Raw genomic sequence first — 53,254 nt, forward strand, 5'->3', positions numbered from 1 at the left:
TCATCGAGGAATAGGGCAGGCAGGGATAGCGGTGCGCGGGCGGGGCGGATACAGGGTCGAGCGGCTGACCCGGGCCAGGCGTGCCCTCGCGGCCGGCCAAGAGGTGGCGCGCAAGAGGCATCTCATGTACGGGCTCGTCGAGGCTGATCTGACCGTGCCGCGCTCAGCCCTGCGCGAGAACTATGAGCGCACGGGCGAGCGGCTCTCGTTCACCGCGTACGTGGTCACGTGCGTGGCCCGCGCCCTCGCCGAGTTCCCGCGCTTCAACGCCCTGCGGCACGGGCGCACCGTCGTGTTCCTGGACGAGGTCATCGTGGAGGTGCTCGTGGAGCGCAGCGTGGGCGGCCAGTCCGCCGTGAGCTACCTGCCGATCAGGGCCGCGGACACCAAGTCCTTGCGCGAGATCCATGAGGAGATCCGCGCCGCGCAGCAGGGGCCTCCCGACGTGATCCCGGGCCAGCGGTGGCTCGACGCGGTCCCGCTGTTCGCCGTGCCGCGGCTCATGCGGTGGATGGGCCAGAGCGTCCCGTGGGCGCTTCGCCTCGGGGTCGCAGGCGTGAACAACGTGGGCATGGGCACCGGCGCCGCCGGCTGGGCGCTGAGCCCGGGCGCCGGGACCCTCGCGGTGACGATCGGCGGCATCAGCACCGAGCCGAGGCTCGAGGACGGGTTGGTGGTGGAGCGGGAGATCTGCCGGCTGACTCTCACCGTTGACCACGACGTGATCGACGGCGCTCCCGCGGCCCGCTTCACCGCTCGCCTGCTCGAGCTGCTCGCCTCCGGCGAGTCGGTCCGCGCGGCCGTCACGCAGTGAGCCCACCGGTTACGCGGTGAGCCCACCGGTCACGCGGTGAGCCCTGCGAGGCTGCGGTCCCTGGCGGCGCGGAGCCCGAGGTCGCGCGGGTCGTCCTTGGACTCGCCCGTCGCCGCGAGACAGTGCCCAAGGGCACCGCCTGCGCCTACCGGCGCGGCAGCTCAGCCTCGGCCGGGGCCACGATCCCGTCTGCGACGACCCTGAGCATCGAGGCGAGGTCCTCCTCTGAGAGCTCGCTCGCATCCGCGACCGAGGCCACGGCGCCGACCAGCCGCGAGACCTCCATCGCGCTCACGCCAGGCCGCAGCGCGGGGCCAAGCTCGTCGATGACGCGCTGGTTGGCATCGAGATAGCGGGTGCATTTGGCCGCGAACGGCGAACCCGGGTCGCCGAGCGCGAGGGTAATCCGGGCGGCGGCGCCCTTGTGCCCGTTGAGGAGTTCCACGTAGTCGGTGAACCAGCTCATGAGCCGGTCCCGGGCGGGGGCGTCGAGTCCGAGTGCGCGGTCCACGGCGGCCCTGACCTTCTCCGTCCAGGCCTCGAGGACGGCGTCGTAGAGCGCCTCCTTGGTCGGGAAGTGCCTGTAGAGCGTGCCGGCGCCGACCCCGGCGGCCTTGGCCACCTCGTCCATCGAGACGTCGTTGAAACCCTTGGCCTTGAAGAGGGCGCGGGCCGTCTCCACGATCCGATCTCGGTTGCGGCGGGCATCAGCACGCACGGTCAACACACCTTCCGAAAAGAGCGCACAAAAAAGAGTTGCAAACCGGAGAGTGTCTCCGTATAGTTCTAAGCGGAGCCTCTCTCCTCTTAGTGTACGTCAGCCCACCGGCCAGAACAGGACACTTCCCCATGTCTCTTTCAACGGCACCCCGCGTGTCTTCGATACCGAACACCACAGCCGGCAACACCGGACTGTGGCTCGTGATGCTCGCCCAGCTCATGCTCGTCCTCGACGGAACCGTGGTGAACGTGGCGCTCCCCCACATCGCCGCCGATCTCGGCTTCGCGCCCGCGGACCTCAGCTGGGTCCTCAACGGCTACGCGCTCGCCTTCGGCGGCGTGCTGCTCCTCGGCGGACGGGTCGGGGACGTCCTCGGCCGCCGCCGCACGTTCCTCGTGGGCGTCGCGGCCTTCACCGTGTTCTCGCTCCTCGGCGGGATCGCGTCCTCGCCGCTCCTGCTCGTCATCGCGCGGGCCCTCCAGGGCCTCGGGGCAGCCTTCGGCGCACCGAACGTCCTCGCGCTCATCACTACGAATGCTAAGGACGACGGCGCCCGGAACCGCGCGCTCGCCCTCTTCTCCGCGATCGCCTCCATGGGAGGCGCACTCGGGCTCATCCTCGGCGGCGTCCTCACCGACGCGGCGAACTGGCGCTGGACGCTGTTCATCAACGTGCCGATCGGCGTCGCGATCCTCATCGCAGTCCCCCGGTTCGTCCAGGAGACCCCTCGGCGGTCCGGCCGGTTCGACGTGCTCGGCGCGGTGACGGCCACGGGCGGCGCCGTCGCCATCGTGTGGGCCCTCCTGCAGGCGGCCGACTACGGCTGGGCCGACGTCCGCACGATCGGCGGCCTCACCCTCGGCGCCGTACTCCTGGTGGTCCTCGGATTCACCGAGGTCCGCGTGGCCCACCCGCTCCTGCGCCCGCACCTGCTGCGCAGCCCGAGCCGGCTCAGCGCCCTCGCCGCGATGGCCGCGACCTACGGCGGGATGCTCGCGATGTTCTTCCTCATGGTCCAGTACCTCGAGGACGTCCTGCACCTCTCCCCGCTCGTGACCGGCCTCGTCTTCCTCCCGATGCCGCTGAGCATCTTCGTGATGTCGCGGGTCATCCCGCGGCTCGTGGAGCGCCTCGGCGCCGCGCGGCTCGTGATCGGGGGCGCCGTTCTCCGGGTCGTCGGGTTCCTCCCGCTCACCCAGCTGGAGGCATCGACGCCCTTCGGGATCGTGGTGGGCGCCCTCCTGCTCACGGGCATCTCGGCCGGCCTGACGTTCATGCCGCTCACCTCGCTGGCCCTGCGGGACGTCGAGCCCGAGCACGCCGGTTCCGCCTCCGGGCTGTTCCAGACCATGCAGCAGCTCGGCGGTGCAGTGGGCCTTGCGATCGTCGCCTCGACCTACGCGGCCTTCGCGGTCCCCGGGGACTTCCTGGTGGGCGGGCGCGCAGGGTTCGTCTCCGCCGCAGTCCTCTCGGCGCTCGCGCTCGCGGCTGCCGTGGGGCTCGCCGTCAGGCCACGGAGGGTGTCTGCGTAGCCTCGCAAGAGGGCGGCACCCGACGCGCGTCCCCGCCCCCCGTGGGCGGGGGCGCCGGGTGCCGCGCATTGCCGAGCAGAGCGAGCAGCACGCTGCACTCGACCCGCGCGGTCAGCAGCACCGCCCGCTCATCGATCTCAAACCGCGGATGATGGTGCGGGGCGCTCGCTCCGGTACCGCACCCCACGCCGAGGAAGACGCTCGGCACGCGGATGGAGAACTCGGCGAAGTCGTCACTCGCCGCCAGTGGCGGGGCATGCACGACGGCGGCGAGGCCGGCCGCGGCGATCGCACCTTCCGCGATGGCCGCCAGAGCGGGATCGTTCGCCAAGACGGGGGCATGACCGGTCCACTCGAGCCTCGCTGAGCAGCCCAAAGCCCCGGCGACCCCGGCTGCCACCTCGACCACGCGGCGTCGTGCGTACTCCCCAACCGCCGAGGCGAACCAGCGGATGTTCCCGAGCAGGATCACGTCCTCGGGAGCGGCGTTCGCCGCCGTCCCTGCATGCACAGACCCGATGCCCACCACGAGGTCCTCGCCGATCGGCGTCTCGCGCGCGGCAAGCGGCTGGAGCGCCGTCATGACGTGTGCCGCGGCAAGGATCGCGTCCGCGAACTGCCCAGGGGTGCCCGCGTGCCCGGCCCCGCCGCTCACCACGAGCCGAAAGAAGTCGGCTCCGGCGAGTACCGTACCGGGATTCGTGGATACGGTCCCGTAGGGAACGCCCGAGAGGACATGCGCGCCGAGGGCCATGTCGACGCGGTCGAGCACCCCGGCCTCGACCATGGGCGCCGCGCCCGCGAGGAGCTCCTCAGCGGGCTGGAGGCAGAAACGCACCGAGCCCCGCAGCGCCTCGCGCCGCGCGGCCAGAACGGCCGCGACGCCGGCGAGCGCTGCGAGGTGCGCGTCATGGCCGCACAGGTGCCCGAGCGGTCCGTCGGCCGCGAAGCTCAGGCCCGTGGCTTCGCGCACCGGGAGAGCGTCGAGCTCGGCCCGGACGAGGACGCGCGGGCCCGGGAGCGCGCCGTCCAGATCCACGACCACCCCCGTGCCCGCGATCCCCGTGTGCACCGCGAGCCCGAGTCCGCCGAACCCCGTGACCATGAGTGCTGCGGTCGCGTGCTCCTCGAAGCCCGGTTCGGGATGAGCATGGACCTCGCGGCGCCACCGGATGAGCTCAGGCTCGAGCGTGACGAGCGCCCGGTCGGCTTCCGCCGCGAGAAGGGCTGCGCCTCCGCCGCGCACCGCGCCCGCGCTCATGGCGCGGCCGCCTCCGGGGCCGGGATGAACCCGAGCTGCACGAGCATCGCGAGCTGGTCGACCACGTGCCAGTGCTCGGCGAGCCGGCCGTCCTCGACCCGGTAGATGTCGATCCCCGCGATCTCGAACGGCTTGCCCGTGGCCGGCAGCCCGAGGAACGGTTCGACCTGGGTTCCCCGATGGCGCCAGCGCACCGCGACACGGTCGCCCTCAGCGATGACGTCCTCGACCGTGAAGCGTGGGTCCAGCGCGGTGACGAGCATGGACACGCGGTTGCGCAGGCCGTCTCGGCCTTCGCCTTGGCCCGGCAGCGGATCGTGCTCCGTGTACTCCTCGGCCGCGATCTCGTCGATCACGTCCAGCCGGCGCCCGTTGAGGACCTCGTCGTAGAACTGGCCCACGAGCCCGCGAGAAGTTTCAGCAGACATGGCGTCCTCCCTTTCCTTGTGGTGTGCCTCCAGTGTTCGCCCGGGCACTGGCGCAGAACACGTCGACAACCCACCGGCTGGCCCACCGACTCGGGATGGCGGACCGCGGGCCTACCCTTGAGGAAAGGGAAGGCGGCGCCATGGCGGACACCGGCCTCGGGCCCGAACTCCGGCGCCTGCGCGCGGCGGCAGGCTTCACCCAGGAGGTGCTGGCCGAGCGCGCAAGCGTGAGCATCCGTGCGGTGAGCGACGCCGAGCGCGGCCTCCGGACCCGCCTCTACCCGGACACGACGGCGCGGCTCGCCGATGCCCTCGGCCTCGCCGGGGCGGACCGGGAGCGGTTCGCGGCAGTGGCCCGCGGGCGAGCCCCAGCCGGGCTGGGGCCACTGCCGGCGCCCCGCACGGCGCTCGTAGGACGCACCGACGAGCTGCGCGCACTCGCTGCGCTGCTGACCGAGCCCGGACTCGTGACCGTCACCGGCACCGGCGGAGTGGGGAAGACGCGCCTCGCCCTGGCCGCGGCCGGTGAGGCCGCGGCGTCGTTCGCGGACGGCGTCGCGTTCGTCCAGCTCGCGAGCTGCCACGACGCTGACTCGGCCGGCCTGGCTATTGCCACGGCGCTCGGGGCCAACGCCGCCCACGGCTCGGTCACCGAGGTGGTGTGCGCGGCGATCGGCTCGCGCCGTCTGCTCCTCGTCTGCGACACCTTCGAGGTCGTGCCCCACGCCGCGCCACTCATTGCTGCTGCGCTCGCGCGCTGCGCCAACCTCACGGTCCTCGCGGCCAGCAGGTCACCTCTCCGGCTCGGCGCCGAACAGCTCTTTCCCCTCGACCCCTTGGACGAGGTCTCGGCCGCGCGGCTCTTCGCCGAGAGGGCCGCGTCCGCGCGACGCGGGGCTGACCTCACCGGCTCGGGCGCGCTCATTGCGGACATCTGCGAGCGCGTCCAGCGGGTCCCGCTCGCGCTCGAGCTCGCGGCGGCCCGCGTGGCCCATCTCGGCCTCGCCGATCTCCGCGACCGGCTCAGCAGCCAGCTCGCGGTGCTCACCGGCGGTTCCGTAGACGACGATGCCAGGCACCGCACCCTCGAATCCACGATCGCATGGAGCCATGGGCTCCTCGACGGCCCCTCCCGGTCGGCTCTGGCCCGTCTGGCGGTGTTCGACGGGTGGACGCTCGCCGCCGCGCGGGCGCTCACGGGCCGGGACCCGCTGCCCGAGGTCAGCACCCTCGTCGACCAGAGCCTCGTCGCCGCCCCCGGGCCGGCCGACCCGCACGGCCGGTACACGATGCTCGACTCGGTGCGGGAGTTCGGGCTTGCGCGGCTCGTCGACGAGGGCGCCGAGCGCGCGGTCCGGGACCTCCACGCGGCCTGGTTCCTCGCCGCCGCAGAATCATCGGCGGGGGCCATGCGCAGGTCCGGGCAGCACGAGGCGCACGGCAATCTCGCCGCCGACCTCGGCAACCTCCGGGTCGCGTTCCGGTGGTTCGGAGCCTCCGGACACGGTGAGGACGCGCTCCGGCTCGCGTCCGCACTGTGGATGTTCTGGCTCTGGCACGGTGGTTTCGCCGAAGGTCGGACGTGGATCCGCACCGCACTTGCCGCCGCGCACGACGCCGATCCCTCCTTGCGTGCGCGGGCGCACTGGGGAGCGGGCTGGCTCGGCTATTTCCAAGGCGACTACCCCGAGGCGAGGATCCACGCCTCGTCGCTCGCCCGGCTCGCGAACGCCAGCGACAGTGCTCTCGAGCAGCGGAACGCGCTCACGCTGCGGGGCATGGTCGCGCTCGCAGACCGTCGCTTCGATGACGCGGCCGGGCTCCTCGGCGAGGCCCTCGCAGTGGCACACAGGCTGGGACCGGACAATCCGGCTGGTGCCGACCAGTCAGCGTGGCTTCTCGCCATCTCGACCCTGAATGACGGCGTTGGCCTCACCCACACCGGAAGGATCGACGAGGCATCGCAACGCTTCGCCGAGGCACGGGAACGGTTCGCCGAGCTCGGAGACGAGACGTATCGCGCGCGGGCGCTCCGTCACCTCGCCGCCATACGGGTCCTGGCGGGAGAGGCCGGCACCGCGCGGAGCCTGTTGGAGGAGAGCCTGCGGGCCGTCCACGACGCCGACGACCGCTTCGGCCTGGCCGAGACGCTCTCCGGGCTCGCACAGCTTGCCGGGAGTGGCCACGACGCGAGGAGCGCGGGCGCGTTCGAGGCGAGGGCCGCCGTCGTGCGCCAGACCCTGGGGGTGGTGCAGCACCCGTTCGACGCGATCCTGGCCGAGCGGCACCTCGGACCGCTGCGGGATTCGCTGGAGTTCCGCGCGGGCTGGGCAGAAGGGGCCGCGCTCGGCGACTGACCCGGGTCCGAGCCAGGAACGCGAAAGGCCCCCGCGATTGCGGGGGCCTTTCCTGTGGTGGCTCCGACCGGCGTCGATCCGGTGACCTTTCGATTTTCAGTCGAACGCTCTACCAACTGAGCTACAGAGCCTCGATGATCTCTCATCGAAAAGCAACCTGACCGTGGTCATGTCGCCGAAGCGACCCTGACGGGACTTGAACCCGCGACCTCCGCCGTGACAGGGCGGCGCGCTAACCAACTGCGCTACAGGGCCTTGTTTTTCGCGGGTTCGAGCCCCGCTCACAAGACTTAGATCCTAGCAGACCTTCAACAGCCTTCCAAAATCCTCATCCTCGTACCCCCAACGGGATTCGAACCCGTGTCGCCGCCGTGAAAGGGCGGTGTCCTAGGCCACTAGACGATGGGGGCCAACCAGACCATCAAACTATAGGGTGCCCGGCTCTGGCCAGACAAATTCCTCCGAGGTGCCGCCAGAGGAGCCCATCGGGCCACAGCACCACCCTCACTACAGTTGAGGGCATGGATGCGGCCTGGATGAGCGAGGACGAGTTCGAGGAGGCGGTCGACGCCGCCCTCGAGGCGATTCCCCGGCGCATCGCCAAGCACATGGACAACGTCGCCGTGTTCATCGAGGACCGCTATGTTCCGCGCCCCGGAGACGCCCCGGGCATCGAGCTCCTGGGCCTGTACGAGGGCATTCCATTGACCGAGCGAGGCGAATGGTACGCCGCCGGCTCCCTCCCCGACAGGATCACCATCTTCCGGGAGCCGATCCTGCAGATGTGCAGCTCCCGCGACGAGGTGGTCGAGGAGATCACCGTGACCGTGGTCCACGAGTTCGCGCACCACTTCGGGATCGACGACTCCCGGCTCCACGAGCTGGGCTGGGGCTGAGCCGACTCGCCCCGCGCGTCTCGGCCGCCGGCCCGGACGCCTCAGCTCTCGAGCATCGGACCGAAGGACGGCCTGTCGGCAAGACGGTCGTCAGCGTGGTCCGGGACCACCATGACCGGGCCCTTCGCGTGGTGCAGCACGCCGTCCGACGTCGAGCCCAGGAGCATCCCGGCGAAGCCGCCGCGGCCGCGCGTGCCGAGCACGAGCAGCTGCACCGTGCGGGAGGCCTCGACGAGGACATCCACGGGTGCGCCGTCCACGAGGCTCGTCTGCACCTCGAGGTCCGGAAAGTGGCTCTGGAGCCAGGCGGTGCCGGCCTTCAGCTGGGCGCGGATGTCGGAGAAGAGCTGCTCGCGGTCCACGGGCGCGGGGACCCACGCGAGGCTCCCGCTGAACTGCGGCACCGCGCAGACGATCCGCAGCGGGACCCCCATCATCATGGCCTCCTCGGCAGCGACGAGGACGGCCACCCGGGCCTGGTCCGAGCCGTCGACGCCCACGGCCACGACGTCCTCGACCTCCGCCGGGCCCTCCTTGGCCTGCTCCTCGCGGAAATGCCGGTCCTCCACGTGCTCGCCTATCCGCTCGGCGAACTGCAGGGGCACGGTAACGGTGGCACAGTGCGCGTGCGCGGGCAGGGCACTCGAGACGGAGCCCAGGAGCCGCCCGACGAATCCGCCGCGGCCCCGGGAGCCGAACACGAGCAACTCGGCGGCCTTGGAGAATTCGAGGAGCACGCCCGAGGCGTCGCCGGATTCGACGGAGGAGGTGACCTCGACGCCGTCGACCTCGCCGAGCCCGGCAAGGGCCTCCTTGAGGACCGCCTCTGCTCCGTCGCGGATCACGGTATCGTCGAAGGTCGCATAGCCGCCGTCCAGTCCGGAGGCTGCGAAGAGGGGCACGCTGTAGGCGGTCACGACATGGAGCGGGCGGCGACGGCGGCTGGCCTCGCCCGCGGCCCAGGCGAGCGCGCACCGGCCATGGTCCGAGCCGTCGACTCCGACGACGATTCCGGTGGGAAGCTCGGTCTCCTCGGGCTCCTCGCGGGCCGCGTCATCCTGCGGGTGGAGCTGCTCTGGCATGGCTACCTCCTCGACTCGCTGCGAGCCTAACATGACCCATCCATGGCCAATGTCCGCCCGATTCCGGGGCCGGTCAAGGTGCCGAAAGACCCCGCCGAGGAGGCGCGCGAGCGCCGAGGAAACGTCTACCCAAAGCAGTCGCTATTCTGTAGTGTCGGAGGGGCCGCCCAGTTCTGGAAGAAGCCTTTCGGGTCTGGACGGTGTTCTGCGAGCCGTCTGAGGGGAACGCAAGCAGCAAACCAACCGCGAACTCCACAGGAGGATGACTCGTGTCAACGCCGTCGCGCTATCAGGGGGTCCCAGACCCCGACGCCGTCGCGGCGGAGTCGACGAGCGCGGTGGTCATCGGGACCGGGCTGTCCGGGCTCGCGGTTGCCGCCGAGCTTAACCGCCTGGGCGTTGACGCCGTCACTCTGGACGGCCTCGAGAGCCCCTCACCCTCCACGGCGACCGCCGCCCTCCGCATCGCCGACCTCTCCAGCGCGGAATCCGCCGAATACCTCGAGGTCCTGCGGCATCTGCGCAAGTACGCGGCGTGCCACAGCCTCGACGTCCGCCATCACGTCATGGCCCGCCACCTCGCCCTCGCCGAGGGGCGCGAGGACGGCGAGCCGGCCCGCTGGGCGGTGCGCACGGAACGCGGGCTCGTCTTCGCCGACGCCGTCGTCCTCACCCGCTGCGCGCACAACCAGCTGCGCCGCTTCCTCGCCGACCTGGGCTACTCCCTCGGAGAGCACCTCCTCGAAGCGCTCGCGCAGATCGGCCTCTACCTCGTAGGCGTCACCGAGCTCGCCGCGCCCAGCACGCGCGAGATGCTGCGGCAGGCCAAGCACGTCGGCGTCGAGGTGGCTGCCCGCACCGGAGCCGGCCTCCAGCCCGCCTGACGCCGCAACCGTCAGACGCGGTCCGTACCCTCGCCATCGCCACGGCTGAGCCGCCGCCGTGCTCCCACGCCGAGCGCAGCGAGCAGGCCGACCGCCACGACGGCGAAGACCACGATCATCCACGGGAAGTCCGACGCAGGAGCAGGGGCAGCGGCGGGGGTCTGCGCCGTCCCGGGCTGGGACGGCACGATTCCCGGCACCTCGCTCGCGCCCGGGGCAGCGGAGGCGCCTCCGGGAGCAGCCGAAGTAGCCGTGAAGGCGAACGTGCCCTCGATGGGGTGCGAGTCGGAGGACACCACGCGCCACACCACGGTGTAGGCGCCGGCCGGGGCGCCGGCGCGCAGCTTCTGGTGGACGCTGCGGTCAACCACCTCGGGCGACCCATCGGACCAGTTCGTGCCGGAGGGGTCGGTGACCCGGATTTCCGCCCCGACCCCGAGCGGGGTCTCAGAGAAGTCGAGGCGGACCTCGGCGGGGACGCTCGCCACGGTGGCGCCCGACGTCGGCGCGGATCCTTCCAGCGCATCGTGGGCGAACGCTGGGGCCGGGGCCAGGAGAATGAGGCCGAAGACGGCGAGCGCCGCGAGGGCGCGTCGGAGGATCTGCATCACACCAGCCTAGGTTTCGACCGAATGTAGAACAACTGACGAGTAGGATTGACCGCGGCCATCGCGGCCGGCACCCCGGCCCGAGACCCTCATCCTTCTACACCGTCACCCTGCGGACAGGAGCGCCCATGGCATCGGCAGTCGACCGGTACTTCAAGATCACCGAGCGCGGCTCGACCGTCTCCCGCGAGGTCCGCGGCGGCCTCGCCACGTTCTTCGCCCTGAGCTACATCGTGGTCCTGAACCCGCTCATCCTCTCGGGCGCCGACGCTGCCGGGAACCACCTCGGCATTCCCCGGGTCGCGGCGATGACGGCACTCGTGGCCGGCGTCCTGACCATCCTCATGGGCGTGTGGGCCAAGCACCCGTTCGCCCTCGCGACGGGCCTCGGCGTGAATGCGTTCGTGGCCGTGACGGTTGCGACCCACCCGGACGTGACGTGGCCGGACATGATGGGCCTGGTGCTCATAGCCGGCGTGGTGATGTTCGTCCTCGTGCTCACTGGCTTCCGGACCGCGGTGTTCAGGGCCGTCCCCGAGGGCCTCAAGACGGCGATCGTGGTGGGCATCGGCGTCTTCATCGCGCTCATCGGACTGGTCAACGCCGGGTTCGTGCGGCGCATCCCGGACGCGGCTGGCACCACGGTCCCGCTCGGCCTCGGCGATGCGGGGCGTCTCATCGGCTGGCCCACGCTCGTCTTCGTCGTCGGTCTCGTGCTCACGATCGGGCTCATGGTCCGGAAGGTCCGCGGTGCCCTCCTCATCGGCATCATCGCCGCGACCATCCTCGCGAACATCGTGGAGCTCGCGTTCCACGTGGGCCCGTCCGTCGCCCCCGGGCAGCAGCCCAACCCCGCCGGCTGGTCCCTCGTGGTGCCCGGCCTGGGCACGGTAGCCCCGGTGGACCTGAGCCTGTTCGGCCAGGCGGACCCCTTCGGCGCGCTCACGCACCTCGGCGTGCTCGGAGCACTGCTCCTGGCCTTCGTGATCCTGCTGAGCATCTTCTTCGATGCGATGGGCACCATGGTGGGCCTGGCCCGTGAGGCCGGCTCGATGACCCCGGACGGCCAGATCCCCAACGTGGACCGCGTACTCCTGGTCGACGCGTTCGGCGCGATCGCCGGCGGCGGCACCTCGATCTCCTCGAACCAGATCTTCGTCGAATCGGGCGCCGGCATCGGCGAGGGCGCCCGTACGGGCCTCGCCTCGGTGGTGACGGGCCTGATGCTCATCGCAGCCATGTTCCTCACGCCGCTGATCAACCTCGTCCCGTTCGAGGCGGTGGCCCCGGCTCTCGTGATCGTCGGCTTCCTCATGTTCCAGCAGGTCGCGAAGATCGACTGGCACGACCTGGGCATTGCGATCCCGGCGTTCCTCACGATCGGCCTCATGCCGTTCACGTACTCGATCGCCAACGGCCTCGGCGCGGGCTTCATCTCCTACGTGCTGGTCCGCCTCTTCCAGGGCCGCCCGCGGGAGATCCACCCGCTCATGTGGGCGGTGGCGGCGGCGTTCCTGATCTTCTTCGGGATCGGGCCCGTGGAGAAGATGCTCGGCCTCTAGCCGACCGCGCGGGCGGGATGCGCCCAGCGAGGGTATCTAGCGCGGGCTCCAGCGGAAGAGCTTCGTAGCGAGGACTGTGGCGCCCAGGAGCCAGGCGCCCATCACGGCGATCCCCACCCCGTTGACGGACATCCCTGAAGGATCGAGGGCGGCGGAGAGGCCATTCGCCAGATGCTTGAGCGGGAAGAAGGATCCGACCGTGCTCATCCAGTCCGGGAGGGCCCCGAACACGAAGATGTCGGAGAAGAAGGACAGCGGCAGGGCGAGGCCGAGCCCTACCGCGAGCGTGGCCTTGCTGTTCGGCAGGACCGCGACGAGCAAGAGCCCGCAGGCAGCGAGGGAGGCCGTCCCCAGCACCAGCAGTCCAAGGGCCAGCGGCACACCGCTCCACGAGAGGTCAAGGCCGAACCAGGCGAGTCCCGCGGCCACAATGAGGATTCCGGTGACGAGCGCGAGGAGCAGCCCAGAGACGAACCGCCCCGCGAAGTAGAATCCGATCTGCAGCGGCGCCCCGCGCAGCCGTTTGAGTATCCCCCGGTCGCGGGCCCGGGCGACGTCATCGGGCAGATTCACCATGACGTTGACGGCGGCCCCCCAGGCCGTCAGCCCGGCCGCGTTCTGCAGCACAAGTGGCGGTCTGAAGGTGGAACTGTCGAGGGCTTCCCCCATCATCGCAACGTTGAGCATGTACAGCCCCACCGGCATGGCGATGGCGAAGAACACCCAGCCGGGGTCCCTGAGCGCAGACCGGGTGGCCCAACCCGTTTGCGCCTTCAGGAGGCTCAACCAACTGGGGCGTCCGGGTACCGCGGCTCTCAGCCCCGCCTGTCGGCGCCTAGCTGCAGGTCCGACCCCTTCGACCCGATGCTCATCGGATGGGACGTGCCGGCTCCGGCGCACGCGTTGTCCGCGAGCGGGCTCCCAACGGAAGGCGAGGGCCGCAACGCCGCCTGCACCTACCGCCCACGCGGCCATGAGCCCCAGGGCGGGCAGGTCCCAGCCGTCCGCTGTGGAGAAGGGATCGAACTGTTCAGCAACGGCGTCACTGAACGGTTTGAGGGGGAATACCGCGGCAATGCGATCAGCCCAATCGGGCATATCGCCGTACCCCATCACGCCGGAGACAAAGGACAGCGCGACCGCCGTCGCAATCGAGACCGCCTGCGCCACCATCGCCGAGCGCGCGAGGCCCGCCACGGCCACGCCGAGTGCGGCAAAGGAGATCACGGCCACGAGAACCGTGACGACTGTGGCTGGCATCGTATGCCACTGGATGTGGACGCCGTAGGCAAGGACCCCCACAGCCAGCATGAGCGCGAGGGACCCGACTGCCATGAGTGCGGCTGCCCCGATCCGCCCCGCGAGGTAGATCCACCCGGGAAGCGGCGTCCCGCGAAGGCGCTTGAGGACACCCTTCTCCCGGGCATCGGCCAACGAGGAGGCAACAGTCGGATAGGCCCCGTAGAGGGCGCCCATCACTCCGGCGGACGGGGTGACGAACTGCATGATCCGCACGTCGGAACCGGGGGCGACCTGCGCGTTGCCGGTCATGGCGCCCACTGCCAGCAGGATGGTCAGCGGGAACAGGAACGTGAAAATGAAGGCGATCCGCGTGCGCCACAGGTCCCGCACCGCATACACGAGCTGGTCGGCGAGCAGGCGAGCCCTGCCCGGGCGCGGAGGGGACATGGCCTTCCGTCCAGGATGCGCGGTGGGCGTTGCCATCAGGGAGCCCCCACCCGCTCCGGCTGGCTGGCCCCGGCCCCGGCCCGCTCGATCAGCTCGAGATAGACGTCCTCGAGGGAAGGCCGCTCCACCGTCAGCCCCGCGAGGTGCACCGTGCGCGACTTCGCCCAGCCGATAAGCTGCGCGAGTGCCCCCACAGGATCCATGGTGCGCAGCTGCCAGTCCTCGCCCTCCGCTCGCAGCGTGGCACCGAGGTCTGGGACCTCGGAGGCGGTCACGCCGGAGGGGAGCCGGAAGGTGATGGTCGACGACGAGCGGGCCTCACCGCCGATCTCGCTCGGAGTGCCCAGTGCGGCGAGTCGGCCGGCCACGACAACGCCCACCCTGTCCGCAAGGTGTTCCGCCTCGTCCATGTAGTGGGTCGTCAGCAGCACCGTCTTGCCCAGCCCACGGAGGTTCTCCACCAGTTCCCACGCCTTGCGCCGGGCCGACGGGTCGAACCCCGTGGTCGGTTCGTCGAGGAAGAGCAGTTCCGGGTCGCCGATCAGCCCCAGGGCAAGGTCGAGCCGCCTCCGCTGGCCCCCGGAGAGCGTCTTGGCCTTCGCGTCGGCCTTGTCGGTCAGCCCAACCAGCTCGATCACCTCGTCGACAGAGAGCTGGCGAGGGTACATCCCCCGGTAGAGCCGGAGGAGTTCGCGGGGCGAGAACTCCTCCTCGACGCCGGCTTCCTGGAGCACAATTCCTATGCGCTCCCGGTAGTCCCGTCCGCCCACGGCAGGGTCGAAGCCGAGGACCTCGACCCTCCCCGAGCTGCGCCGGCGGTGGCCTTCAAGGATCTCCACCGTGGTCGTCTTCCCCGCCCCGTTGGGACCGACGAGGGCGAAGACCTCCCCCAAAGCCACCGAGAAGGACAGGCCGTCGACTGCACGCTCGGAGCCGTAGTGCTTATGCAGGTCCTCTACTTCGATGGCATGCATGAGCTTCCCTCCATCGCCTCGATTCTGCATCCACTCTCCAGTGGAGATGCCACTGAGCGGCCCACATAGAGACCAACGTCCCGGCACGTCCCGTGAAGCCTTCCGGCGCAGGCGCCCGGCGCAATACGCTGGCGACGGCGCCGCGCCGGCGACCGTTGACGGCTGCCGGCGCGGGCACAGCCCAGCAACGGAAGGGAACGACATGCCCTACACGGTCGGCTATTTCATCGGAAGCCTGTCCCAGAACTCGATCAACCGCACGCTCTCGAAGGCGCTCATCCGCCTCGCGCCCGAGTCCCTCACGTTCGAGGAGATCCCCATCAAGGACCTCCCGCTCTACAACCGGGACTTCGACGCGGACTACCCAGCCGAGGGCCGGGCCCTCAAGGAGGCCATCGAGCGCCACGACGCGGTCCTGTTCGTCACCCCGGAGTTCAACCGGGACATCCCGGGCGCGTTGAAGAACGCGATCGACTGGGCGTCGCGGCCGTGGGGCACCAACTCGCTGAACCAGAAGCCCTCCGCGATCATCGGCGCCTCGCCGGGCAAGATCGGCACGGCGGTCGCCCAGCAGAACCTGCGGGGCATCCTCGCGTTCTGCAACTCGCCGCAGATGAGCGCGCCGGAGGCCTACATCCAGTTCACGCCGGGGCTCATCACCGAGGACGGCGAGGTCAACGACCCGAGCACCGAGGAATTCCTGCGCCACTTCATGGAGGAGTTCGCCCAGTTCGTGCAGCGGGTCCTCACGGTGCTGCCGAAGGGCTGATGCGTCCTCGGCGCACGCCGATGAACGCGAGCACTCCGAACGCGATCCCGAGCGGCAGGGCGACGGTTGCGGCGCTGAGCCACGCGCCGACGCCCTGGCCGCCCTGGACGGCTGCGACCGCCGCCTGCAGTCCGGTCCCCGCGGAGGCGAGCAGGAACGCGGCGGCTGCGAGCGACGGCGCGAGGCCGGCCGGAAGCGGAATCTCGCGGGGCAGGATCCTCCACAGGGCGAGCAGCACGAGGCCGACCGCGCCGACCAGCAGGCGGTACTCGACCACCTCGCCCCAGTGGTGCGCGGCAGCAGCCTGCGCGCAGTCGAGGCCCGGGTACGGAGACTGCAGGACGGCGCAGCGGGCGGCGGTGTAGGCGACGCCGGGGAGGTCGCCCGAGACGAAGCCCGCCCCCCACAGCTGGCCGAATACCTCCGAGAGGATCCCGCTGAGCCCGACGGCGATCGCTCCCAGCGCCGCGAGGCCGACTGCGGGCCGCACGAAGGCCTTCAGCGGCAGGCGCCCTACCGCGCGCAGCGGTGGTCGGAGGGCCGGGGTGATGGTGGAGACCGGCCCGAACCGGCGCACGGCCTCCCGCTCTGCCTCCTCCGCGCCGAGGCCCTGCGCAGCGAGCCGGGCGGCAGAATCGCGCAGATGCGCCTCCGCCTCGGCGAGGAGCCGGCGGGCGCCGGCAGGATCGGCGTCGCGGACGGCGGCGAAGAGCTGGTCAAGGTAGGCGTCGACGGCGCCCGGGCCGCCGGGGCCCACACCAGCGCGGCCCATCCCGTCCTCGTGGGCGTTCACTGCGCCGCCCCCAACACCCCGTGCACGGCGGAGGCGAAGCCGTGCCATTCGCGGCGCCGTCTCTCCAGCTCGGTGCGTCCGCCGGGGGTGAGGGAGTAGACGCGACGGCGCCCGGCGTCGTCGTCCGCCCAACGGCTCGTGGCCCAGCCGGCGGCCTCGAGCTTGTGCAGTGCGGGGTACACCGATCCCTCCTGGAGCTCGAGGCGGGCGCCGCTGCGCTCGTGGACGCGCGCGATGAGCGCGTATCCATGGGCCTCGCCGGCGCCGAGCGAGGCCAGGAGGAGGAGGTCAAGCTGTCCGTTCACCGCACTGCGTCCCATACCTAGGCAATCTAGGTACAGGCCAGCGGTCCGCGCAAGGGGTCAACGCGTCACGGGATCGTGCCGGAGGTACTCGCGCCGGAAAGTGCCGGTGCCGGCTGTGAGCCCGCGGAGCTCGACGGCGTAGCGCAGCAGCTCCGCATCCGGGACCTCCGCGGAGATGTCCGTCAGATCGCCGCCGGACGTGGTGCCGGTGACCCGTCCGCGCCGCGAGGAGAGGTCGCTCATGACCGTGCCCACGTGCTCGTCCGGGACGCTGACGGTCACCGACGAGACGGGCTCGAGCAGCTGGATCCTGCCCGCGGCGGCGGCCTCGCGCAGCGCGAGCGCCCCGGCCGCTTGGAACGCCGCGTCCGAGGAGTCCACGCTGTGCGTCTTGCCGCCCACGAGGGTGACCCTGATGTCCACCACGGGGAATCCCTCCGCGACACCCTTGGCCATCTGGGCGCGCACTCCCTTCTCGACGGATTCGATGAAGGTCCGCGGGATCACCCCGCCCACCACGCGGTCCACGAATTCGAATCCGGCGCCGCGCTCGAGGGGTTCCACTTCGATGTCGCAGATGGCGTACTGGCCGTGGCCGCCGGACTGCTTCACGTGCCGGCCGTGGCCCGCCGCGGCGGCGGCGAACGTCTCGCGCAGGGGCGTGACGACGTCGACCGTCTGGAGCTTGACCCCCTGCTCCCTCAGCCGGTCCAGGACCACGTCCGCGTGCGCCTCCCCCATGCACCACAGCACAAGCTGGTGCGTCTCCGCATTCCGCTCGACGCGCAGGGTCGGATCCCCGGCGGCGACCTTCGCGAGGCTCTTGGCGAGCGCGTCCTCGTCTCCGTGCGAGGCCGCCTCGACGGCCACGGGCATGAGCGGCTCGGGCATGTCCCACGGCGCCACGAGCATGGGCGCGTCCCGCGCCGAGAGCGTGTCCCCGGTCTCGGCGCTCAGGCGGGCGACGGCGCACAGGTCCCCCGCCACGGCGTACGGCGCCGCCTGGAGGGTGGAGCCGAACGGGGTGTAGAGGTGCCCGAGGCGCTCGTCCGCGTCGTGGTCGGGGTGGCCGCGCTCGGCGAGCCCGTGCCCGGCAACGTGGACGGGCGTCTCTTCGCGCAGCGTCCCGGAGAACACCCGGACGAGGCAGACCCGGCCCAGGAACGGGTCTACCGTGGTCCGCACGACCTCGCCCACGAGCGGGCCCTCGGGGTCGCAGCGCAGCCCCTTGACCGGCGTGCCCTCGAGATCGGTCACCGCCGGGAGCCCGCGCTCGGCCGGGGACGGGAAGCCCCGCCGCAGCACTTCGAGGACCTCGGCCGTGCCGACGCCGCTACTGCCGCTGCCGGTGCTGCCGGTGCTGCCACTGCCGGCGAGTGCCGACGTCGGCACCACCGGGAAGAACGAGCCCCGCGCGACCGCCTTCTCGAGGTCGCCGATGATCGTCTCGAGCCCGATGTCCTCACCGCCCAGATAGCGGTCCATGAGGGTCTCGTCCTCGCTCTCGGCGATGATGCCCTCGATGAGCGCACCGCGGACCTCGTCCCACCCGGCGAGTTCCTCCTCGCGCGCGGACCGCATCTCGGGCTGGCCGCCGGGCCCAGTCTCGTCCGAGTAGTCCGAGACCGTCCGGGTGAGCAGGCCGAGCAGGCCGACCAGCGCGCCGTCGTGCGTCACGGGCACGTACAGCGGCAGGACCGACTCGCCGAACGCATCCTGGCAGCGGGCGAGTGCCGCCTGGTAGTCCGCCCGGGGGTGGTCCAGCTTGGAGAGCACGACGGCGCGCGGCATCCCCACGCGCTCGCACTCGTTCCACAGGGCCACCGTCGCCGCATCGATGTCCTCGGCGGCCGAGACGACGAACAGCGCCCCGTCCGCCGCGCGCAGGCCCGCACGCAGCTCGCCCACGAAGTCGGCGTAGCCGGGGGTGTCGAGGAGGTTGACCTTGACCTCCCCGGACATGACCGGAGCGAGGGAGAGGGCCACGGAGCGCTGCTGGTGCACGGCGGCAGGGTCGGAATCGCTCACGGTGGTGCCATCCGCGATCGTACCCATTCGGGTGATGGCTCCCGTGGAGGCGAGGATCGCCTCGAGCAGGATGGTCTTCCCGGCGCCGGAGTGGCCCACGAGGGCCACGTTGCGGATCAGCTCTGACCGCCTCACCGCGTCCGGGCCCGACCCCTTCGCCGTACCATTGGTCCCTTTGCCTGACATGGGTTCCTCCTGGCGTCTTCTGCCCCGAACCGGCGCTGCGTTGCCCCTATCCTGCCCCTCGGGCCGCGCCAAGGGGAGGGGGCGGGGGAAACTCCTGACGGGCCCGTCCGGAGTGCCGGACACAGGCCGGTGTGGCCTCTGGCGCCACGCCGGGCGGATGCGGTGTGCTGGGGGGATGAGCGAAGCGGCACCCCTGACTGTCGACATTCCGTGCGGCCTCTGGTCGGGCCGCAACGACGGGGACTCCCCGGAACACCGCCGCTGGTGGCAGGCGGTGCGGCCGCACTCGGCGGAGGAGCTCGCCGCGTCGGTTCGGGCTGCGCACGACGGCGCGCGCCCGGCGCCCGCGGTGCTGCTCGGCTTCCGCTCCGAGGAGGGGGTGCGGCGCAACCGGGGGCGCCTCGGCGCGGCCGAGGGGCCCGCTGCCATCCGGGCCGCGCTCGGCCCGCTCGCGTTCCACGTGGACCGCGACGTGTTCGATGCGGGCGACGTCACGGTGGCGACAGGCGGCGACGACAGCCCCGGAGACCTCGAGGGCGGGCAGGAACGCTTCGGCGCAGCCCTGGCCGTCGCCCTCGATGCCGGCGCCCTCACCGTGGGCCTGGGCGGGGGCCACGAGACCGCGTTCGCGGGCTACTTGGGCGTGGCCGGGTCCGAACGCTCGGGCGGGGCGCGGATCGGCGTCCTGAACCTCGACGCGCACTTCGACCTGCGCGACGGGGACCGGGCCACGTCCGGCACCCCATTCCTGCAGATGGCCCGGGCGGAGGCCGCCGAGGGACGCACGCTCGAGTACGCCGTGCTCGGGATCTCGCGGCCCAACAACACGCGCGTGCTCTTTGACCGCGCGGACGAGCTCGGCGTGCGGTACCTCCTCGACGAGTACACGACACGCGAGACGGCCGAGGCGTTCGTCGAGGACTTCCTCGCCGACCTGGACGCGGTCTACCTGACCATTGACCTGGACGTCCTCCCCGCGGCCACCGCGCCCGGGGTGTCCGCGCCTGCGGCGGTGGGCGTGCCGCTGCCGGTGATCATCGCCGTCGTGCGCCGGGTCGCCGCGAGCGGGAAGCTGCTCCACGCGGACATCGCCGAGCTCAACCCGACGTTCGACGTGGACGGGCGCACGGCACGGGTGGCCGCGCGCCTCGTGGACACAATCCTGGGGTAGCCGGCCCCCGGCCGCTCAGTCCCAGAAGGCGGCGAGCTCCTTCCCGAGGGCTCGGCCGTGCTCGAAGCCCGCGCGTGCCGCCGGCTTCCGTGCGGCGAGGTTCATCATGTTGCCCCCGAACGCGTCGAGGGCGGCGCGATCAGGGACGACGGTCTGGACGGCGCTGCCGCCCGCGCGCAGCTCCTCGACCTGCGCCGCGAGCTGCATGCCCCATTCGAGCGGGTGCCGGGTCCTGCCGCCGAACGGCGAGAGCACCAGTACACGCACGTAGCCTGCTGCCAGGTCCGCGTTCTCGTTGCGGCGGTAGCCGCCGTCGATGTAGAGCCGCCCGCCGAGCCGGTAGGGCAGGCCGCTCGAGGTGCTCGCCGCGACCGCATCGACGAGGTCCACGCCGCTGTGCCGGTCGAACACCGCCCCCTCCCCGGTGCCCGCGTCCACGGCCGTGATGCGCACGAGCTGCTGGGGCCAGCGGTCGTGGGGCAGCCGGCTCGCGGTCGTGGCGCGCCACGTGGTGGACCAGGAGCCGTCCGAGGCGGCGTCCAGCTCGATCGCGGCCGCACCCATGCGGCGCCGCATGTCCGCCGCACTGTGGGCGGCGGCGATGATGCGGCCGGTCCGCTCCATGTGGTCGGCAGGGCCGCCTGGGCCTCGGGGGGAACCGGCCGGACGCGCGGCCGCCGGGGTGCCGCCCCGCGGCGGGGGAACGGCAGCGAGGATATCGGCGTAGAGCGCGGCAGGGCTCGCGCCGGTGGTCTGGGCGGCGACGGTCGCCCCGGCGGAGGTTCCGACGATGAGGTCGGCGTGGGTCACGTCGAGGCCCGCATCGAAGAGGCCGGCGAGGACGCCGATCTCCCAGGCGTTGCCTGCGGAGCCGCCGCCGCCGAGGACGAGGGCGCGGGCGTTCGGGCCTGCGGTGCGGCGCGCATCGAGGGGTGTGTTCTGGTGGGAATCCATGGGAGTCGCCTTTCGCGAGGTGCCTTCTTGGCGCTCCCGGTGCGACTGCGTCAGTCGCGCTGATCGTGGACGGTGGGAGCACCCATTGCGGTTGCTGCGTTCATGGGTCTCACCTCCTGGAGTCGATCACGCCGGCATGGATCACGATCGCCGGAAGGCTAGCACGCGGGAGCCCTTCCACTCCATCCCCCAGAGGAACGCGGCCGCGGCGGCGGCCCAGAGTGCGGCCAGCCACAGCGGGTCCGGGATCGCGGCGAGCGGGCCGGTCTGGTCCGCGGCGAAGGCATACCGGCTGTCGTCCAGGACAAGCTCGTCGGTGAGGCCCGAGGACGGAATGGGCGGGAGTCCACGGACCACGTCGGCCGCGAGCGCGATGTAGATGCGGCGGGGGTCGAGGAGGAGGCCCGAGACCAGCGCCAGCGCCACGAAGACCAGGAGCGGCGCCGCGAGCCACGCGACCTTGGGATACCGGCATGCCCGGCACGCGAGGTCCAGCAGGCGCAGCTGCGAGAGCGCAAAGCCGATCATGGTCCCGGTCGCCGAGAGTGTGAGGAGGGTGGTGAGCCAGTCGCCCATCTCGGTGGCCCGGAACACGGCGAACACGGGGTGGGACGTCTGCTCGGCCAGGCGGTCGAGGGCGAAGGCGGCGATCCCCACCACGAACCCGCACACGAGGCCGCGCCCCGCGTAGTCCCCGGCCATGGCCAGCGATGCCCCGATCCTCGGGCGGCCGCTCACAAGCACGATCGCGAGCCACGCCGTGACGACCCCCGGCGTGGAGGCGAGCAGGAGGCTCAGTCCCGCGAGGGTCGCGTACTGGCTGACCACCACGCCCGCGGCGTGGTACCCGAGGAGCCCGTTGACGAGCATCGCCGCGAGCGCGAGCAGCGCGAGCGACCCCACGAGGCCGCGCCGTCGGCCCGAGCCGTGGCGGTGCGCGGGTTCCGGGGCGTCGCGGAGGCCCTGCCGCCAGCGCACGACGCCGGCCCACGCCTCCCGCTGCCACGTCGCCGAGGCACGCACGACGACGCCGGGCACCGTGGCGTCCGAGAGCCCCGGAACGCAGCCGGCAAGCACATCGCGCCGGGTCCGCACGGCGGCGCAGGCGACCACGAGCGCGGCGGCGGCCAGGACCGCGAGCGGGGTGCCGGCCCAGGATGTCGGGCCAGCCGACCTGGCCGCCACGGACACCCCCAGGAGGGCCGCCGAGGCCGCCGCGGCAGCAGTCCCGAGCCAGGCGAGGCGCCGCGGGAGGAGGCGCGCGGCGTCGTGCGCGCGGGCCCACGCCCATACCGCGAGCGCGGCGCAGAGAACCGCGCCGAGCCACGCCGCGGCGGCCGCTCCCGGACCGGGCTCATCGGGCAGGATGATCGTCACGGGGCCAGCATACCGATCGACACATAAGTGCCTTATGTCATAATCCCCTTATGCAATCTCCAGGCGCGTCCGATCCCGAGCTCGTCGGGCGCTTCTCCGTCCTGCTCGAGCAGCTCGTCCGGCGCCTGCGCACGGTCTACGCCGCCGGCCAGATCTCGCAGTCGGCGGCGAGCACCCTCGCCCGCCTCCGGGACGAGGGGCCGCTGCGGATCACCGACCTCGCCCACGCCGAGGGCGTCTCGCAGCCGGCCATGACCCAGCTCGTCGCGCGGCTCGAGGGCGAGGGGCTCCTCGCCCGCAGAGTCCCCGAGGGCGACCGCCGCAGCGTGCTGGTCGACGTGAGCGCCGCGGGGCGGGACGTCCTCGAGGCGCGGCGGGCGCAGCGGGTCGAGTTCCTCCAGGACCTCCTCGCCGGCCTGGACCGATCCGATTGGGCCGCGATCGCCGCCGCACTCCCCGCCCTCGAGCGCCTCGTCGCCTCAGAACCGAACAGCTCCCGCCAGAGCGCCCACCGGAAGGAACCATGAGCACCCACGGCAAGCCTGTCAGCCCCTTCAAGCAGCCCAAGGCGGTGTGGGCAGTCGCCTTCGCCTGCGTCATCTCGTTCATGGGCATCGGTCTCGTCGACCCGATCCTGCCCGCCCTGGCCACGGGCCTGCATGCGAGCCCGAGCGACGTCTCGCTCCTGTTCACGAGCTACCTCGTGGTGACGGCCGTGGCGATGCTCGGCGTGGGCTGGGTCTCGAGCCGGATCGGCTCGAAGTGGACGCTCATCCTCGGCCTCGTGCTCATCGTCGTCTTCTCCGCCCTCGCCGGCGCCTCGGACACCATCGGCGGGATCATCGGCTTCCGCGCAGGCTGGGGCCTGGGGAACGCACTGTTCATCGCGACGAGCCTCGCGGTGATCGTGGCTTCGGCCAAGGGCGGCTTCGGCGGCGCGATCATCCTCTACGAGACGGCGCTCGGGATCGGCATCGCCGTCGGCCCGCTGCTGGGCGGCGAGCTGGGCAGCATCTCGTGGCGCGGCCCCTTCTACGGCGTCGCGGCGCTCATGGCGATCGCGCTCATCGCGACGCTCCTTTTCGTGCCGCAGCAGCCCAAGCCCGCGGTCAGGACCAAGCTCAGCGCCCCGCTCACGGCGCTGAAGCACCGCGGGCTGCTGATCATGGGCCTCGTGGCGCTCCTGTACAACTGGGGCTTCTTCACCATGCTCGGCTACGCGCCGTACCCCATGGAGCTCGGCCCGCACGAGCTCGGGCTCGTCTTCTTCGGCTGGGGCGTGCTCGTGGCCCTCTTCGCCGTGTTCTTCGCGCCCCGGCTGCAGCGCCGCTTCGGCACCGTCGCCGTGCTGTACGCCAATATGGTGGGGCTGGCCGTCGTCATGGCCGTCATCGCGGTCGGCGTCCACGAGCCGGCCGTCGTGATCACCGCAGTCATCGTCAGCGGGGCCTTCATCGGCATCAACAACACGCTCACCACGCAGGCCGTCATGCTCGTGGCGCCCGTGGAGCGGCCCGTCGCGTCCTCGGCGTACGGGTTCGTGCGGTTCATCGGCGGCGGCCTCGCGCCGTTTGTAGCGGGCAAGATCGCCGAGGCGACGAACCAGAGCGTCGCGTTCTGGGTCGGTGCAGCGGCGTTCCTGCTGGCCGTTCCCGTCCTCGCCTCCGGCGCGAAGCTCGTGACGAGGGCCGAGCGCACGGAGGAGGCCGACGTCGTGCTCCCGACGCTCGAGCCGCTCGGCCGGGCAGCCGCCGGCCGCCCCGTCGTCGTGGCCGTGCGGCCCAACCCCGAGGCCGCGTCGATGGTGGACCGTGCCGCCGAGCTCGCAGCCCGCGAGGGCGCGCCGCTCGAGATCGTCCACGTCCGCGAGACGGACATCGTCGAGGAGCTCGCGATCAGCCCGGAGACCGAGGAGGAGGCGCGTGCCGCGGTGTCCGGCCACGTGGACCGGCTCGCGGCGCACGGGACGGACGTGCGCGGCCTCGTACTGCACAGCGTTGGCGACCACGCGGCGACCGCCAGCGCCCTCGCGCGGCACGCCGCCGAGGCCGGCGCCCTCGCCCTCGTAGTGCGCAAGACGCCGCACGGGCCGGTGGGCCGGCATCTTGCCGCGAGCCTCGAAGCGGCCGCGGACTCAGCGCACGACGGCGCGCGGCCGGAGCTCGTGGTGGTGGACCTCGAGGCCGAGGCGTCCGAGGCCTGAGGAGGCCTAGCAGGCCTCCTCACTGTGGGCCCCCGCCCCGGCGCTCCGATCCCGGAGCGGGCTCAGGCGCCTCGGCTGTCCGATCCGTTCCTGGGGGCGTTTGGCCCGACGCGGGCCTCGTCCGTGTGGGACCGGGCCCCGGTGCGTGCCGCCGCTGAGGGCCGGATGCGATGAGCCAGACGCCCGCAACTGCCACGGCACCGGCAGCGAGGAATCCGGCGAAGGCCAGAGGCGGCGCCGTGTCGGCCTCTCCGAGGACGGTGATGCCGAGGATGACCGCCACCATCGGGTCCACCACGGTCAGTCCGGCGACGACGAGCTCATCGCTGCCGGTGGCGTGCGCCTTCTGCACGAGCCCCGCCCCGAGGACGAGCGCCACGGCGACGCCGGCGAGCCCGGCCAGGGACAGCCAGGCGAAGTCGCCCTGGGCGATGCGGCCGATCACGGCCTTCGCCAGAGTCGCCACGAAGCCATAGAGGATTCCGGCGCCAACGGTGGCGAGGACGGCGCTCGGGCGGCGTCGGGTGCGCACCGTGAGCGCGAGCGCGGCGGCGACGGCGAACGCCAGCACGATCAGGATGGTGCGCAGGTGCCTGTCGCTGATCTGCACATCCTGGGCGGCAAGCGCCGCCACGGTGACGAAGGCCCCGATCCCGGCCACGCACAGCAGGATGGCCACGGTCTTCCTCGGGCCAGGGGGGCGGAGGGAGGCTCTGATCTGGGCAAGGACGGTGACGACCAAGGCGAACGCACCGAGGGGCTGCACCACCACCAGCGGGGAGAACCTCAAGGCCGTGAGCTGCAGCACCACGGCCGCGCCGAGCATCAGGGTCCCCAGGAGCCATGCGGGGCGGCGCGCGAGCGCGCCGAGGCTTGTCTCGCGACGGCCGCCGGCGGTGACGCCGCGGCCCTGGTAGACGGTGCCCAAGGCGAGGAAGACTGCACCGAGCAGTGCCACCGGGATCCCCATCCAGTGCGTCGAGGAGAACACCCTCGCATCGCCCACTGCAGTCATGACCGTCAGCATCGGCGCCCTCCTTCCCGTTCCGGCCCGTTTCGGAGGCTGGTGAAGTCGCTACCCCTCCCCCGCCAGCGGGAAACGGATTGGCTCCCTGACCCTCGCTTCAGGGGAAACCCGGAGGTTGCGCCCCGTCGCTCCGGGGAAACGGACCACGTGACGGTTGACCCAATCCACGGGAGGACAGCAGTGGCAGGCGGAAACGGCAGCGGCGAGGACCTCGACATCAAGGCGGCGCCGCAGGAGGCTGTGCAGGAAGGCCGCCTCCGTCGATACCTGCGCCAGCTCGGCCCGGGCCTGGTCACGGGGCAGCCGACGATGATCCTTCCGGAGTCGCGACCTATGCACAGGCAGGAGCGAGCTTCGGCAACGGCATGCTGTGGGCGGCGCCGGTGACCCTGCCGATGATGATCGCAGTGCAGGAGATCTCCGACAGGACGGCCCTGGCCACCGGGGAGAGCCTGGGCGGACTCATCCGCCGCAAGTTCTCCCGCAAGCCACGGATCGTCATCGGGATCCTGGTGGTGGCCCTGCTGGTAGCCAACACACTGAACATCGCCGCGGACCTCATGGCCATCGGGCAGGGGATGGAACTCCTCGGCGCCGGGCCCGACCACCTCTGGGCAGCCGTGGCCGGCGCAGTCATCGGCCTGACCCTCGTGACGGGTTCCTTCCAAGCCATCGCGAGGGTCTTCAAGTGGCTCTGCCTGGCCCTGCTGGCCTACGTCGGGGTCCTGTTCGTCGCCGACGTGGACTGGCCAGACCTCCTCGCGGGCCTCATGGGCCTGCAGTTCCAGTGGAGCTGGGACTACCTCGGCCTCCTCGTCGCCGTCCTGGGCACAACCATCTCGCCCTACCTCTTCTTCTGGCAGTCAGCCCACAGGGTCGAGGAGATGCGCGCCGAGGAGATCGGCGGCCCCCGGCCCGTCGCTCTTCCGGACAGGAACGACAGCCTGGCGCGCCAGAAGCTCCGGGCGGCGCGCACGGACGTCTTCACCGGCATGGCCTTCTCGGTGCTCGTGATGTTCGCCATCATGGCCGCCAGCGCGGCCACCCTCGGCCAGAACGGCGCCCAGATCACGAGCGCGGCGGATGCGGCCAAGGCCCTCGAGCCCGTCGCCGGCCCCGCCGCGAAGGCCCTGTTCTCCATCGGGTTCATTGCCACTGGCTTCCTGGCCATCCCCGTCCTGGCCGGCTCCGCCTCCGTGGGGCTGGCAGGCCTGCTCGGCACCCGATGGGGCTTCGACCGCAGCCCCCGCAACGCGAGGGTCTTCTACAGTCTTCTCGCCGCCGGAATCGTGGGCGGCGTCCTCCTCGCCCTCGCGCTGGACGACCCCGTCGGCCTCCTGGTGTTCGTCGCCATCATCAACGGCATTGCCGCGGCGCCGTTCCTGATCGTGACGATGCTCGTCTCGGGTGACCGCAAGCTCATGGGCGCGTACGCCAACGGGAAGGTGGCGGCCACCATCGGCTGGGGCACGGCGGCGATCATGGCCGCGGCCGGGGCCGTCGGTCTCTGGACCACGTTCACGGGGCAGGGCTCCTGACCCTCTCCAGACTTGGAACGCCAGGAGGCCCGCACCGGCGGGTGCGGGCCTCCTGCGTTGCGAGCCTCTCCCGAGGCAGCCGCTGCGGCGAGCGGTGGCTCAGCCGCGGCGGACGATCACCCCATCCGACTTGAGGCACAGCTGGCGGTCATGCGCTCCGGCCACGAGCCACAGGACGTTGCCGCTGAGCGACACCTCCTCGACAGTCCCGCGGGCCACGACCTGGGCGTGCCTCACCACTTCGACGACTTCGCCCACGGCGAGCTGCGTCCAGTTCTCCACCGGTGCCTGGTATGCGCCCCGTCGAGTCAGTACCGCTCCGCGTGCCTTCATTGCTCTCCACTCCTTTGTGTAGACCGTTGTCATGGTGTCGTATGGGTTGTCGGCGACCAGCGCCCGATGCCCTCAGTGTCGGCCCTGTGAGGCCGGACACCCCTTTCTATCGGCTTCCACGGCGCGCCGCTATGTAGGGTCTGACCACCCTTGGCCACAACCGTTGTGCAGTCCGACAGGACGCGCACCGGGACGGTGCAAGGGTCAGCGGAGACCGCCGACGGCGGCACTCACCGCCGCGACCAACTCGCCCTCCGCGAGGACGCGGTCGGCGGCCTCGAGCTCCGGGGACATGAAGCGGTCCGTGCCCGGCCCCGGGACCGCCCGGCGGAGCACCTCGATGGCCGCCGCGCCGCCCGGACCCGGGACCAGCGCGCCGTCGGACGCCTCAGTGCGGATGTCGATCGCGCGGGCCGCCGTGACGAGCTCGATCGCGAGGACACGCCGGAGGTTCTCCACGGCCTTGCGGAGCTTGCGCGCCGCGTGCCAGCCCATGGACACGTGGTCCTCCTGCATCGCGGAGCTCGGGATCGAGTCCACCGAGGCCGGGACGGCCAGGCGCTTGCAGTCCGAGACGAGCCCGGCCTGCGTGTACTGGGCGATCATCAGCCCGGAGTCCACGCCCGGATCGTGGGCGAGGAACGCCGGGAGGCCGTGCGAGCGGGCCGGGTCCAGCATGCGGTCCGTGCGCCGCTCGGCCATCGAGGCGAGGTCCGCCACGGCGATCGCGAGGAAGTCCAGCACGTACGCGACGGGGGCGCCGTGGAAGTTGCCGTTCGAGGATACCCTGCCGTCCGGCAGGACCACCGGGTTGTCGATCGCGGCGTCCAGCTCACGGGACGCGACCGTCTCGGCGTGGGCGATCGTGTCGCGGACGGCACCTGCCACCTGCGGGGCACAGCGCAGCGAGTAGGCGTCCTGGACCCGGTTGTCGCCGACCTTGTGGGACTCGACGATCTTCGAGCCGGCAAGCACGGCGAGCATGTTCGCCGCGGAATCCGCCTGCCCCGGGTGCGGCCGCAGCGGGGCGTGCAGCTCGGGCAGGAACACTTGGTCGGTGCCCATGAGGCCGTCCACGGACAGGGCTGCGGTGACGTCTGCCGTCGTGACCAGCTGGCGCAGGTCCGCGAGGGCCATGAGCAGCATGCCGAGCATGCCCTCGGTGCCGTTGACGAGGGCCAGTCCCTCCTTCTCCGCCAAGACGATCGGCTCGATCCCGTGCTCGGCGAGCAGCTCCGCGACGGGACGCTCGCCCGCGCCGCCGAACCGCTCGCCGTCGGGCCCGAACGCCTCCCCCTCGCCCATGAGCACGAGGGCCACGTGGGAGAGCGGCGCGAGGTCCCCGGAGCAGCCCAGGGAGCCGAACTCGCGGATCACGGGGGTGATGCCCGTGTTGAGGAACGCGACGAACGTCTCGAGGACCACCGGGCGCACGCCCGTGCGGCCCGAGGCGAGGGTCTTGGCCCGCAGGAGCATGAGGGCGCGGGCCACCTCGGTCTCGACCGCCGGGCCCATCCCCGCGGCGTGCGATCGGATGAGCGACTTCTGCAGCTGCGTGCGCTTCTCCTGCGGGATGTGCAGGTTCGCGAGGGCCCCGAAGCCGGTCGAGATGCCGTAGGCCGGGGTCTCAGAGGCGGCGAGCGCCTCGACGTGGGCGCGGACGCGCGCCACCTCGGCGAGGGCCTCGGGAGCGATCGCGACCTTGGCGCCGTGGCGGGCTACGGCCACGACGTCCTCGGCGGTGAGGCCGTGCGTGGAGAGGGTGACCTCGGTGGGGAGGTGGGTCTCGGTTGCGGCGAGGGTCATCGTCGTCGTCCTTACTTCACGTTCTGCATGGGGATCTTCACGCCGCGTTCGGCGGCAACCTCGACGGCGCGCTCGTAGCCGGCGTCGACATGGCGGATCACGCCCATGCCCGGGTCATTGGTGAGGAGGGCGGTCAGCTTCGCGGCGGCCAGCTCGGTGCCGTCCGCCACGGAGACCTGGCCGGCGTGGATGGAGCGGCCGATTCCGACACCGCCGCCGTGGTGGATCGAGACCCAGGTGGCACCCGAGGACGCCGCGGTGAGGGCGTTCAGGAGCGGCCAGTCGGCGATCGCGTCCGAGCCGTCCTTCATGGCCTCGGTCTCGCGGTACGGGGAGGCCACGGAGCCGGAGTCGAGGTGGTCGCGGCCGATCACGATCGGCGCCTTGACCCTGCCCTCGGCCACGAGCCTGTTGAACAGCAGGCCGGCCTTGTGGCGTTCGCCGTAGCCGAGCCAGCAGATGCGGGCCGGAAGTCCCTCGAACTCCACGCGTTCCTCGGCGGCGTCGAGCCACTTGTGCAGGTGCTTGTTCTCCGGGAAGAGCTCCTTGATGGCCTCGTCGGTGACCCTGATGTCCTCCGGGTGCCCGGACAGGGCCACCCAGCGGAACGGGCCGAGGCCCTCGCAGAACAGCGGGCGGATGTAGGCGGGGACGAAGCCGGGGAAGGCGAACGCGCGCTCGTAGCCGCCCTTGCGGGCCTCGTCGCGGATCGAGTTGCCGTAGTCGAAGACCTCGGCGCCGGCGTCCTGGAACTCGACCATCGCCTGGACGTGGCGGGCCATCGCGTTCTGGGACTTCTTGGTGAAGCCCTCAGGATCGGCCTCGGCCTCGGGCTTCCACTGCTCCACGGTGTACTCGGGGGGCAGGTAGCTCAGCGGGTCATGCGCGGAGGTCTGGTCTGTCACGACGTCCACCGTGAGCTCACCGGCCTTGTGGCGGCGCAGGATCTCGGGGAAGACCTCGGCCGCGTTGCCCACGTAGCCCACGGACCACCCGCGGCGCTCCTCCTTCGCGGCCAGAACCTTGGCGATGGCGGCGTCGAGGTCCGTCTCGACCTCGTCGAGGTAGCGCTTGCCGACCCGGCGGCGCAGGCGGCTCTCGTCGACGTCCACAATGAGGCACGCGCCGTCGTTGAGGGTGACGGCGAGGGGCTGGGCGCCGCCCATTCCGCCGCAGCCTCCGGTGAGGGTGAGGGTGCCCGCGAGGGGGCCCTCCGCCGCGGAGCCCTCCGCGGGCGGGGCCGGGTGGCGGCCTTCGGCGAGGAGCTTGCGGCCGACCGCCGCAAACGTCTCGTACGTGCCCTGCAGAATGCCCTGGGTGCCGATGTAGATCCACGAGCCGGCGGTCATCTGGCCGTACATCGTCAGGCCCTCGGCCTCGAGGCGGCGGAACTCGGGCCAGGTGGCCCAGTCGCCCACGAGGTTCGAGTTGGCGATGAGCACGCGCGGCGCCCACCTGTTCGTGCGGAAGACGCCGACCGGCTTGCCGGACTGCACGAGGAGGGTCTCGTCGTCGTCCATGTCCTTGAGGGTGGCGACGATTGCGTCGAACGCCTTCCACGACCGGGCCGCGCGGCCCGTGCCGCCGTAGACCACGAGCTCGTCCGGACGCTCGGCGACCTCCGGGTCGAGGTTGTTCATGAGCATGCGCAGGGGCGCCTCGGTCTGCCACGACTTGGCCGAGATCTCGGTGCCGCGGGGGGCGCGGACCGGGCGGGCGCCGGTAGTGAAGTCGGCCTTGGGTGCCGGGGCCGGCCGGCTGTGTTCGGTGGTGGTCATCGTGACTCCTGCGTCGTGATGGTGTGGGCGTCTGGTGGATGGTGTGGCGGCATCTGGCCGGCCTGCTGTATCTATGACACCGCGGCGATGACCCCGAAGACAGGGCCCCAGAGAGGGTGGTGTCCGGGATTCCAGACGCGCCGAGGACGCGGACAACGGTCCCCCTGCGCAGACGGCGCCGCTACTTGACACACGGGACGGCGCCGCCCTGAAGGGCCCCTTCCCAAGTGGTGTAGGTCGGGGCCGGGCTCGGCGTGGGCGTTGCGGGCTGCGGGGTGCCGTCCGCCGTGGCGGCCGCTCCGCCGGTGCCCTGGGACGAGTCCTCGGACGACGTCGGGGCGGCGGTCGGTGAGACGGGGGCCGGCGAGGCGCCCGCGAGAGTCGGGGACGGCGCCGTCGTGGGTGCCGGAGCGGGGGCGAGGAGGTCGCGGACCATCCCCTGGATCTGGGCGAGGTCGACGAGGTTGATCGAGGCACCCTCCGGAGAGGTGCCGAATCCGAGGATGGGCAGAGTGGTGAAGGAGATGTTCCCGCCCGTGAGCGAGTTGGCCTGCTGGGCGAGCTGCAGGAGGTCCAGTCCGCGGTCCACGGCCATGTTCTTGCTGACCGCGTCCAGCACCGCCTCCATCTTCGGCAGGTTGGTGAAGGTCCCGGCCTGCTTGAGCTGGTGCAGGACTGAGACGATGAACGCCTGCTGGCGGCGGGAGCGGTCCAGATCCGTGAAGTCATAGGTCGGGTCCGAGGTGTCGCGGCGCTGGCGGACGAACGCCATGGCCTGCTGCGCATCGATCTGCTGCACACCGGCCTTGAAGTCGGCACCCGAGAAGGTGTCCTGCGTGTCCCTCAGGACGCACACCGTGATCGGCTGGATCGCGAGCGCCACCTCGTAGAACGCCACCATCGTGACCTCGACGAAGTGGTCGATCTGCACACCTCCGAGGAATCGGGAGACGGTGGCGATCTCGGCGGCGCGACCGGCGTCCCGGGCGCTCTGGTAGGTCGCGTCGTCGTTGGGCTTGCCCTGATCGAGGAGCGTCTGCTGCTCGACGGCGAACCCGTAGCTGTAGGCCTCCTTGACCTTGGCCATGAACCCGGCGCCCGGGAAGCCGGCCGTCTCGACGTAGTCGTCGCGGGGGATCGAGATCGCCGTGGACTTCGAGCCGTCCGCCGGGATGTGCACGAGCATGAGCACGTTCGCGTTGTAGAAGCCGACCGAGTCGTCTCCGGCATGCAGGGCGTTCTGGATGTCCTGGGGAAGCGGCTGGCCGTTCTCGTCGAGGCGGGAGTCGAGGCCCATGATGAGGATGTTGGTGTCCTTGGCCAGCTTCGGGACCACGGCCGACGGCGAGGGGCTCGCCGCCTGCTCCGTGGCCGCGCGGGCGAGGGCATCAGAACGGTGGACGTTGGAGTTGAACCTCGCGGCCAGCTGGGTCACGTAGACGGCCCCGCCGACGACCACGAGGACCAGCACGATGCACACGGCAAGGAGCGCCCGGCGCCACGTGAGGCGGCGCGGGCGCTCGGCACCGCCTCCGCTGGTCGGCATGCGCGCCCTTCCGGATGCTCCGCGGGGCAACCGGTGCGGCAGGCGGGCATCACTGTGATCCACACCATACGCCGGCAGCCGTGCGGCCGCACCAGCCGGTGCACGACGGCGTTCCGCGGCGTCCCGCTACGCCCGCCCGTAGATGCGGGTGGCGAGCTCCGCCGCCGTCTTCGCGACGCGCTTCGAGAGCTCCTCGCGCCGCTGCTCCGGCACGCGGCCGCCCTCGAAGGTCACCGCCACCGCGGCGGCCGGCCACCCCGCGTGGTCCAGCACCGCGGCGGCCACGGAGGCGAGGCCGCCGGTGACCTCGCCGTCCTCGGTCGCGTAGCCGCGCTGCCGCACTTGGTCCAGCTCGGACTGCAGCGCCGAATAGGAGCGGATCTGCTCGCCCTCCTCGGTACGCGCGGTGAACGCGGCGGCGTTCGGGTACAGCGCCCGGACCTGCGACTTGGGCAGCGCGGCGAGGATGGCCCGGCCGCTCGCGGTGAGGTGGCTCGGCAGGCGGACTCCCACATCCGTCACGAGCGAGGGCCTGTTCTTGGCGCGCTCCTCGACGATGTAGTAGACGTCCCGCCCGTGCAGCACGGCGAGGTGGGCACTCTCGCCGATGGCGTCGACGAGGGCGGCCAGCACCGGGCGGCCGAGCCGGGAGAGCGGCTCCTGCCGGGAGTACGCGCTCGAGAGCTCGAAGGCCGCGATCCCGAGGCCGAACCGCTGCTCCTCCGCCAAGTGCATCACGAACCCGTTCTCCTCCATCACGGCCAGGAGGTGGTACACGGTGGAGCGCGGCAGCCCAAGCTGTGCCGCGATCGCGGACGCAGGCTGTGGGCCGCGCCGCGAGGCGAGCAGCCGCAGGATGCGCAGCGTGCTCTCCGCGGCGGGCACCTTGGACTTCTCGCGCACGGCAGCGGGTGCGGCGGACATCGGGGTTCCTTCCGTTTCTCGCGCCTTCCAGCGCGGCCGGCGTCTGCAATACCGGACCACCCCAGTGTGGCGCGTACGGCGCCGCGTGCGCACCCGTTGTCCTGCGCACGGCGTCCGGGATACCAGACACGGCGCGGTCTGGATGAGTGCCCGGAAGATCCCCGTTCAGAACTGCACAAGCCAGCGCCGGTCCAGACCCCCTTGGGGCCGGAACCAGCGCTGGCTTGTGCAGTTTGATACCCGTCGGGCGGCCTACCGGGCGGACCAGCCGCCGTCGATCGTGTAGCTCGCGCCGGTGACCATGCCGGCATCGTCCGAGGCGAGCCAGCAGGCGAGTGAGGCGACCTCGGCGGGCTCGACGAGCCGCTTGATGGCCATCTCGGTGAGCATCACCTTGTCGAGGACCTCGGACTCGGGGATGCCGTGCGTGGCGGCCTGGTCCTTGATCTGCTTCTGCACGAGGGCCGTGCGGACGTACCCGGGGTTGATGCAGTTGGAGGTGACGCCGTGCTCGGCACCCTCGAGGGCCGTGACCTTCGAGAGGCCCTCGAGCGCGTGCTTGGCCGTGACGTAGGCGCTCTTGAAGGCCGAGGCCCGGATACCGTGCACGGAGCTCAGGTTGATCACGCGCCCCCAGCCCTTCTCGTACATGTGCGGGAGGGCCGATCGGATCAGGAGGAACGGGGCCTCGACCATGAGCCGCTGGATGCGGCGGAACGCCTCGGGGTGGTAGTCCTGGATCGGCGCGACCTTCTGGATCCCGGCATTGTTGACGAGGATGTCGCAGTCGAGGCGCAGGTCCTCGAGTGCCGCGGTGTCGAGGAGGTCCACGGCCCACGCGCTGCCGCCGAGTTCGCCGGCGAGCTTCTCGGCGGCGTCGCCGTCGAGGTCCGCAACCACCACGTGCGCTCCCCGGTCTGCGAGGCCGCGCGCCACGGCGGCGCCGATGCCCGCAGCGCCGCCGGTGACGACCGCCTTGCGCCCTTCGATGCTCATGCCCGGACCTCCGACTCAGAGGCACCAAGGTACTTCGCCGCGTCGGCGGCATCAAGCGCGTGGAGGGAGGTGCCCTTGGTCTCCCGCAGGGCGAGGACCGCGATGAGCGTGATCACGCCGGCCGCGGCGAGGTACACCGCAGTGGGCCACCAGGAGCCGGTTGCCTTGAGCCACTCGGTCGCGAAGACCGGAGCCAGCGACCCGGCCACGATGGAGGTGACCTGGTAGGAGATGGAGACGCCCGAGTAGCGCATGCGGGTCGGGAACATCTCCGCCATGATCGCCGGCTGGCCGGCGTACATGAGCGAGTGGAAGGCAAGGCCCACGATGATGGTCAGCAGGATCACGAAGGTGTTCTTGGTGCCGAAGGCCGGGAAGGCCCAGAAGCCCCAGGTCCCGCCGAGGATTGCTCCGGCAAGGTAGACCGGCCGGCGGCCGATGCGGTCAGCGAAGCGGCCCACGACCGGGATTATGGCGAAGTGGCAGAGGTGGGCGATCGCGATGACGCCGAGGATCGAGGCCGTGTTCATCTTCAGGCCCGTGCCGAGGTAGACGATCGAGAACGTCACGACGAGGTAGTACAGGATGTTCTCCGCGAAGCGCAGTCCCATGCCCACGAGCACGCCCTTGGGGTAGCGCTTGAGCACCTCGAGGACGCCGTACCCGGCGGCCTTCTCCGATTCGAGGTCGGCCTTGGCCGCCTGGAAGATGGGCGCCTCGTCGATCTTGGTGCGGATGTAGTAGCCCACGAGGACCACGATCGCGGAGAGCCAGAACGCCACGCGCCAGCCCCATGCGAGGAAGGCGTCGTTGGAGAGGGTCGTGGTCATGATCCACAGCACCGCCGTGGCGAGGAGGTTGCCCACCGGCACCGCGGCCTGCGGCCATGACGCCCAGAAGGCGCGCTCCCTGTCCGGGGCGTGCTCGGCCACGAGCAGGACGGCCCCGCCCCACTCCCCGCCGAGGGCGAGGCCCTGGACGAAGCGGAGCACGACGAGCAGGATTGGCGCCCAGACGCCGATCTGCCCGTACGTGGGCAGGCAGCCCATGAGGACGGTCGCCACGCCGATGAGCACGATCGTGATCTGGAGCGTCCGCTTGCGGCCGATCCTGTCGCCCATCTGACCGAACACGATGCCGCCGAGTGGCCGGGCCACGAAGCCGACCGCGTAGGTGAGGAACGCGGCGATGATCGCGTCGTACTCGTTGCCCATCTTGGGCAGGAGGATCTTGTTGAACACGATCGTGGACGCGGTCGCGTAGAGGAAGAAGTCGTACCACTCGACCACCGTGCCGGCCATCGAGGCCGAGACGATCTTCTTGAGCAGTGGTTGATCGGTGCTGCCGGCGGAGCGCTGACTAACGCTCATAGGGGTGCCTCCTGGGTGTCGTCACTGACACGGCTCACATTCGAAGCCTCGCGGGCGTCTTCACTGTATGGCGCCCATCACATGTCCCGACGAGTATTCCTTGCGCAGGACTGCGCCTTCAATGATCAATCCGGCACTGATCCTGTGCAGATTTGCAGATAGACCCGTAGAGTGTTCCCATGATGTCGGCCCAGCCCTCCCCCGATCTCCTCCTCGTGCTCCTGGAGGTGTCCCGCTCAGGGAAGTTCACGACGGCGGGCGAGAGCCTGGGCCTGAACCACACCACGGTGGCGCGCAAAATCGCGGCCCTCGAGAAGTCCCTCGGCGGCCGCGTGCTGGCCCGCGCCGCGGGCGGCTGGGAGCTCACCCCGCTCGGCGAACGGGCCGTGGGCATCGCGGCCCAGGTCGCCGACGCAGTGGGACGCTTAGGTCCCGGCGGGGAGGACCCCATCACCGGGGTGGTGCGCATGACGGCGACGGACGGCTTCAGCGCCTACATCGCCTCTCCCGCGGTGGCCCGGCTGCGGGCCGAGCACCCAGGCCTCATCGTCGAACTCGTCACCGTGACCCGGCGTGCCCTCCAGCAGCGTTCCGGCGTGGACCTCGAGGTCGTCGTGGAAGGCGAGCCTCAGGTCCACCGCGCCCACGCGGTCCGGCTCGGCGAATACACGCTTGGGATGTACGCCTCCCGCGCCTACCTTGCCCGGCACGGAACTCCGCAGACGCCCGAGGAGCTCGCCCGCCACGGCCTCGTGTACTTCGTCGACTCGATGCTCCAGATCGACGACCTCGACGCGCCGCGCCGCCTCGCGCCCGAGATGCGGGACGGCCTGACGTCGACCAACGTGTTCGTGCACGTCGAGGCGACCCGGGCCGGGGCGGGGATCGGCTTCCTGCCCTGCTTCATGGCGGACCGGCACGAGGACCTCGTGCGGCTCCTGCCCGACTACTTCCGGGAACAGCTCCCCTACTGGATGGTGCTGCGCCCGGACTCCTACCGGCAGCCAGCCGTAGCGGCCGTGGCCGGGGCGCTCCAGGAGCAGATGGAGATCGCGCGGCCCATGCTGCTCGGGATGGCGCCGACGGCCGCCTGAGCAGTTAGCGGGCGGGATCGGGGAAGGCCTCTCAGGGAAGGGGGTCAGGATCTTCGGCATCGACATCCGCCGCCGGGTCCCTTCGCGGCCGTGAGGCACCTATCCACGCCCGCACCTGCTCGTCGTCCCAGAACTGGGCCGGGAGTCCTCCGCCGAGCAGGCGGCGACGCAGGGCAGGCGAGGCGAGGACCGGCGTCGTGCTTCCCGCGATGACGAAGTTGCCGTAGCGGCGTCCCTTGAGCATGGCGGGGTCCGCAACGATCGCGGTGTGCGGGAAGACTTCGGCGATGGCTGCGGCCTCGATCCGCGCAGTGACATGGTCCGGCGCGCTGCCGATATTCGCCACGAACAGCCCTCCCGCGCCCAGCAGGCGGCCGGACGCGGTGATGAACTCTGTGGTGGTAAGCGGATCGGGCGTGCTGGCGCCCGCGAAGACGTCACGGATCACGACGTCGCGGGTGCCGGCCGTGAGGGACTCCGTCACGGCGCGGGCCTCGCCGACGCGGATGCGCACGAGCGGCGCCTTGGGGAGGTCGAACCACTCGCGCACGTAGTCGGCGAGCTTCGCGTCGAGCTCGACGACGACCTGCCGCGCGCCTGGATACCGTGCCGCGAGGTAGCGCGGCATCGAGCAGCCCCCGCCGCCCTGGTGCAGGACGCGCAGGCGGTCGGTGGACGACGGATCGAACCGGTCCTCGATGAGGGCGACGATCCAGCGCATGTACTCGAAGTCGAGCCGAAGGGGGTCGCTGAGCACCACGTGGGAGCTCTGCACGCCGTTGATCTTCAGGAGCCAGCCGTCGGAGGAGTCGCCGTCCGGAACGAGCTCGGCGGTTCCGGTGCTGATCGGGTACATCCCCGCGCGGGGCGCCGAGGGGCCCTTGGCCGGTGGGCGCGCCATCAGTCCCCCGACCCGACGATCACCCGGATCGCCCGGCGCGCGTCCGCATTGCCGTACGTCTCGTAGGCGTCCAGGATCCGGTCGAAGGGGAACCGGTGGGTGACGAGCTTGGCGGGGTCGATCTCGCGGTCGGCGATGCGCTCGAGGAGGTCGGGCTCCTCGGTCTCGCTGTCCAGCCCTGTCATTGCGGTGATGTTGCGGACCCAGTCGCGGTCCGGCGGGAACGAGACCGGCTTGCCGTGGACGCCCGCGTTGGCCACGCGGCCGCCCGGGCGGATCGACGCGAGCGCCTCGGCGTAGGTCCGCGGAAGGCCCACCGTCTCGATGGCTACGTCCACCCCGAGGCCATCGCGGCTGCGCGCCTTGACCTCCGCCCCGATGTCCACGCCGTCAGCAACCGTCACGGCGTCGGTTGCGCCGCATGTGCGCGCCTTCTCGAGGCGGTACTCGTTGCGGTCGACGGCGATGATGTGCTGCGCGCCGAGCGTCGCCGCCGTCATGATCGAGGCCAGGCCCGCCGGACCGGCGCCGATGACGGCGACCTCGTCCCCCTCGCCGATCCCGCCGTAGAGGACCCCGATCTCGTACCCGGTGGGCAGGATGTCGCTGAGCACGGCGCCCTGCTCGGCGGTCATGCCCTCGGGCAGGGGGACCAGCGCGTTGTCGGCAAACGGCACCCGAACGTACTCGGCCTGCGTCCCGTCGAGGAGGTGCCCGAACACCCAGCCGATTCCCCCGAGGGTCTCGCAGTAGGAGGTGAGGCCGGAGAGGCACGAGTCGCAGCCCATGCACTTGGTGATCGAGGAGACGATGACGCGGTCCCCGACCCGCACCCGCCGGCACTCCGGCCCGGCCTCCGTGACCACGCCGACGCCCTCGTGCCCAAGGATCCGGCCCTCGGCGACGGACTGCGCATCCCCTGTGAGGATGTGCAGGTCTGTGCCGGAGACCGTGGTTGCCTCGATGCGCACGATCACGTCCGTGGGCGCCTGCAGCACCGGGTCAGGGACGTCCTCCCACGACTTCCGATGGGGGCCGTGGTACACGAGGGCCTTCATGCTCTCCTTCTTACACCTTCTCCGGCGGCATCTGCCGGGCCAGTCGGATCTCCGACAGCCGCCGGCCGCCGATCTCGTCGAGCTTGCCTGCGCCGTCGGGGGCGAAGCCGAGCTTGGCGTAGAACGCCCGGGCACGTGGGTTGTCCTCGAACACCCAGAGGATTGCGGGGCCGCGCCCGAGGACGCGGTCGACGACGGCGCGGGCCGCACCCGTGCCGTACATCTCCGTGAGGACGTAGGCCGTGTACAGCTCGCGCAGATCGTCTACCCTAGGCGGATCGTCCTCGGCCCGGGCCGGACCCGCGCCGGCGAAGCCGACCACCCTGCCTCGGCGACGCACCAGCGCGAAGCGCCCGGCGGCGTCGTGCGCGAGAAGCTGGCGCCAGCGCTCGGTGCGCTGCGGGTCGCCGCCGAGGCCGTGGGCGAGGAACTCCGGTGGGAGGAGGTGCGCGTACGCCTCGCGCCAGCAGGCGTCCTTGACGGCGAGGATGGCCTCCGCGTCCGCCGGGACGGCGTCGGCGATCTCGAAGTCCTGCACCGGCCGCTACCTCACGATGGCCAGCGCGAAGCCATCCCAGCCCTTGGAGCCGGCTGTCTGCACCACGGTCGCGTCGAAGAGCGGACCGCCGAGGAGTTCGAGGGACTCGACGATCGAGGGCGCGTTGGCGGGGTCGCGCTCGGGCTCGAGAAGCGCCCCCTCCCACACGGCGTTGTCGAGCACGACGACGGTGCCAGGCCGCCCGAGTCTGACGGCCCACTGGAGGTAATGGGAGTTGTTCTGCTTGTCCGCGTCGATGAAGACGAGGTCGTACGGGCCGGTGAGGGTCGCGAGCGTGTCGAGGGCCGGCCCGACGTGGACGGTGACCCTGTCCTGCAGACCGGCCTCGGCCAGGTTCTCCCGGGCAATGGCTGCGTGCTCGGGCAGGTACTCGCAGGTGTCGAGGTGGCCCCCCTCCGGGAGGGCCTGCCCCATCCAGATGCTGCTGAACCCGGCGAGCGTGCCGATCTCGAGGACACGGCGTGCGCCGGAGATCTTCACGAGGAGGCTCAGGAGCTTGCCCGAGGTGGGCTGGACCTCGATGGGCGGCATGCCCCGCTCTTGAGCCGTGGTGAGGGCCCGCTCATGCTCTGGGCCCGGCTTGACCACCGTCTCGGTGAGCCACCGTTCGACATCGATCCACTCGGGGTGCGCGACGTGCTCGATCATGGCGCCAGTCTGGCACCCGGCCGGCGGCGCGGCTACTGGGCCGAGTTCTCGCCTCCGGCCTGACGGTCGATGGCGGCCTCGAGCCGCTCGACCTTGCCCGTGAGCTCGCCGGTGTGGCCCGGGCGGATGTCGGCCTTGAGTACAAGGGACACGCGGGTCCCATAGCGGCCCACGGCCTCGGTGGCGCGCTTGACCACGTCCATCACCTCATCCCATTCCCCCTCGATCTCGGTGAACATCGAGCTCGTGTGGTTCGGCAGGCCCGATTCGCGCACCACCCGCACCGCCGCGGCCACGGCCTCATGCACCGAATCGCTGGACGAGGAACCTGAGGGGGACACGGAGAAGGCGACGATCATGCGCCCAGTCTGCCACCCGCCGTCGTGCGGCGTCTGCGAGAGCAGAGCGTCACATAGGCGACACCGGAACTCTCAGTCGTACTGTGGAAACATGCAGCAGGAACGAGCGTGGCGCAAGCCTATGCGTGCCGACGCGGCGCGCAACATCGAGAAGATCATCACGGCGGCGCTCGACTGCTTCCGCGAGGAGGGGCCGAACGTGTCCCTCAAAACCGTGGCCGACAAGGCCGGGGTCGGCCCAGCGACCCTGTTCCGGAACTTCGCGGACAAGGACGAACTGGTCCTCGCCGCGGTCGAGCGGCAGATCAAGGTCAAGGTCGACCCCGTGGCCGAGATGGCCCTCGAGAATCCCGACGCCGCCGCCGGGCTCGTGGAGGTACTCAACGCCGTGATGCAGGTGGCCAACGACGAGCACAATCTGCTCTCCGCGGTGGCAGGGCGGCGCGGCCTGCTCGTAGGACTCGCCGGAAAGCTCATCGAGTCCATGGGGGTGCTCCTGCAGCGCGGGCAGAAGGAGGGCACCCTGCGGGAGGAACTGCAGCTGATCGACATGGTGCGCCTCGTCGCGATGCTCATCGGCGCCGGGGACACGGTCGAGCCCGGGTCCTTCGCCTGGCAGCGCTACGTGGCCCTCGTCGAGGACGCGATCCGCACCCACCGCGAGAACCGGCCGCTGCCCCCGCTCGAGCCGATTCCCGGGGTCGAACTGCCGCTCTGAGCGATCCTGTCCACAGGGACCACGGGCCCATGGCGGCGAGGGCCGAATCCCGCTAGCGTCGAAGCATGACCTCGCTCTCTGTCGTCGCGTCGACGGCCTACGGGACCTCCCCCGGAGCTGCCGCGGGACTCGGAATCATGTTCGGCCTGATCGGCACCGTCGTCGGCTTCGCAATCATGGGCCTCCTCTGGATGGGCATCTTCACGAAGGCAGGCAGGCCCGCGTGGGAGGCCTTCGTCCCCGTCTACAACTACTGGATCCTTCTCACCCAGATCATCGGCCGGCCCGCATGGTGGTTCTGGGTCATGATCGTGTGCAGCTGGATTCCCGTGGTGAACATCGTCTCGCTCGTGCTCGGGATCATCGCCATGAACGATCTTGCGAAGTCGTTCGGCAAGGACTCGGCCTACACGGTAGGACTCGTGCTCCTCTCGGTCGTGTTCCTCCCGATCCTCGGCTATGGCCAGGCCCGCTACCTCGGCCAGGGTGCCCTCATGGGCCCGGGCGGCTACCGTCAGCAGCAGTACTGGGGCCAGCCACAGCCGCCGCAGCAGTACGGGCAGCAGGGGTACGGGCAGCAGACGTATGGCCAGACGCCGCAGGCCCCATACGGCCAGCAGCCACCCGCGTACGGCGCACCGCAGAGCCCGTACGGGGAGCAGAGCCGGCAGCCGGGCCAGTCGGACACGTACGGCCAGTCGGACCCGTACGGCCAGTCGGACCCGTACGGCCAGTCGGACCGCTCTGGCCAGTCCAACCCGTCTGGCCAGCCCAACCCCTACGGCCAGCCCAACCCGTATGGCGAGCAGGGGCCTGACGCGCCCGGGCGGCAGTAGGGAAGGACGGGACCCGAGGCTCTCCCCTCAGGACCAGCCGACGAGGCGCAGGAGAGCAGCAGCCGCGGCCCCGGCGATCACGACGACGAGGAACGGCGCACGCAGGACCAGCGCGAGGGCCGCTGCACCGAGTGCGCCCAACCGGGCATCCAGCACGAGCGACTGGCCGCTCGCGAACGCGTTGACCGCGGTGAGCGAGGCCAGCAGGCCGATCGTGACGGTGCCCGCGATGCGCAGCATCCGTTCGTTGTCCATCCACGTGCGCGGCAACAGATAGCCGAGCAGCTTGAGCGCGTACGCCGCGGCGCACGCAATGATGATCCACCACCACAGGGTCATGGCCGATCCTCCCCTTCGTGCCGGTGGCCCCCGCGCTCGTAGGGGTCGAGATCCGGGCCGAGGCCCTCGACGCCGGCCCCCGCCGCACGCCTGCCAGCCTCCGCCCGGGCGTGGCTCACCCACCCGAGGACGGCAGCCACGAGGGCGGCCACGAGGATCGGAACGCCGGGCGGGACGAGCGGCACCGCGAGGACGGTCGCGAGCGCGCACACGACCGCGATGGCCCACGGCTCGCGCCCCTTGAGCCGCGGCCAGAGCAGGCCGAGGAACGCCGCGACGGCCGCACCGTCAAGACCCCACTGCTTGGGATCCCCGAGCGCATTGCCCGCGAGCGCCCCGACAGCCGTGAAGAGGTTCCACAGCACGAAGACGCCGACGCCAGCCACCCAAAAGCCGCGGCGGCGCTCCACGAGGGAGTCCTGGCCCACTGCGGTGGCCGTGGACTCGTCGATGGTGAACTGGGGCGCCACGAAACGGCGCCAGCCCCGTGGGCGGAACATGGCGTTGAGCTGCATGCCGTACACGGCGTTGCGGACGCCGAGCAGGGTGGCCGCGGCGGTCGCCGCCGCACCCGAGCCCCCGCCGGCGATCACGCCGATGAAGGCGAACTGCGATCCGCCGGTGAACATGAGCAGGCTCAGGGCGATCGTCTGGAGCACATCGAGCCCGGAGGCCACTCCGAGGGCACCGAAGGAGACACCGTAGAGCCCCGTGGCCACGGCGATCGAGGCGCCGATCCGTGCCCCCGGCGAGCGCCGCAGCGGGACCGAAGCGCCGGCGTCGTGCGCTGCACCGCTGCCACCAGCCTTGCGCCCGGCGGCCGCCCCTCCCGCGTCCCCGTCCGTCGGCGGGGCCGGTTCCACGTCAGCCACGCGCCGCACCCAGCTGCGCAAGCACCTCCGCGGGCCGGTTCGTCGTGATCTCCTGGATGCCCACTGAGAGGCAGTGCTCTACGTCCTCGGGCGAGTCGACGGTCCAGACGCGGAACGTGAGGCCCGCTTCAAGCCACGACCGCACGCGCTTCGGGTGGTCCCGCACGTACGCGATGCCGGGGCCTGCGAGTCCCACGCGCGACTCGTCGAGGATGGCCTCGGCGTCGAGCTGCGCCGCCCGGAGCACGTTCGCCACGGCGCCCCCGGTGAGTGCGCCGAGAGCCGTGGACTCCCTGACCTCCTCGACCGAGATGTCGTCCACGAGCATGCACACGTGCCGCGGGGGCACGGTCTTGAGGAGGTATTCGACCGCCTCGGCATCGAAGCTCATGAAGCTCACGCGGACGTTGCCCGCGCGCGATGCCTCGGGCTCCCAGCCGCGCTCCCGGAGTACCTCGAGGACGCGGTCCTCGAGGGCGAGACGGTAGGGGCTCGGGTGCTTGAGCTCGATCGCGAGCCCGATCTCCCTCCCGGCTCCCGCCAGGAGGTTGAGGAGTTCCGGCAGGGTGAGCAGCTGCTGGCTCAGCGCGCCACCCTCTTCCGGGATGCGGGCGCCCTTCCACGAGGAGAAGTCCAGCTCACGCAGCTCGGCGAGCGTCCTCTCGGCCACCGGGCCGGTGCCGTTGGACGTGCGGTCCAGATTCGAGTCGTGGAGCAGCACGAGCTGCTGGTCCCGGGTCAGGTGCACATCGCACTCGACGCCGTCCGCGCCGTCCAGCAGGGCCTGGACGTAGGCCGCGCGGGTGTGCTCGGCGAACCGCGCGCTCGCGCCGCGATGGGCATAGACAAGGGGGCGGGTGGTCATGGCGCAAGGCTATCGGACCCTGACGAGACCATGGCGCCGTGCGCGAACAGCGCCGGGGCCTGTCAGGGGGCGCCGGTAGGGTTGAGGCATGGTGACGCTGAATCGCCCCGTGTCCGCGTCTCAGGGACTCGGCCCCACCGACGAGGAGCGCGCGGCGGCGCTGCGCCGGATGAAGACGCTCGCCCTCTCGCTCCTGGTAGTCATGGCCGTGGTCTTCTGCGTCTCCTTCGCCCTCCAGGGGCAGTACCCGTGGCTCCAGTACGTCCGGGCGGCCTCCGAGGGCGGCATGGTTGGCGCCCTCGCCGACTGGTTCGCCGTGACCGCCCTGTTCCGGCACCCGCTGGGGCTGCCGATCCCCCACACCGCGATCATCCCGACGCGGAAGGACGCAATCGGGGCCTCCCTCTCGGGGTTCGTGCGGGACAACTTCCTCTCCTCCGCAGTGGTGCGGACCAAGCTCGAGACGGTCGATGTGGCCCGCAAGGCCGGGACGTGGCTCGCAAGCCCAGCGGGCGCCGAGCGGGTCGCGAAAGAGGGCGCCGCCGTCGTGCACGGTGCGTTCACCGTCCTGAACGACGACGACGTCCAAGTCGTCATCGAGGGGATGGTCCGCAAGCACCTCCTGGCTCCGCCGTGGGGGCCGCCGCTCGGGCGGGTCGCCGAGCAGGTCTTCGCCGCCGGCCACCACCACCAGCTCGTGGACGTGCTCGTGGACCGGGCGGCGGACTGGGTGTCCGCGAACTACGACACCGTGAGCCGGGTCGTCACGGATCGATCGCCCTCCTGGGTCCCGAGCTTCGCCAATGAGCTTGTGGGAGACAAGGTCTACATCGAGGTCTCCAAGTTCATCGCGGCCGTCCAGTCGGATCCGAACCACCAGGTGCGGCAGTCCATCGACGCGTATCTCAAGGACCTCGCCCAGGACCTCCAGCACGAGCCGACCATGATCGCCCGCGTCGAGGGCATGAAGGCGGAGCTGCTCGGCGACCCGCAGGTGCGCAACCTCGCCGGCCGCACTTGGGCCACGATCAAGCGCGTGCTCCTCGAAGCGGTCTCCGACCCGCGCAGCGAGCTGCACCAGCGGTTCACGGGCGCGGTGCGGGACTTCGGCGCCCGGCTCGTGGAGGACGAGGAGCTCGCCGGGAAGGTCAACGCGTGGGTGGCCGATGCGGCGTCCTACGTGGTGGGCACGTACAAGGACGACATCGCGGGCGTCATCGAGGACACGGTCGCCCGGTGGGACGCCGAGGAGACCTCAGAGAAGATCGAGCTCCAAGTCGGCAAGGACCTGCAGTTCATCCGGATCAACGGCACCGTGGTGGGCGCCCTCGCCGGCGTGCTCATCTTCGCCGTGGCGCACGCCGTCTTCGGCGGGTAGCCAGCCGGCCGGTCAGAGCCCTGGACCGCCCTCGCGGAGCCGCACGCGCCGCTCCTCGATCTCGCGCTCGACGGCCTGCTCCGGCGTCTCGCGCTGCCCATTCGGCGCGTTGCGGTCCCCCCGGCTCAGGGCGGAGCGCGCACCCGACGGCGTGACCAGCGCGAGCAGCCCCCGCCGCGGCCCCCCGGTCTCAGGGGCGGCCATGAGCTGGCCGGGCACCACGTCCGGCACGGGGCCGAAGGCCTCATGGGTGGCCTTGATGACGGCGCGCCCCATGGCGAGGTTGCCGGCTCCGCCCACCACCGCGCCGACGCCGAACGGAAGCGCACGCCCCACGAGCGCCCCGCCCTGCTTCCTGATGAGCCAGCGGAGGAATCGCTTCTGCACCGTGCCCCTGATCGCCCTGACCGCCGAGGAGGATGCCGAGCGGTTGAGCGCAGTCCCCCACGTCTGGGAGGGGTGGGCGCCCTTCCCCAGGGCCTGGCCGCTCAGGGCCGAGAGGAGGGCAGTGCCCTCCTCTCCCAGCATGAGTGCCATGACGGTTGTCCGGGCGCGCTCGGGGTCTTCGAGGTGGACCCCGTGGAGCTCGGCGATGGAGGCCGCGTACAGTGCCGTGGCCTCGAGGAAGCCGACGGTCGCCGCGGCGGACAGGCCGAGCGATGTCAGCGTTCCGACGCCGGGCACGGCCGCCGTGCCGCCGACTGCCGCTCCGGTTCCGCCCACTGCCCTGAGGTAGTCACGCTCGAGGAGGCGGGCGAGCTGAGCTGGGGTCTCATACGGGTGGGCGCGCTGAAGGCGCCGGAGGTTGGCCAGCACGAGGGGGCGCTGGACGTCGACGGCGTGCAGGAGCGCCCGGTGGAGCCGCGGGGTCGCGCGGCCTTGGGAATCGAACATCGCCTGGTGGGCGGTGTCCCGAGCGATCCGAAGGGCAACGTTCTTCTTCTTCGCCATGGGCCTACAGTACGGCCGGGGTCGGACAGCCGTCGCCACCCCTTCGCCCTCGGCGTACCTCTCGGCCAGCCGGGTGCCATGGCGTGGTCCGCCCCTCGCCCAGGACGCAGAGGACGGCGGCGAGGTCGCCGCCGGCGTGGATTCCCGCGTTGACCCTGTTTCACGCATGCGCCGCGGGGAACCAATCAGTCAGGTCCGCACCCCGCGGGCCGCACACGCTGCGCCCAGCACCCGCAGCGACGGAAGGAGCTCATCATGGGCATCGGTGCGTCAATCTTCCTGATCGCGGTCGGCGCGATCCTCGCCTTCGCCATCACCCCGGGGATCATCCCCAACGTGGACCAGTCCCTCGTCGGATACATCCTCATGGGCGTCGGCGTCCTCGGCCTCATCATCTCCATCGTCATGATGAGCACGGGGCCACGGCGGCGCGTGAGCGAGTCGCGGCGCATGGTGGACCCGGAGTCCGGCGAGGCAGTCACGAGGCGGGACAGCCGTGAGTTGTAGCGTGCCGCGCCGCTCCCCGCCCAGCGGGTGGGGATAATCGCAGGCAAGGCGCGCGGAACCGCGGGCCACAAAGCTGCGGTGCAGCGGCACCGCAGGAAAGGAGAGCTTGCCATGAGCATCGGCGCTTCGATCTTCCTCATTGCCCTCGGAGCCATTCTGGCGTTTGCCGTGTCCCCGGGCCTCATCCCCTTCATCGACCAGACGCTCGTGGGGTACATCCTCATGGGGGTCGGAGTGCTCGGCCTGGTGGTCTCCCTCGTGATGATGGGTTCCCGGCCGCGGCGGCGCGTGAGCGAGTCGCGGCAGGTCATCGACCCGGACACGGGCGAGAAGGTGACGCGCCGGGACACCCGCGACATGTAGGAGCCGACTGACACCACAGATCGGCCCGTCGGAGCAACCGCTCCGACGGGCCGATCTTTGTTTGTGTGGGATCTATTGACATCCCCACAGAAACAAAGATACAGTCAATCAATCCCACTTCGATGTGAGGTGGACCACAGCACGGAAGGAGGCGTCGGAGGGCATGTCGATGTTCGCCGAAGAGCGCCAGCGGCTGGTCGCGGACCGGGTCGCCGAGGCGGGCCGCGTGAGCGTCACCGAGCTCGCAGAGCGCTTCTCGGTCACGACCGAGACCGTCCGCCGCGACCTCGCAGCACTCGAGACGGCAGGCGTGCTGAGGCGCGTGCACGGCGGCGCGGTCCCCGCCGGGCGGGGCGCGACCACCGAGGAGAGCCTCCTCGAGCGGCAGGTGCAGAACCTCCTCGAGAAGCGCGCCATCGCCGACGCTGCGGCGGCCATCGTCCGGTCCTCCCGTGCCGGCAGCGTGCTGCTGGACGCAGGCAGCTCCACCGAGGCCCTCGCCGAGCGGCTCATGGGTCGGTCCGACGGGCAGGGCCTCGTTGTCGTCACCAACGCCCTGCCCATCGCAGACAAGCTTGCCGCGGACCCGAACCTGAACGTGCAGCTCCTCGGCGGCCGGATCCGCCCGCTCACCCGGGCGGCGGTCGGCCAGGCCACGGTCGACGCCGTCGAGCGCCTGCGTCCGGACCTCGCCTTCGTCGGTGCGAACGGCATCCACGCCGAATTCGGCCTGAGCACGCCGGACACCGAGGAGGCCGCGGTCAAGGCCGCGTTCGTGCGCAGCGCCCGGCGCGTCGTGGCCCTCCTCGACCACAGCAAGTTCGGCGTGGAGACCCTCGTGCGGTTCGCGCGCTTGGACCAGCTGGACGCCGTAGTGACGGATGAAATGCCCTCGGGCGAGGTGGCCGATGCCCTCGCGGAGGCCGGAGTGGACGTTGTGGAGGCAGGCAGACCATGATCGTGACCCTGACAGCGAATCCGAGCCTTGACCGGACGGTCGAGCTGCGCGGCCCCCTTGCCCGGGGCGAGGTGCAGCGCGCAGTGTCCGTCCGGCAGGAGTCCGGCGGCAAGGGCGTCAACGTCTCGCGCGCCCTGAAGACCTCGGGCCTCGAGACCCTCGCCGTGCTTCCCGGCGACCCCGGCGACCCGGTGCTCGCAGGCATGGCCGCGACCGGTGTCCCCTTCGCCGCGCTGCCCATCGGCGCCGCGCTGCGCTCCAATCTGGCCCTGACGGAGCCGGACGGCATCACCACCAAGGTCAACGAGCCCGGGCCGGAGCTCTCGTTCGACCTCCAGGAGGATCTCCTCGACCTGCTCGTCGAGCGGTCCAGGGGCGCGTCCTGGGTGGTGCTCGCGGGTTCCCTGCCCCCGGGGGTCCCGGACGACTTCTACGCCACGGCGGCGAAGCGACTGCGCGCTGCCGCCGATGGCGCCGCGCCCCGCATCGCCGTGGACTCCTCCGGAGCACCACTGGCCGCCTCCCTGAAGGGCAGCCCGGAGCTGCTCAAGCCGAACGCGGACGAGCTCGCCGAGCTCGCGGCGATGGTCGGGATGCGCGACGCCGGCTCCCCGGCTGAGCTAGAAGCCTCACCGGCACGGGCGGCCGCCGCGGCCCGTGCCCTCGTGGACTCGGGAGTGGGAGCTGTCCTCGCGACGCTCGGCTCCCAGGGCGCGGTCCTCGTGACCGCGCACGGTGCGTGGCACGCCACGCACTCTCCCATCAAGGCCGTCAGCACGGTGGGTGCCGGCGACTCCTCGCTGGCCGGGTTCCTCCTGGCCGATTCGACCGGGGCGGACGACGAGGGCCGCCTGCGCCAGGCCGTGGCCCACGGAGCCGCGGCCGCGTCCCTACCGGGTTCCACCGTCCCGGCAGTGAACCAGACAACTCCCTCCGCCGTGACCGTCACGGCCCTGTAGAGAAAGAACCGCCATGACCGAACTCATCGCCCCCGAGCTCGTGGAGCTCGATGCGTCGCTGGGCACCGCGCCCGCGGACGTGATCCGGCACCTGGCCGGCCTGGTGGCCGGCGCCGGCCGCGCCACCGAGGTGGAGGGACTGTTCGCGGACGCCTATGCCCGCGAGCAGAAGACCGCCACCGGCGTGCCCGGGGGAATCGCCATCCCCCACTGCCGCTCTGCCGCAGTGACGGTGCCCTCGCTCGCGATGGCACGTCTCGCCCAGCCCGTGGACTTCGGAGCCAAGGACGGCCCTGCGGACCTCGTCTTCTTCATCGCGGCCCCGGAGGGCGCCGACCAGGAGCACCTCAAGCTCCTCGCCAAGCTCGCCCGGAGCCTCATCAAGAAGGACTTCACGGCAGCCCTCCGGGCAGCCCAGTCCCGCGAGGACATCGTGGCCCTCGTCAACGAGGCCTTGGGCCTCTCGGTCCCCTCCCCAACGGCGGCTGGCCCGGCGCACGCGGCGGCCGCGGCCACGGCTGGCGGAGCCAGCCTCCACACGGCGGCTTCGGGCACACGCACGGCGGGCGCGGATGACAGCGCTGCCGCCGGGCGTCCCACCAAGCGGATCGTCGCCGTCACGGCATGCCCCACCGGCATCGCGCACACCTACATGGCAGCCGACTCCCTCGTCGCCGCCGGCAAGGAGAAGGGGATCGACGTGCAGGTCGAGACCCAGGGATCGGCGGGCTCGACGCCGCTGCCCACCTCCGTGATCGATGCGGCGGACGCTGTGGTCTTCGCGGTCGACGTGGACGTCCGGGGCAAGGAGCGCTTCGCAGGGAAGCCGTACGTGCAGTCGCCCGTGAAGCGTGGGATCGACGAGCCCGGCGTGATGCTCGATGAGGCCCTCGCCGTGGCGGCTGACCCCAACGGCCGGAGGATCACGGCGGGAGCCAGCGGGGCGGCGTCGTCCGCGTCCGGCTCCGAACTGGGCGAATCCGGGGGCGCCAAGCTCAAGCGGGCCCTCCTGACGGGCGTGAGCTACATGATCCCCTTCGTGGCCGGCGGCGGTCTGCTGATCGCCCTTGGCTTCCTGCTGGGCGGCTTCGACATCACGAAGTACGCGGACAACATCGTGGTCCACAACAGCCTCCTGAACCTGCCCACCGAGTACGGCCCGCAGGCGCTCGGCTCGCTGGGCGCATACCTCGGAGCGGTGCTGTTCAAGATCGGCGGCCTCTCGATGGGCTTCCTGGTCCCAGCCTTGGCGGGCTACATCGGGTATGCGATCGCTGACCGTCCCGGCATCGCACCGGGTTTCGTGGCCGGTGCCGTGGCAGGCTTCATGGGCGCGGGATTCCTGGGCGGCATCGTCGGCGGCCTCCTGGCCGGCTACACGGCGCACTGGCTCGCGTCGCTTCCCGCTCCGCGCTGGCTGCGCGGCCTGATGCCGGTGGCGATCATCCCGCTCGTCGCCTCCATCATCGCCTCGGGCCTGATGTTCCTGGTCCTGGGCGGCCCCATCGCGTGGGTGACGAAGGTCCTGAACGACTGGCTGACCGGCATGAGCGGTGCAACGGCCGTGGTGCTCGGCGTCATCCTCGGCCTCATGATGTGCTTCGACCTCGGCGGACCGGTCAACAAGGTCGCCTACGCCTTCGCCGTGGCCGGCCTGAGCGCTGCGAGCGAGACCAACGCGGCCCCGTACCACATCATGGCTGCCGTGATGGCGGCCGGCATGGTGCCACCGCTCGCCATGGCGCTGGCCACCGTGCTCGACCACAAGAACTTCAACGCGACAGAGCATGAGAACGGCAAGGCGGCCTGGCTGCTGGGCGCCTCGTTCATCTCCGAAGGTGCCATCCCGTTCGCGGCGGCCGATCCCTTCCGTGTGATCCCGGCGTCCATGCTCGGCGGCGCGATCACGGGTGCCCTGTCCATGGCGTTCAACGTCTCCTCGAAGGCGCCCCACGGCGGAATCTTCGTCTTCTTCGCGATCGACAACTTCCTCCTGTGGGTCATCTCCATCGCCGTGGGCGTGGTGGTTTCGGCTCTGGCCGTGATTGCCCTCAAGCGCTACGTTGGCAGGAAGGCGCCCGAGGCCGAGGAAGCCGTCCCCGTCACTGTCTGAGAAGGCACGGTCCGGTGAGGACCGAGAGAGTTCGAGGTCGAGAGTCATGGAGCAGTTTCACGGTGTTGGTGTCACTCCGGGACGTGTGGTGGGGCGGGTGCGGCAGATGCCGGCGCCGGTCGCCGAGCCGCCCGCCGGAGTGGGGCCGGCGGCGGGCACCACAGCGGAGGGTGAGGCGGAGCGGATCAGGACGGCGTCCAAGGCCGTCCAGGCGGCCCTGAAGGAGCGCGCCGCCGGGGCATCCGGCGATGCGAAGGGCGTCCTGGAGGCCACGGCCCTGATGGCTGCAGACCCGATGCTGGTCAAGGGCGCCGTGAAACTGCTCGATGCGTCCGCCGAGGGCGGCGCGCGGTCGGCGGAGCGCGCCGTGTGGGAATCCGGGGCCGCGGTCGCCGAGAAGCTGGCGTCCCTGGGGGGATACATGGCGGAACGTGCCACGGACGTGCTCGACGTGCGGTCGCGGATCGTGGCGCAGCTGCGGGGCCTCCCGGCGCCGGGCATCCCCGAATCCGACTCGCCGTTCGTGCTCGCAGCGGAGGACCTGGCCCCGGCCGACACCGCGACTCTTGACCCCGCCAAGGTCCTGGCGCTCATCACGTCAGGGGGCGGCCCCCAGTCCCACACGGCGATCCTGGCCAGGGCCCTGGGCCTGCCCGCCGTGGTCGCGGCCGAAGGCGTGGACCGCATCGCGGACGGCACCGAGGTCTACGTGGACGGCGCGGCCGGGACGGTGGCCACCGATCCCGGGCAGGCCGAAGCAGACGCCGCAGCGGCCTGGACCCAGCAGGCCGCCGCCCTGGCCGGCGGGTTCGACGGCGACAACCGGCTCGCGGACGGCCACGTGCTGCCGCTGCTGGCGAACGTCGCCACTGGCAAGGACGCCTCCAAGGCTGCCGAGTCCGGAGCCGAGGGAGTGGGCCTGCTGCGGACCGAGTTCTGCTTCCTGGACCGGGATACCGAGCCCACGCACGAGGAGCAGGTCGCAGCCTATGGGGCGGTGTTCGAGCACTTCTCCGGGAAGAAGGTGGTGATCCGCACCCTCGACGCCGGGGCGGACAAGCCCCTGCCGTTCCTGACGAACACCGACGAGCCGAATCCCGCTCTGGGCGTTCGCGGGTACCGCACCGACTGGACGTCCCCGGGAGTACTGGCACGCCAGCTCGCCGCGATCGCCGCGGCCGCCGCCGAGCACGAGGCGGAGGTGTGGGTCATGGCCCCGATGATCGCCACGGCCGACGAGGCCGAGCACTTCGTGGCCCTGGCCACCGAGGCGGGACTTCAGACGGCGGGTGTCATGGTCGAGGTCCCCTCGGCCGCCCTGACCTCCGCCCACATCCTCCAGCGCGCGGCCTTCGCCTCCCTCGGCACGAACGACCTCACCCAGTATGCGATGGCCGCGGACCGCATGCTCGGCCCGCTCGCGGCCCTGAACAACCCCTGGCAACCGGCCGTGCTGCAGCTGATCAAGGCCACCTGCGACGGCGCCGCCCAGGCCGCGGCCGCCACCGGCGAGCCCAAGCCCGTGGGCGTGTGCGGCGAGAGTGCCTCCGACCCGGCACTCGCCGTAGTGCTGGCCGGCCTGGGAGTCACGAGCTTGTCCATGACAGCCCGGTCCCTCGCCGCGGTCAACGCCGTTCTGAAGACCGTCACCCTCGACGAGGCCCAATCGCTCGCCCAGCTAGCCCTGGCCGCCGCCAGCGCCGACGAGGCCCGCGAGAAGGTCCGCGCGGCGCTGCCCGTCCTCGACAAGCTCGGCCTCTAGCATCGACCCCACGACCCAACACCAGAAGGAGCATCCCATGGCAGAACGCACCGCGACGATCGGCTCCCGAGTCGGCCTGCACGCACGCCCCGCGGCGATCTT

51 protein-coding genes and 3 tRNA genes (1 of these 54 cut by a window edge) are annotated in these 53,254 nt (G+C 71.3%); 22 read left to right on the plus strand and 32 right to left on the minus strand.

Features of this window, described 5'->3' with window-relative positions; all coding sequences use genetic code 11:
- Positions 1–14 carry the 3' end of a caspase family protein gene (locus tag IE231_RS03775; RefSeq protein WP_189692603.1) on the plus strand. Its footprint begins 2,251 nt before the window's first position, so 14 of the gene's 2,265 nt are visible here — the last part of the coding sequence; its start codon lies off the left edge, out of view; it ends in the stop codon at positions 12–14.
- A 17-nt stretch (positions 15–31) separates the two neighbouring features.
- Entirely contained in the window at positions 32–814 is a 783-nt protein-coding gene (locus IE231_RS03780; RefSeq protein ID WP_189692604.1) for a 2-oxo acid dehydrogenase subunit E2, read from the plus strand.
- Between the two features lie 145 nt (positions 815–959).
- Here the strand turns inward: IE231_RS03780 and IE231_RS03785 are convergent, their stop codons facing one another.
- Complete coding sequence (locus IE231_RS03785) at positions 960–1,532, minus strand: TetR/AcrR family transcriptional regulator (RefSeq protein WP_189692605.1); 573 nt, start codon at positions 1,530–1,532, stop codon at positions 960–962.
- A gap of 155 nt (positions 1,533–1,687) precedes the next feature.
- Between IE231_RS03785 and IE231_RS03790 the strand changes: the two genes are divergently transcribed.
- The gene (locus tag IE231_RS03790; protein ID WP_201896922.1) at positions 1,688–3,067 is read left to right on the plus strand and encodes an MFS transporter; all 1,380 of its coding nucleotides are present in this window, start codon (positions 1,688–1,690) and stop codon (positions 3,065–3,067) included.
- Here IE231_RS03790 and IE231_RS03795 read toward each other — a convergent pair.
- A complete protein-coding gene (locus tag IE231_RS03795; RefSeq protein ID WP_189692607.1) occupies positions 3,042–4,328 on the minus strand; it encodes a M20 metallopeptidase family protein in 1,287 nt (428 codons plus the stop codon). The genes IE231_RS03790 and IE231_RS03795 overlap by 26 nt on opposite strands.
- Complete coding sequence (locus IE231_RS03800) at positions 4,325–4,756, minus strand: ester cyclase (protein ID WP_189692608.1); 432 nt, start codon at positions 4,754–4,756, stop codon at positions 4,325–4,327. Before IE231_RS03800 ends, IE231_RS03795 begins: the two co-directional genes overlap by 4 nt.
- Before the next feature lie 140 nt (positions 4,757–4,896).
- Between IE231_RS03800 and IE231_RS03805 the strand changes: the two genes are divergently transcribed.
- Positions 4,897–7,113, plus strand: coding sequence for an ATP-binding protein (locus IE231_RS03805; RefSeq protein WP_189692609.1), 2,217 nt, complete (start codon positions 4,897–4,899; stop codon positions 7,111–7,113).
- 55 nt (positions 7,114–7,168) lie between these two features.
- Here the strand turns inward: IE231_RS03805 and IE231_RS03810 are convergent.
- From IE231_RS03810 to IE231_RS03820, 3 genes are all read right to left on the minus strand, one after another.
- Positions 7,169–7,244: transfer RNA gene (locus tag IE231_RS03810), tRNA-Phe, on the minus strand.
- Positions 7,245–7,294: 50 nt separating this feature from the next.
- Positions 7,295–7,368 (minus strand) — tRNA-Asp (locus IE231_RS03815).
- A gap of 82 nt (positions 7,369–7,450) precedes the next feature.
- Positions 7,451–7,523 (minus strand) — tRNA-Glu (locus IE231_RS03820).
- A gap of 111 nt (positions 7,524–7,634) precedes the next feature.
- Here IE231_RS03820 and IE231_RS03825 point away from each other — a divergent pair.
- Positions 7,635–8,009 carry a metallopeptidase family protein gene (locus tag IE231_RS03825; RefSeq protein ID WP_229866473.1) on the plus strand — a complete coding sequence of 125 codons (375 nt, stop codon included), beginning with the start codon at positions 7,635–7,637 and terminating at the stop codon, positions 8,007–8,009.
- A 41-nt stretch (positions 8,010–8,050) separates the two neighbouring features.
- Here the strand turns inward: IE231_RS03825 and IE231_RS03830 are convergent, their stop codons facing one another.
- Positions 8,051–9,091 (minus strand): universal stress protein, encoded by a 1,041-nt coding sequence (locus tag IE231_RS03830; RefSeq protein ID WP_189692610.1) that lies wholly within the window; start codon positions 9,089–9,091, stop codon positions 8,051–8,053.
- A gap of 269 nt (positions 9,092–9,360) precedes the next feature.
- Between IE231_RS03830 and IE231_RS03835 the strand changes: the two genes are divergently transcribed.
- A complete protein-coding gene (locus IE231_RS03835) occupies positions 9,361–9,975 on the plus strand; it encodes an FAD-dependent monooxygenase (RefSeq protein ID WP_189692611.1) in 615 nt (204 codons plus the stop codon).
- An 11-nt stretch (positions 9,976–9,986) separates the two neighbouring features.
- Here the strand turns inward: IE231_RS03835 and IE231_RS03840 are convergent, their stop codons facing one another.
- A complete protein-coding gene (locus IE231_RS03840) occupies positions 9,987–10,583 on the minus strand; it encodes a copper resistance CopC family protein (RefSeq protein ID WP_189692612.1) in 597 nt (198 codons plus the stop codon).
- A gap of 128 nt (positions 10,584–10,711) precedes the next feature.
- Between IE231_RS03840 and IE231_RS03845 the strand changes: the two genes are divergently transcribed.
- Positions 10,712–12,145: an NCS2 family permease gene (locus IE231_RS03845; RefSeq protein ID WP_189692613.1), complete on the plus strand. Its 1,434-nt coding sequence runs from the start codon at positions 10,712–10,714 to the stop codon at positions 12,143–12,145.
- A gap of 36 nt (positions 12,146–12,181) precedes the next feature.
- Here IE231_RS03845 and IE231_RS03850 read toward each other — a convergent pair whose 3' ends face one another.
- The gene (locus IE231_RS03850; RefSeq protein ID WP_189692614.1) at positions 12,182–13,834 is read right to left on the minus strand and encodes an ABC transporter permease; all 1,653 of its coding nucleotides are present in this window, start codon (positions 13,832–13,834) and stop codon (positions 12,182–12,184) included.
- Positions 13,835–13,869: 35 nt separating this feature from the next.
- Positions 13,870–14,808: an ABC transporter ATP-binding protein gene (locus IE231_RS03855; RefSeq protein WP_189692615.1), complete on the minus strand. Its 939-nt coding sequence runs from the start codon at positions 14,806–14,808 to the stop codon at positions 13,870–13,872.
- A gap of 202 nt (positions 14,809–15,010) precedes the next feature.
- Here IE231_RS03855 and IE231_RS03860 point away from each other — a divergent pair, with 202 nt between their 5' ends.
- Positions 15,011–15,577: an NADPH-dependent FMN reductase gene (locus IE231_RS03860; protein WP_189692616.1), complete on the plus strand. Its 567-nt coding sequence runs from the start codon at positions 15,011–15,013 to the stop codon at positions 15,575–15,577.
- On the opposite strand, the gene IE231_RS03865 is transcribed toward IE231_RS03860, so the two are convergent.
- From IE231_RS03865 to IE231_RS03875, 3 genes are read right to left on the minus strand one after another with little or no spacing between them, the layout of a single operon-like run.
- Positions 15,555–16,370 (minus strand): permease prefix domain 1-containing protein, encoded by an 816-nt coding sequence (locus tag IE231_RS03865; protein WP_189692617.1) that lies wholly within the window; start codon positions 16,368–16,370, stop codon positions 15,555–15,557. The genes IE231_RS03860 and IE231_RS03865 overlap by 23 nt on opposite strands.
- Positions 16,367–16,690, minus strand: a complete 324-nt coding sequence (locus tag IE231_RS03870) for a PadR family transcriptional regulator (protein WP_189692618.1) — start codon at positions 16,688–16,690, stop codon at positions 16,367–16,369. The genes IE231_RS03865 and IE231_RS03870 overlap by 4 nt, the downstream gene beginning before the upstream one ends.
- Positions 16,691–16,732: 42 nt before the next feature.
- Positions 16,733–18,889, minus strand: a complete 2,157-nt coding sequence (locus IE231_RS03875) for an elongation factor G-like protein EF-G2 (protein ID WP_189692619.1) — start codon at positions 18,887–18,889, stop codon at positions 16,733–16,735.
- Positions 18,890–19,064: 175 nt separating this feature from the next.
- On the opposite strand from IE231_RS03875, the gene hutG reads away from it, so the two are divergent.
- On the plus strand, positions 19,065–20,060 hold the full coding sequence (gene hutG, locus IE231_RS03880; RefSeq protein ID WP_189692620.1) for a formimidoylglutamase: 996 nt from the start codon (positions 19,065–19,067) through the stop codon (positions 20,058–20,060).
- Between the two features lie 15 nt (positions 20,061–20,075).
- Here hutG and IE231_RS03885 read toward each other — a convergent pair whose 3' ends face one another.
- The gene (locus tag IE231_RS03885) at positions 20,076–21,014 is read right to left on the minus strand and encodes a patatin-like phospholipase family protein (RefSeq protein ID WP_189692621.1); all 939 of its coding nucleotides are present in this window, start codon (positions 21,012–21,014) and stop codon (positions 20,076–20,078) included.
- 141 nt (positions 21,015–21,155) lie between these two features.
- A complete protein-coding gene (locus IE231_RS03890) occupies positions 21,156–22,391 on the minus strand; it encodes a hypothetical protein (protein ID WP_189692622.1) in 1,236 nt (411 codons plus the stop codon).
- Positions 22,392–22,441: 50 nt separating this feature from the next.
- On the opposite strand from IE231_RS03890, the gene IE231_RS03895 reads away from it, so the two are divergent.
- Complete coding sequence (locus tag IE231_RS03895) at positions 22,442–22,918, plus strand: MarR family winged helix-turn-helix transcriptional regulator (protein ID WP_189692623.1); 477 nt, start codon at positions 22,442–22,444, stop codon at positions 22,916–22,918.
- Entirely contained in the window at positions 22,915–24,594 is a 1,680-nt protein-coding gene (locus IE231_RS03900) for an MFS transporter (RefSeq protein ID WP_189692624.1), read from the plus strand. Before IE231_RS03895 ends, IE231_RS03900 begins: the two co-directional genes overlap by 4 nt.
- A 19-nt stretch (positions 24,595–24,613) precedes the next feature.
- On the opposite strand, the gene IE231_RS03905 is transcribed toward IE231_RS03900, so the two are convergent.
- Positions 24,614–25,621, minus strand: coding sequence for a DMT family transporter (locus IE231_RS03905; protein ID WP_229866474.1), 1,008 nt, complete (start codon positions 25,619–25,621; stop codon positions 24,614–24,616).
- Between the two features lie 263 nt (positions 25,622–25,884).
- On the opposite strand from IE231_RS03905, the gene IE231_RS03910 reads away from it, so the two are divergent.
- Positions 25,885–27,159 carry an Nramp family divalent metal transporter gene (locus IE231_RS03910; RefSeq protein ID WP_255429878.1) on the plus strand — a complete coding sequence of 425 codons (1,275 nt, stop codon included), beginning with the start codon at positions 25,885–25,887 and terminating at the stop codon, positions 27,157–27,159.
- Between the two features lie 99 nt (positions 27,160–27,258).
- Here IE231_RS03910 and IE231_RS03915 read toward each other — a convergent pair whose 3' ends face one another.
- From IE231_RS03915 to IE231_RS03945, 7 genes are all read right to left on the minus strand, one after another.
- Positions 27,259–27,492 (minus strand): hypothetical protein, encoded by a 234-nt coding sequence (locus tag IE231_RS03915; protein ID WP_189692625.1) that lies wholly within the window; start codon positions 27,490–27,492, stop codon positions 27,259–27,261.
- A gap of 204 nt (positions 27,493–27,696) precedes the next feature.
- A complete protein-coding gene (gene hutH, locus IE231_RS03920; RefSeq protein ID WP_189692626.1) occupies positions 27,697–29,298 on the minus strand; it encodes a histidine ammonia-lyase in 1,602 nt (533 codons plus the stop codon).
- 11 nt (positions 29,299–29,309) lie between these two features.
- Positions 29,310–31,076 carry a urocanate hydratase gene (gene hutU, locus IE231_RS03925; RefSeq protein ID WP_189692627.1) on the minus strand — a complete coding sequence of 589 codons (1,767 nt, stop codon included), beginning with the start codon at positions 31,074–31,076 and terminating at the stop codon, positions 29,310–29,312.
- 181 nt (positions 31,077–31,257) lie between these two features.
- On the minus strand, positions 31,258–32,622 hold the full coding sequence (locus tag IE231_RS03930) for an LCP family protein (protein WP_201896924.1): 1,365 nt from the start codon (positions 32,620–32,622) through the stop codon (positions 31,258–31,260).
- Between the two features lie 126 nt (positions 32,623–32,748).
- Entirely contained in the window at positions 32,749–33,546 is a 798-nt protein-coding gene (locus IE231_RS03935) for an IclR family transcriptional regulator (protein ID WP_189692628.1), read from the minus strand.
- 252 nt (positions 33,547–33,798) lie between these two features.
- Positions 33,799–34,542 (minus strand): 3-hydroxybutyrate dehydrogenase, encoded by a 744-nt coding sequence (locus IE231_RS03940; RefSeq protein ID WP_189692629.1) that lies wholly within the window; start codon positions 34,540–34,542, stop codon positions 33,799–33,801.
- Complete coding sequence (locus IE231_RS03945) at positions 34,539–35,912, minus strand: MFS transporter (protein ID WP_189692630.1); 1,374 nt, start codon at positions 35,910–35,912, stop codon at positions 34,539–34,541. Before IE231_RS03945 ends, IE231_RS03940 begins: the two co-directional genes overlap by 4 nt.
- Positions 35,913–36,091: 179 nt before the next feature.
- Between IE231_RS03945 and IE231_RS03950 the strand changes: the two genes are divergently transcribed.
- Complete coding sequence (locus IE231_RS03950; protein WP_229866475.1) at positions 36,092–37,006, plus strand: LysR family transcriptional regulator; 915 nt, start codon at positions 36,092–36,094, stop codon at positions 37,004–37,006.
- Between the two features lie 31 nt (positions 37,007–37,037).
- Here the strand turns inward: IE231_RS03950 and IE231_RS03955 are convergent, their stop codons facing one another.
- Genes IE231_RS03955 through IE231_RS03975 form a run of 5 tightly spaced genes read right to left on the minus strand, consistent with a single transcriptional unit; the run spans position 37,038 to position 40,531 of the window.
- Positions 37,038–37,907: a spermidine synthase gene (locus IE231_RS03955; protein ID WP_189692631.1), complete on the minus strand. Its 870-nt coding sequence runs from the start codon at positions 37,905–37,907 to the stop codon at positions 37,038–37,040.
- Positions 37,907–38,965, minus strand: coding sequence for an alcohol dehydrogenase catalytic domain-containing protein (locus tag IE231_RS03960; protein ID WP_189692632.1), 1,059 nt, complete (start codon positions 38,963–38,965; stop codon positions 37,907–37,909). The genes IE231_RS03955 and IE231_RS03960 overlap by 1 nt, the downstream gene beginning before the upstream one ends.
- A gap of 10 nt (positions 38,966–38,975) precedes the next feature.
- Complete coding sequence (locus IE231_RS03965) at positions 38,976–39,503, minus strand: GNAT family N-acetyltransferase (RefSeq protein WP_229866476.1); 528 nt, start codon at positions 39,501–39,503, stop codon at positions 38,976–38,978.
- 6 nt (positions 39,504–39,509) lie between these two features.
- Positions 39,510–40,172: an O-methyltransferase gene (locus IE231_RS03970; RefSeq protein ID WP_189692633.1), complete on the minus strand. Its 663-nt coding sequence runs from the start codon at positions 40,170–40,172 to the stop codon at positions 39,510–39,512.
- A 32-nt stretch (positions 40,173–40,204) separates the two neighbouring features.
- Positions 40,205–40,531, minus strand: a complete 327-nt coding sequence (locus IE231_RS03975; RefSeq protein WP_189692634.1) for a thiamine-binding protein — start codon at positions 40,529–40,531, stop codon at positions 40,205–40,207.
- Positions 40,532–40,622: 91 nt separating this feature from the next.
- Here IE231_RS03975 and IE231_RS03980 point away from each other — a divergent pair, with 91 nt between their 5' ends.
- Positions 40,623–41,249 (plus strand): TetR/AcrR family transcriptional regulator, encoded by a 627-nt coding sequence (locus tag IE231_RS03980; RefSeq protein WP_189692635.1) that lies wholly within the window; start codon positions 40,623–40,625, stop codon positions 41,247–41,249.
- Positions 41,250–41,314: 65 nt separating this feature from the next.
- Positions 41,315–42,085 carry a DUF5684 domain-containing protein gene (locus IE231_RS18455; protein WP_201896925.1) on the plus strand — a complete coding sequence of 257 codons (771 nt, stop codon included), beginning with the start codon at positions 41,315–41,317 and terminating at the stop codon, positions 42,083–42,085.
- A 27-nt stretch (positions 42,086–42,112) separates the two neighbouring features.
- Here the strand turns inward: IE231_RS18455 and IE231_RS03990 are convergent, their stop codons facing one another.
- The 3 genes from IE231_RS03990 to IE231_RS04000 all read right to left on the minus strand — a co-directional run bounded on the left by IE231_RS03990 (position 42,113) and on the right by IE231_RS04000 (position 44,161).
- Positions 42,113–42,424: an AzlD domain-containing protein gene (locus tag IE231_RS03990; protein ID WP_189692636.1), complete on the minus strand. Its 312-nt coding sequence runs from the start codon at positions 42,422–42,424 to the stop codon at positions 42,113–42,115.
- Positions 42,421–43,185, minus strand: a complete 765-nt coding sequence (locus IE231_RS03995) for an AzlC family ABC transporter permease (RefSeq protein ID WP_189692677.1) — start codon at positions 43,183–43,185, stop codon at positions 42,421–42,423. Before IE231_RS03995 ends, IE231_RS03990 begins: the two co-directional genes overlap by 4 nt.
- Before the next feature lie 103 nt (positions 43,186–43,288).
- Positions 43,289–44,161, minus strand: coding sequence for a glycerophosphodiester phosphodiesterase (locus IE231_RS04000; RefSeq protein ID WP_189692637.1), 873 nt, complete (start codon positions 44,159–44,161; stop codon positions 43,289–43,291).
- An 88-nt stretch (positions 44,162–44,249) separates the two neighbouring features.
- On the opposite strand from IE231_RS04000, the gene IE231_RS04005 reads away from it, so the two are divergent.
- Entirely contained in the window at positions 44,250–45,539 is a 1,290-nt protein-coding gene (locus tag IE231_RS04005; RefSeq protein ID WP_189692638.1) for a DUF445 domain-containing protein, read from the plus strand.
- Between the two features lie 12 nt (positions 45,540–45,551).
- On the opposite strand, the gene IE231_RS04010 is transcribed toward IE231_RS04005, so the two are convergent.
- Complete coding sequence (locus IE231_RS04010) at positions 45,552–46,490, minus strand: hypothetical protein (protein ID WP_229866477.1); 939 nt, start codon at positions 46,488–46,490, stop codon at positions 45,552–45,554.
- A gap of 255 nt (positions 46,491–46,745) precedes the next feature.
- Here IE231_RS04010 and IE231_RS04015 point away from each other — a divergent pair, with 255 nt between their 5' ends.
- The 6 genes from IE231_RS04015 to ptsP all read left to right on the plus strand — a co-directional run bounded on the left by IE231_RS04015 (position 46,746) and on the right by ptsP (position 53,152).
- Complete coding sequence (locus IE231_RS04015; protein ID WP_189692639.1) at positions 46,746–46,997, plus strand: DUF6458 family protein; 252 nt, start codon at positions 46,746–46,748, stop codon at positions 46,995–46,997.
- Between the two features lie 111 nt (positions 46,998–47,108).
- Positions 47,109–47,360 (plus strand): DUF6458 family protein, encoded by a 252-nt coding sequence (locus IE231_RS04020; RefSeq protein ID WP_189692640.1) that lies wholly within the window; start codon positions 47,109–47,111, stop codon positions 47,358–47,360.
- Between the two features lie 169 nt (positions 47,361–47,529).
- Complete coding sequence (locus tag IE231_RS04025; RefSeq protein ID WP_189692678.1) at positions 47,530–48,318, plus strand: DeoR/GlpR family DNA-binding transcription regulator; 789 nt, start codon at positions 47,530–47,532, stop codon at positions 48,316–48,318.
- Positions 48,315–49,277, plus strand: coding sequence for a 1-phosphofructokinase family hexose kinase (locus IE231_RS04030; protein WP_189692641.1), 963 nt, complete (start codon positions 48,315–48,317; stop codon positions 49,275–49,277). The genes IE231_RS04025 and IE231_RS04030 overlap by 4 nt, the downstream gene beginning before the upstream one ends.
- Positions 49,278–49,290: 13 nt before the next feature.
- The gene (locus IE231_RS04035; protein ID WP_189692642.1) at positions 49,291–51,390 is read left to right on the plus strand and encodes a PTS fructose transporter subunit IIABC; all 2,100 of its coding nucleotides are present in this window, start codon (positions 49,291–49,293) and stop codon (positions 51,388–51,390) included.
- A 46-nt stretch (positions 51,391–51,436) separates the two neighbouring features.
- On the plus strand, positions 51,437–53,152 hold the full coding sequence (gene ptsP, locus IE231_RS04040; protein ID WP_189692643.1) for a phosphoenolpyruvate--protein phosphotransferase: 1,716 nt from the start codon (positions 51,437–51,439) through the stop codon (positions 53,150–53,152).
- Positions 53,153–53,254: the final 102 nt, after the last annotated feature.

Source organism: Sinomonas cellulolyticus (assembly GCF_014656475.1).
GTDB classification, from domain to species: Bacteria; Actinomycetota; Actinomycetes; order Actinomycetales; family Micrococcaceae; genus Sinomonas; species Sinomonas cellulolyticus.

Excerpts from the sequence above, each read along its gene's own strand:
- IE231_RS03795 (WP_189692607.1), bottom strand. The coding sequence starts at position 4,328 with ATGAGCGCGGGCGCGGTGCGCGGCGGAGGCGCAGCCCTTCTCGCGGCG.
- IE231_RS03800 (WP_189692608.1), bottom strand. The coding sequence starts at position 4,756 with ATGTCTGCTGAAACTTCTCGCGGGCTCGTGGGCCAGTTCTACGACGAG.
- IE231_RS03805 (WP_189692609.1), top strand. The coding sequence starts at position 4,897 with ATGGCGGACACCGGCCTCGGGCCCGAACTCCGGCGCCTGCGCGCGGCG.
- IE231_RS03825 (WP_229866473.1), top strand. The coding sequence starts at position 7,635 with ATGGATGCGGCCTGGATGAGCGAGGACGAGTTCGAGGAGGCGGTCGAC.
- IE231_RS03830 (WP_189692610.1), bottom strand. The coding sequence starts at position 9,091 with ATGCCAGAGCAGCTCCACCCGCAGGATGACGCGGCCCGCGAGGAGCCC.
- IE231_RS03840 (WP_189692612.1), bottom strand. The coding sequence starts at position 10,583 with ATGCAGATCCTCCGACGCGCCCTCGCGGCGCTCGCCGTCTTCGGCCTC.
- IE231_RS03845 (WP_189692613.1), top strand. The coding sequence starts at position 10,712 with ATGGCATCGGCAGTCGACCGGTACTTCAAGATCACCGAGCGCGGCTCG.
- IE231_RS03850 (WP_189692614.1), bottom strand. The coding sequence starts at position 13,834 with ATGTCCCCTCCGCGCCCGGGCAGGGCTCGCCTGCTCGCCGACCAGCTC.
- IE231_RS03855 (WP_189692615.1), bottom strand. The coding sequence starts at position 14,808 with ATGCATGCCATCGAAGTAGAGGACCTGCATAAGCACTACGGCTCCGAG.
- IE231_RS03860 (WP_189692616.1), top strand. The coding sequence starts at position 15,011 with ATGCCCTACACGGTCGGCTATTTCATCGGAAGCCTGTCCCAGAACTCG.
- IE231_RS03870 (WP_189692618.1), bottom strand. The coding sequence starts at position 16,690 with ATGGGACGCAGTGCGGTGAACGGACAGCTTGACCTCCTCCTCCTGGCC.
- IE231_RS03875 (WP_189692619.1), bottom strand. The coding sequence starts at position 18,889 with ATGTCAGGCAAAGGGACCAATGGTACGGCGAAGGGGTCGGGCCCGGAC.
- hutG (WP_189692620.1), top strand. The coding sequence starts at position 19,065 with ATGAGCGAAGCGGCACCCCTGACTGTCGACATTCCGTGCGGCCTCTGG.
- IE231_RS03885 (WP_189692621.1), bottom strand. The coding sequence starts at position 21,014 with ATGGATTCCCACCAGAACACACCCCTCGATGCGCGCCGCACCGCAGGC.
- IE231_RS03895 (WP_189692623.1), top strand. The coding sequence starts at position 22,442 with ATGCAATCTCCAGGCGCGTCCGATCCCGAGCTCGTCGGGCGCTTCTCC.
- IE231_RS03900 (WP_189692624.1), top strand. The coding sequence starts at position 22,915 with ATGAGCACCCACGGCAAGCCTGTCAGCCCCTTCAAGCAGCCCAAGGCG.
- IE231_RS03905 (WP_229866474.1), bottom strand. The coding sequence starts at position 25,621 with ATGCTGACGGTCATGACTGCAGTGGGCGATGCGAGGGTGTTCTCCTCG.
- IE231_RS03915 (WP_189692625.1), bottom strand. The coding sequence starts at position 27,492 with ATGAAGGCACGCGGAGCGGTACTGACTCGACGGGGCGCATACCAGGCA.
- hutH (WP_189692626.1), bottom strand. The coding sequence starts at position 29,298 with ATGACCCTCGCCGCAACCGAGACCCACCTCCCCACCGAGGTCACCCTC.
- hutU (WP_189692627.1), bottom strand. The coding sequence starts at position 31,076 with ATGACCACCACCGAACACAGCCGGCCGGCCCCGGCACCCAAGGCCGAC.
- IE231_RS03930 (WP_201896924.1), bottom strand. The coding sequence starts at position 32,622 with ATGCCGACCAGCGGAGGCGGTGCCGAGCGCCCGCGCCGCCTCACGTGG.
- IE231_RS03935 (WP_189692628.1), bottom strand. The coding sequence starts at position 33,546 with ATGTCCGCCGCACCCGCTGCCGTGCGCGAGAAGTCCAAGGTGCCCGCC.
- IE231_RS03940 (WP_189692629.1), bottom strand. The coding sequence starts at position 34,542 with ATGAGCATCGAAGGGCGCAAGGCGGTCGTCACCGGCGGCGCTGCGGGC.
- IE231_RS03945 (WP_189692630.1), bottom strand. The coding sequence starts at position 35,912 with ATGAGCGTTAGTCAGCGCTCCGCCGGCAGCACCGATCAACCACTGCTC.
- IE231_RS03950 (WP_229866475.1), top strand. The coding sequence starts at position 36,092 with ATGATGTCGGCCCAGCCCTCCCCCGATCTCCTCCTCGTGCTCCTGGAG.
- IE231_RS03955 (WP_189692631.1), bottom strand. The coding sequence starts at position 37,907 with ATGGCGCGCCCACCGGCCAAGGGCCCCTCGGCGCCCCGCGCGGGGATG.
- IE231_RS03960 (WP_189692632.1), bottom strand. The coding sequence starts at position 38,965 with ATGAAGGCCCTCGTGTACCACGGCCCCCATCGGAAGTCGTGGGAGGAC.
- IE231_RS03970 (WP_189692633.1), bottom strand. The coding sequence starts at position 40,172 with ATGATCGAGCACGTCGCGCACCCCGAGTGGATCGATGTCGAACGGTGG.
- IE231_RS03975 (WP_189692634.1), bottom strand. The coding sequence starts at position 40,531 with ATGATCGTCGCCTTCTCCGTGTCCCCCTCAGGTTCCTCGTCCAGCGAT.
- IE231_RS03980 (WP_189692635.1), top strand. The coding sequence starts at position 40,623 with ATGCAGCAGGAACGAGCGTGGCGCAAGCCTATGCGTGCCGACGCGGCG.
- IE231_RS18455 (WP_201896925.1), top strand. The coding sequence starts at position 41,315 with ATGACCTCGCTCTCTGTCGTCGCGTCGACGGCCTACGGGACCTCCCCC.
- IE231_RS03990 (WP_189692636.1), bottom strand. The coding sequence starts at position 42,424 with ATGACCCTGTGGTGGTGGATCATCATTGCGTGCGCCGCGGCGTACGCG.
- IE231_RS04000 (WP_189692637.1), bottom strand. The coding sequence starts at position 44,161 with ATGACCACCCGCCCCCTTGTCTATGCCCATCGCGGCGCGAGCGCGCGG.
- IE231_RS04005 (WP_189692638.1), top strand. The coding sequence starts at position 44,250 with ATGGTGACGCTGAATCGCCCCGTGTCCGCGTCTCAGGGACTCGGCCCC.
- IE231_RS04010 (WP_229866477.1), bottom strand. The coding sequence starts at position 46,490 with ATGGCGAAGAAGAAGAACGTTGCCCTTCGGATCGCTCGGGACACCGCC.
- IE231_RS04015 (WP_189692639.1), top strand. The coding sequence starts at position 46,746 with ATGGGCATCGGTGCGTCAATCTTCCTGATCGCGGTCGGCGCGATCCTC.
- IE231_RS04020 (WP_189692640.1), top strand. The coding sequence starts at position 47,109 with ATGAGCATCGGCGCTTCGATCTTCCTCATTGCCCTCGGAGCCATTCTG.
- IE231_RS04025 (WP_189692678.1), top strand. The coding sequence starts at position 47,530 with ATGTTCGCCGAAGAGCGCCAGCGGCTGGTCGCGGACCGGGTCGCCGAG.
- IE231_RS04030 (WP_189692641.1), top strand. The coding sequence starts at position 48,315 with ATGATCGTGACCCTGACAGCGAATCCGAGCCTTGACCGGACGGTCGAG.
- IE231_RS04035 (WP_189692642.1), top strand. The coding sequence starts at position 49,291 with ATGACCGAACTCATCGCCCCCGAGCTCGTGGAGCTCGATGCGTCGCTG.
- ptsP (WP_189692643.1), top strand. The coding sequence starts at position 51,437 with ATGGAGCAGTTTCACGGTGTTGGTGTCACTCCGGGACGTGTGGTGGGG.